Annotated in this window: 51 protein-coding genes and 1 riboswitch (1 of these 52 cut by a window edge); of the genes, 14 read left to right on the forward strand and 37 right to left on the reverse strand. The window is 71.0% G+C overall.

What is annotated here, in order from left to right; all coding sequences use genetic code 11:
- Positions 1-121: 121 nt before the first annotated feature.
- The 3 genes from ACFWY5_RS49550 to ACFWY5_RS49560 are packed head-to-tail and all read right to left on the reverse strand — an operon-like array spanning position 122 to position 3,611.
- Entirely contained in the window at positions 122-2,341 is a 2,220-nt protein-coding gene (locus ACFWY5_RS49550; protein WP_379639130.1) for a PKD domain-containing protein, read from the reverse strand.
- A gap of 4 nt (positions 2,342-2,345) precedes the next feature.
- Entirely contained in the window at positions 2,346-2,555 is a 210-nt protein-coding gene (locus ACFWY5_RS49555; protein ID WP_184961307.1) for a hypothetical protein, read from the reverse strand.
- Positions 2,556-2,570: 15 nt separating this feature from the next.
- Entirely contained in the window at positions 2,571-3,611 is a 1,041-nt protein-coding gene (locus ACFWY5_RS49560) for a GTPase family protein (RefSeq protein WP_379639131.1), read from the reverse strand.
- A gap of 102 nt (positions 3,612-3,713) precedes the next feature.
- Here ACFWY5_RS49560 and ACFWY5_RS49565 point away from each other — a divergent pair, with 102 nt between their 5' ends.
- Complete coding sequence (locus ACFWY5_RS49565; RefSeq protein ID WP_379639132.1) at positions 3,714-7,145, forward strand: AAA family ATPase; 3,432 nt, start codon at positions 3,714-3,716, stop codon at positions 7,143-7,145.
- Between the two features lie 36 nt (positions 7,146-7,181).
- Here the strand turns inward: ACFWY5_RS49565 and ACFWY5_RS49570 are convergent, their stop codons facing one another.
- Genes ACFWY5_RS49570 through ACFWY5_RS49580 form a run of 3 tightly spaced genes read right to left on the reverse strand, consistent with a single transcriptional unit; the run spans position 7,182 to position 9,996 of the window.
- Positions 7,182-7,955 (reverse strand): ABC transporter ATP-binding protein, encoded by a 774-nt coding sequence (locus ACFWY5_RS49570; protein ID WP_379639134.1) that lies wholly within the window; start codon positions 7,953-7,955, stop codon positions 7,182-7,184.
- The gene (locus tag ACFWY5_RS49575; protein ID WP_379617460.1) at positions 7,952-8,989 is read right to left on the reverse strand and encodes a FecCD family ABC transporter permease; all 1,038 of its coding nucleotides are present in this window, start codon (positions 8,987-8,989) and stop codon (positions 7,952-7,954) included. The genes ACFWY5_RS49570 and ACFWY5_RS49575 overlap by 4 nt, the downstream gene beginning before the upstream one ends.
- On the reverse strand, positions 8,986-9,996 hold the full coding sequence (locus ACFWY5_RS49580) for an ABC transporter substrate-binding protein (RefSeq protein WP_379617462.1): 1,011 nt from the start codon (positions 9,994-9,996) through the stop codon (positions 8,986-8,988). The genes ACFWY5_RS49575 and ACFWY5_RS49580 overlap by 4 nt, the downstream gene beginning before the upstream one ends.
- Positions 9,997-10,035: 39 nt before the next feature.
- Positions 10,036-10,158: riboswitch (cobalamin riboswitch) on the reverse strand.
- A 126-nt stretch (positions 10,159-10,284) separates the two neighbouring features.
- Between ACFWY5_RS49580 and ACFWY5_RS49585 the strand changes: the two genes are divergently transcribed.
- Positions 10,285-10,896, forward strand: coding sequence for a PepSY domain-containing protein (locus ACFWY5_RS49585; protein ID WP_379617464.1), 612 nt, complete (start codon positions 10,285-10,287; stop codon positions 10,894-10,896).
- Between the two features lie 34 nt (positions 10,897-10,930).
- On the opposite strand, the gene ACFWY5_RS49590 is transcribed toward ACFWY5_RS49585, so the two are convergent.
- From ACFWY5_RS49590 to ACFWY5_RS49620, 7 genes are all read right to left on the reverse strand, one after another.
- Positions 10,931-13,582, reverse strand: coding sequence for a fumarate reductase/succinate dehydrogenase flavoprotein subunit (locus ACFWY5_RS49590; protein ID WP_379639135.1), 2,652 nt, complete (start codon positions 13,580-13,582; stop codon positions 10,931-10,933).
- Complete coding sequence (locus tag ACFWY5_RS49595; RefSeq protein WP_379639136.1) at positions 13,583-14,323, reverse strand: ABC transporter ATP-binding protein; 741 nt, start codon at positions 14,321-14,323, stop codon at positions 13,583-13,585. It abuts the gene before it with no gap.
- Positions 14,320-15,090 (reverse strand): ABC transporter permease, encoded by a 771-nt coding sequence (locus ACFWY5_RS49600; RefSeq protein ID WP_379639137.1) that lies wholly within the window; start codon positions 15,088-15,090, stop codon positions 14,320-14,322. Before ACFWY5_RS49600 ends, ACFWY5_RS49595 begins: the two co-directional genes overlap by 4 nt.
- Positions 15,087-16,454 (reverse strand): ABC transporter substrate-binding protein, encoded by a 1,368-nt coding sequence (locus ACFWY5_RS49605; protein ID WP_379639139.1) that lies wholly within the window; start codon positions 16,452-16,454, stop codon positions 15,087-15,089. Before ACFWY5_RS49605 ends, ACFWY5_RS49600 begins: the two co-directional genes overlap by 4 nt.
- A 16-nt stretch (positions 16,455-16,470) precedes the next feature.
- Positions 16,471-16,698, reverse strand: coding sequence for a ferredoxin family protein (locus tag ACFWY5_RS49610; protein WP_184961290.1), 228 nt, complete (start codon positions 16,696-16,698; stop codon positions 16,471-16,473).
- Positions 16,699-16,700: 2 nt separating this feature from the next.
- Positions 16,701-17,423, reverse strand: coding sequence for a GntR family transcriptional regulator (locus tag ACFWY5_RS49615; protein ID WP_379639140.1), 723 nt, complete (start codon positions 17,421-17,423; stop codon positions 16,701-16,703).
- Positions 17,424-17,557: 134 nt separating this feature from the next.
- Complete coding sequence (locus ACFWY5_RS49620; RefSeq protein ID WP_379639141.1) at positions 17,558-17,695, reverse strand: hypothetical protein; 138 nt, start codon at positions 17,693-17,695, stop codon at positions 17,558-17,560.
- A 127-nt stretch (positions 17,696-17,822) separates the two neighbouring features.
- Here ACFWY5_RS49620 and ACFWY5_RS49625 point away from each other — a divergent pair, with 127 nt between their 5' ends.
- Together ACFWY5_RS49625 and ACFWY5_RS49630 are read left to right on the forward strand one after the other, a co-directional pair.
- Entirely contained in the window at positions 17,823-18,665 is an 843-nt protein-coding gene (locus ACFWY5_RS49625; RefSeq protein ID WP_379617480.1) for a sulfotransferase family protein, read from the forward strand.
- Positions 18,662-19,834, forward strand: coding sequence for a glycosyltransferase family 4 protein (locus ACFWY5_RS49630; RefSeq protein WP_379639142.1), 1,173 nt, complete (start codon positions 18,662-18,664; stop codon positions 19,832-19,834). The genes ACFWY5_RS49625 and ACFWY5_RS49630 overlap by 4 nt, the downstream gene beginning before the upstream one ends.
- Here the strand turns inward: ACFWY5_RS49630 and ACFWY5_RS49635 are convergent.
- On the reverse strand, positions 19,822-20,685 hold the full coding sequence (locus tag ACFWY5_RS49635) for a LysR substrate-binding domain-containing protein (protein WP_379639143.1): 864 nt from the start codon (positions 20,683-20,685) through the stop codon (positions 19,822-19,824). The two genes, ACFWY5_RS49630 and ACFWY5_RS49635, sit on opposite strands and share 13 nt — an antisense overlap.
- A gap of 113 nt (positions 20,686-20,798) precedes the next feature.
- Between ACFWY5_RS49635 and ACFWY5_RS49640 the strand changes: the two genes are divergently transcribed.
- The 6 genes from ACFWY5_RS49640 to ACFWY5_RS49665 all read left to right on the forward strand — a co-directional run bounded on the left by ACFWY5_RS49640 (position 20,799) and on the right by ACFWY5_RS49665 (position 27,205).
- Entirely contained in the window at positions 20,799-21,698 is a 900-nt protein-coding gene (locus tag ACFWY5_RS49640) for an MBL fold metallo-hydrolase (protein WP_379639145.1), read from the forward strand.
- Between the two features lie 75 nt (positions 21,699-21,773).
- Positions 21,774-23,447, forward strand: a complete 1,674-nt coding sequence (locus ACFWY5_RS49645) for an ABC transporter substrate-binding protein (protein WP_379639146.1) — start codon at positions 21,774-21,776, stop codon at positions 23,445-23,447.
- A 2-nt stretch (positions 23,448-23,449) separates the two neighbouring features.
- Positions 23,450-24,364, forward strand: a complete 915-nt coding sequence (locus tag ACFWY5_RS49650) for an ABC transporter permease (protein ID WP_379639147.1) — start codon at positions 23,450-23,452, stop codon at positions 24,362-24,364.
- A complete protein-coding gene (locus ACFWY5_RS49655; RefSeq protein WP_379639149.1) occupies positions 24,361-25,344 on the forward strand; it encodes an ABC transporter permease in 984 nt (327 codons plus the stop codon). Before ACFWY5_RS49650 ends, ACFWY5_RS49655 begins: the two co-directional genes overlap by 4 nt.
- Positions 25,341-26,285, forward strand: coding sequence for an ABC transporter ATP-binding protein (locus ACFWY5_RS49660; protein ID WP_379617494.1), 945 nt, complete (start codon positions 25,341-25,343; stop codon positions 26,283-26,285). Before ACFWY5_RS49655 ends, ACFWY5_RS49660 begins: the two co-directional genes overlap by 4 nt.
- Positions 26,282-27,205 (forward strand): ABC transporter ATP-binding protein, encoded by a 924-nt coding sequence (locus ACFWY5_RS49665; RefSeq protein WP_379639150.1) that lies wholly within the window; start codon positions 26,282-26,284, stop codon positions 27,203-27,205. The genes ACFWY5_RS49660 and ACFWY5_RS49665 overlap by 4 nt, the downstream gene beginning before the upstream one ends.
- Here ACFWY5_RS49665 and ACFWY5_RS49670 read toward each other — a convergent pair.
- The 3 genes from ACFWY5_RS49670 to ACFWY5_RS49680 form a co-directional block, all read right to left on the reverse strand.
- Positions 27,161-27,730, reverse strand: a complete 570-nt coding sequence (locus ACFWY5_RS49670) for a 2'-5' RNA ligase family protein (RefSeq protein WP_379639151.1) — start codon at positions 27,728-27,730, stop codon at positions 27,161-27,163. The two genes, ACFWY5_RS49665 and ACFWY5_RS49670, sit on opposite strands and share 45 nt — an antisense overlap.
- A complete protein-coding gene (locus ACFWY5_RS49675; protein ID WP_379639152.1) occupies positions 27,727-28,260 on the reverse strand; it encodes a TetR/AcrR family transcriptional regulator in 534 nt (177 codons plus the stop codon). Before ACFWY5_RS49675 ends, ACFWY5_RS49670 begins: the two co-directional genes overlap by 4 nt.
- Positions 28,261-28,330: 70 nt before the next feature.
- Complete coding sequence (locus ACFWY5_RS49680; RefSeq protein ID WP_379639153.1) at positions 28,331-28,939, reverse strand: DUF2867 domain-containing protein; 609 nt, start codon at positions 28,937-28,939, stop codon at positions 28,331-28,333.
- 89 nt (positions 28,940-29,028) lie between these two features.
- On the opposite strand from ACFWY5_RS49680, the gene ACFWY5_RS49685 reads away from it, so the two are divergent.
- Together ACFWY5_RS49685 and ACFWY5_RS49690 are read left to right on the forward strand one after the other, a co-directional pair.
- Positions 29,029-29,634 carry a TetR/AcrR family transcriptional regulator gene (locus tag ACFWY5_RS49685; protein ID WP_379639154.1) on the forward strand — a complete coding sequence of 202 codons (606 nt, stop codon included), beginning with the start codon at positions 29,029-29,031 and terminating at the stop codon, positions 29,632-29,634.
- A 14-nt stretch (positions 29,635-29,648) separates the two neighbouring features.
- Positions 29,649-30,134, forward strand: coding sequence for a GNAT family N-acetyltransferase (locus ACFWY5_RS49690; protein ID WP_379639156.1), 486 nt, complete (start codon positions 29,649-29,651; stop codon positions 30,132-30,134).
- Here the strand turns inward: ACFWY5_RS49690 and ACFWY5_RS49695 are convergent.
- The 13 genes from ACFWY5_RS49695 to ACFWY5_RS49755 form a co-directional block, all read right to left on the reverse strand.
- Entirely contained in the window at positions 30,112-30,576 is a 465-nt protein-coding gene (locus ACFWY5_RS49695) for a hypothetical protein (RefSeq protein ID WP_379639157.1), read from the reverse strand. The genes ACFWY5_RS49690 and ACFWY5_RS49695 overlap by 23 nt on opposite strands.
- A gap of 457 nt (positions 30,577-31,033) precedes the next feature.
- On the reverse strand, positions 31,034-31,462 hold the full coding sequence (locus tag ACFWY5_RS49700; RefSeq protein ID WP_379639158.1) for a hypothetical protein: 429 nt from the start codon (positions 31,460-31,462) through the stop codon (positions 31,034-31,036).
- Complete coding sequence (locus ACFWY5_RS49705) at positions 31,459-31,623, reverse strand: hypothetical protein (protein ID WP_379617512.1); 165 nt, start codon at positions 31,621-31,623, stop codon at positions 31,459-31,461. The genes ACFWY5_RS49700 and ACFWY5_RS49705 overlap by 4 nt, the downstream gene beginning before the upstream one ends.
- Before the next feature lie 149 nt (positions 31,624-31,772).
- On the reverse strand, positions 31,773-31,907 hold the full coding sequence (locus ACFWY5_RS49710) for a hypothetical protein (protein ID WP_379617514.1): 135 nt from the start codon (positions 31,905-31,907) through the stop codon (positions 31,773-31,775).
- A gap of 94 nt (positions 31,908-32,001) precedes the next feature.
- The gene (locus tag ACFWY5_RS49715) at positions 32,002-32,847 is read right to left on the reverse strand and encodes a metallophosphoesterase family protein (RefSeq protein ID WP_379639160.1); all 846 of its coding nucleotides are present in this window, start codon (positions 32,845-32,847) and stop codon (positions 32,002-32,004) included.
- Positions 32,848-32,947: 100 nt separating this feature from the next.
- Positions 32,948-34,690, reverse strand: a complete 1,743-nt coding sequence (locus ACFWY5_RS49720) for an ABC transporter ATP-binding protein (protein ID WP_379639161.1) — start codon at positions 34,688-34,690, stop codon at positions 32,948-32,950.
- Entirely contained in the window at positions 34,687-36,438 is a 1,752-nt protein-coding gene (locus ACFWY5_RS49725) for an ABC transporter transmembrane domain-containing protein (RefSeq protein ID WP_379639162.1), read from the reverse strand. Before ACFWY5_RS49725 ends, ACFWY5_RS49720 begins: the two co-directional genes overlap by 4 nt.
- Positions 36,435-37,631: an alpha/beta hydrolase gene (locus ACFWY5_RS49730; protein WP_379639163.1), complete on the reverse strand. Its 1,197-nt coding sequence runs from the start codon at positions 37,629-37,631 to the stop codon at positions 36,435-36,437. Before ACFWY5_RS49730 ends, ACFWY5_RS49725 begins: the two co-directional genes overlap by 4 nt.
- Entirely contained in the window at positions 37,624-38,478 is an 855-nt protein-coding gene (locus tag ACFWY5_RS49735; RefSeq protein WP_379639165.1) for an ABC transporter ATP-binding protein, read from the reverse strand. The genes ACFWY5_RS49730 and ACFWY5_RS49735 overlap by 8 nt, the downstream gene beginning before the upstream one ends.
- On the reverse strand, positions 38,475-39,533 hold the full coding sequence (locus ACFWY5_RS49740; RefSeq protein ID WP_379617526.1) for a FecCD family ABC transporter permease: 1,059 nt from the start codon (positions 39,531-39,533) through the stop codon (positions 38,475-38,477). The genes ACFWY5_RS49735 and ACFWY5_RS49740 overlap by 4 nt, the downstream gene beginning before the upstream one ends.
- A complete protein-coding gene (locus ACFWY5_RS49745) occupies positions 39,530-40,573 on the reverse strand; it encodes a FecCD family ABC transporter permease (RefSeq protein WP_379617528.1) in 1,044 nt (347 codons plus the stop codon). Before ACFWY5_RS49745 ends, ACFWY5_RS49740 begins: the two co-directional genes overlap by 4 nt.
- Complete coding sequence (locus ACFWY5_RS49750; protein WP_379617530.1) at positions 40,570-41,568, reverse strand: ABC transporter substrate-binding protein; 999 nt, start codon at positions 41,566-41,568, stop codon at positions 40,570-40,572. The genes ACFWY5_RS49745 and ACFWY5_RS49750 overlap by 4 nt, the downstream gene beginning before the upstream one ends.
- A 38-nt stretch (positions 41,569-41,606) precedes the next feature.
- On the reverse strand, positions 41,607-43,460 hold the full coding sequence (locus ACFWY5_RS49755) for an SIP domain-containing protein (RefSeq protein WP_379617533.1): 1,854 nt from the start codon (positions 43,458-43,460) through the stop codon (positions 41,607-41,609).
- Positions 43,461-43,576: 116 nt separating this feature from the next.
- Between ACFWY5_RS49755 and ACFWY5_RS49760 the strand changes: the two genes are divergently transcribed.
- The gene (locus tag ACFWY5_RS49760) at positions 43,577-45,172 is read left to right on the forward strand and encodes a helix-turn-helix domain-containing protein (RefSeq protein WP_379639166.1); all 1,596 of its coding nucleotides are present in this window, start codon (positions 43,577-43,579) and stop codon (positions 45,170-45,172) included.
- A 275-nt stretch (positions 45,173-45,447) separates the two neighbouring features.
- Complete coding sequence (locus tag ACFWY5_RS49765) at positions 45,448-48,153, forward strand: AAA family ATPase (protein ID WP_379639167.1); 2,706 nt, start codon at positions 45,448-45,450, stop codon at positions 48,151-48,153.
- On the opposite strand, the gene ACFWY5_RS49770 is transcribed toward ACFWY5_RS49765, so the two are convergent.
- The 7 genes in view from ACFWY5_RS49770 to ACFWY5_RS49800 are tightly spaced (at most 25 nt apart) and all read right to left on the reverse strand, a layout consistent with a single transcriptional unit that may run on beyond the window.
- On the reverse strand, positions 48,147-49,922 hold the full coding sequence (locus ACFWY5_RS49770; protein ID WP_379639169.1) for an ABC transporter ATP-binding protein: 1,776 nt from the start codon (positions 49,920-49,922) through the stop codon (positions 48,147-48,149). The two genes, ACFWY5_RS49765 and ACFWY5_RS49770, sit on opposite strands and share 7 nt — an antisense overlap.
- Entirely contained in the window at positions 49,915-51,672 is a 1,758-nt protein-coding gene (locus ACFWY5_RS49775) for an ABC transporter ATP-binding protein (RefSeq protein WP_379639170.1), read from the reverse strand. The genes ACFWY5_RS49770 and ACFWY5_RS49775 overlap by 8 nt, the downstream gene beginning before the upstream one ends.
- On the reverse strand, positions 51,665-52,213 hold the full coding sequence (locus tag ACFWY5_RS49780; RefSeq protein ID WP_379639171.1) for an NAD(P)H-dependent oxidoreductase: 549 nt from the start codon (positions 52,211-52,213) through the stop codon (positions 51,665-51,667). Before ACFWY5_RS49780 ends, ACFWY5_RS49775 begins: the two co-directional genes overlap by 8 nt.
- The gene (locus ACFWY5_RS49785) at positions 52,201-53,844 is read right to left on the reverse strand and encodes an alpha/beta hydrolase family protein (RefSeq protein WP_379639172.1); all 1,644 of its coding nucleotides are present in this window, start codon (positions 53,842-53,844) and stop codon (positions 52,201-52,203) included. Before ACFWY5_RS49785 ends, ACFWY5_RS49780 begins: the two co-directional genes overlap by 13 nt.
- Positions 53,837-55,582 (reverse strand): hypothetical protein, encoded by a 1,746-nt coding sequence (locus tag ACFWY5_RS49790; protein WP_379639174.1) that lies wholly within the window; start codon positions 55,580-55,582, stop codon positions 53,837-53,839. The genes ACFWY5_RS49785 and ACFWY5_RS49790 overlap by 8 nt, the downstream gene beginning before the upstream one ends.
- A gap of 25 nt (positions 55,583-55,607) precedes the next feature.
- On the reverse strand, positions 55,608-56,408 hold the full coding sequence (locus ACFWY5_RS49795) for a GNAT family N-acetyltransferase (protein WP_379639175.1): 801 nt from the start codon (positions 56,406-56,408) through the stop codon (positions 55,608-55,610).
- Positions 56,405-56,731, reverse strand: the 3' end of a protein-coding gene (locus ACFWY5_RS49800) for a lanthionine synthetase LanC family protein (protein WP_379639176.1). The gene runs 2,223 nt beyond the window's last position; the window shows 327 of its 2,550 coding nt (coding positions 2,224-2,550); the start codon falls outside the window, past its right edge — the gene reads right to left on this strand; its stop codon occupies positions 56,405-56,407. Before ACFWY5_RS49800 ends, ACFWY5_RS49795 begins: the two co-directional genes overlap by 4 nt.

Consider the following 56,731-nt stretch of genomic DNA (forward strand, 5'->3'; position numbering starts at 1 on the left):
GAGCCGGGCAGCCCCCGACGTGTCCGAGGTTGTCGGGGGCTGCCCGGCTCGGCCGGGGGTGTCGGGATTCCCCGGGGGTGGCGGCCTGGGCGAGGGTGGAGGCTGGGGTGGGGGTGCAGAGTTATGGGTGGCAGGGGTCGGGGGTGAGGAGGAGGCTGGAGTCGTTGGCGGTGACGTCGGCGGTGTAGGTGTTGCCGTTGCCGTACGGCAGGACGCGGACCCGGCTGCGGAACAGGATGTCGATGCCCGGCGGGCGCCAGAAGACCACGTACGAGCGGGCGGTCCAGTCCGTGACGGTCAGCGGGACGCTCCGCGCGGGGGAACCGCTTGTCCATGTGCAGGTCAGGCGGCCGGCCCCGGCGCCGTCGCCGGTGCCGAAGTGGCCGACGGAGACGATCCTGCCGAGGCCGCCCAGGGCGGTGACGGTGGCGGTGTGACCGTCGAACCATTGCGAGCCGGGGCCGGCGCCCCAACCGGCCCTGGTCTGGGCGACGTCCGGCCGTACGCGGTGCTTGGCTGCTGTGAGAGAGGCGTCCACGACGCCCTTGGCCGCGGTCAGGACGCCCGCGTCGTGCAGGGCGCAGCCGTGGTGGCCGTCGGCGAGGCTGGAGCAGGTGGTGATCCGGTTGCCGTCGGCGAGCGGGGAAAGGGCCCACCACGGCGGGGCGACCAGGTCGTTGAGGTTGGTGGCGCTGAAGAGCTGTAGCGGCACCGCCCTGGACAACTGCCCGGCCTCGCCGAACGAACGGCCGGCCCGCCAGTCGTAGGAGACGGGACTGCGGAAGCCGAACTGGTTCCATCGGGAGCAGACCTGGGAGAACGTCCAGTCGGGGCCGGGTGCGGCGACCTTGTTGCCGGCGACGGAGATGCCGCAGTAGTTGAGGATGTCCTCGGGCCAGACGCTGGCGCGGTCCTCTGGCCAGAAGCCGTAGAGCGGGGAGTCGATGGTCACGATGGGCGTGGAGGTGTTCGAGGTGTCGGCGGCCCAGCGGGTGGCGACAGTGCCGCCTTCGCTGAAGCCCACCAGCACCACGTTGGCGCCGGGGTGCTTGCGGCCGATCTCCCTGATCTGGCGGTCCAGGTGGGCGGAGGTGGCGCTCAGGGCGGGCCAGGTGTCGGCGCCGCCGTAGGTGAGGGGGGCGGCCTGGCCGTTCGGTCCGCGGTAGGAGTACGGGGACCAGTGCAGCCTGGCCCGGGTGGTGGTGTTGCAGCGCTTGGTGACGCTGTTGACCTCGGCCAGGTCGGTGCAGCCGAGCCGGTTGAGCAGGTCGCGGAAGGCGGCGGCCTCGGTGACCAGCTTGTAGGCACTCTCCTTGGGGGTGACGCCGAACGCCTCGATGCCGCGTAACAGAACCACGACGGTGTCGGCGGGCACAGCCACGGCCTTGGTGACGGTGTCCGGGGCGCCCTGGCTCGGGACGACGGTGAGCGTGGCCTGCCGTTCCGCGCTGTCGGGGTAGGTGTGGCGCACCACCGGGGTGGTGCTCTCCTCGTCGTACGCGCCGTCGTTGTCGAAGTCCCAGCGGTAACGGGCGGTGGCGCCGTCCGGCACGGTGCTGGCCGAGGCGTCGAACCTGATGTCGGTGCCCGACTCCTCCGGCGTGGTGGTGAAGTCGGCGTGCGCCTGGCCGCCGGGGTCGAGCCGGATGGGCCCGGCGGCGTAGCTGTCGCCGGCGCCGGTCGAGTTGTCCCGGTCCAGGACGACGACGAGGCTCTCGCTGCCCTGGCCGTCGCCCAGCACGACCGTGCTGCCGTCGGGGAAGAGCCGGCTCCACGGCAGCGCCAGCGTGAAGGAGGTCGAGCCGGAGCCGGAGGAGTTCGTGCTCAGCCCCACGCCGGGCACTCTGAGCGCGTTGTCGGGGTAGCAGCCCGGCGCCTCCTCCCATGCCTCGACGGTGAAGGTGCGCGAGGGGTAGAGGGTGTCGGTCACCTCGACGTCGACCTTGAGCGAGCCGCCGTCACGGGTGAGGGTGACGGTTCCGGCCTGCTCCTGGTGCGGGTGACCGTCACAGCCGATGCCACCGACCCGGTGGAGAGGCGCGGAGGCCAGGGCTGGGGCGGGGGCCGCCGAGGTGGTGGACGGCGAGGAACCCGAGGTCGGTGAGGAACCCGAGGTCGGTGAGGAGGTGATGGGTGGCGAGGCGGTTGCCGTCGGGGAAGAGGTCGTGGTCGGGGAGGTGCTGGGTGCCGGGGAGACGGTGGGTGCCGGGGAGACGGTGGGTGCCGGGGAGACGGTGGGCACGGGCGAGCCGGTCGGCGCCGGGGTGGTGATCAACCAGCTCAGTACCAGCACGACCGCCGGCAGGACGCGGGAGTCGCCGCTCTTGCGCCGCTTCCGCATCGGTTCACCACCTCCCCAGGATGCGCTCGATGATGTCGAAGGTGACGTCCACGAGGATGCCGAGGATCTTCTTGACGGCCTTGCGGACGAGGCGGGCGATGTCGTCCTCGTCCTTGCGCTTGATGGCCTTGTCGAGTTGCCGGCGGTATTCGGAGTCCTGTCTGCTGCGCTGGTTGACCGCGTACAGGATGTCGTCGTCGCTGATCGTCGCCATGGATCGGCGCTCCTCTCAGAGCTTCGGTGGCAGGGTCGGGTCGGACAGGTCGAGCAGCTTGCGGGCGCCGTCCCAGATGAGGAAGTTGCCGAGGCCGCGCATGGTGTCGACGGGCACTTCTGCCAGCCGTTCCGTCTCGCCGAGAAGACGGCGGAAGCGGGCGGTGGCGCCGGGGCCGAGCTTGTTGACCACGGCCACCATGAGCTGGGCCAGGTTGAAGCGGAACAGGGCCGAGCAGGCCAGTACGCGGTGGTTGTCGCGCAGCCGGGCGAACACCTCGGCCTCGGCCGGGAAGCGGCGCTGGTAGTTCTGGCACACCTCCGCGCTGACGTAGCCGCGGTAGCGGATGGTGTAGTCGTCGTAGCCGAGGCGGTCGTCGCTGTGGGCGAAGCCGCCGGGGTTGTAGGTGGTGGAGACCAGGGCGTGCGCCCACGGCCGGACGAACACTTCCTCGTAGTGCAGGGCCTTGGCGGCCAGCTTGTCGGCCAGCCGGGCGCCGGGGGCGAAGACGCCGCTGTCGCGGTGCAGGGCGAAGATCCAGGACGGCGGCGTGAGGATGTCCACCTTGGTCATCACGAACGTGAGCTTGTTGGCCAGGGCAGCGCCGTCTGTGCCGTCTGTGCCGCCTGTGCCGCCTGTGCCGCCTACGGCGGTCAGGAGGCGGCGCAGGCAGGACGCCTCGTAGGTGGTGGATCGGTTGTCGGAGTGGAGCGCCCAGATGACGACGTCACACCCGATGAGTTTCTCCCTATACATCGCCATATAATCGACGTCCGCGCCGACCGATTCCCCTATTCCCGGCATATCCCAAAAAGTAAGGGAATGGCCGGATTTCCCGGGAAGGTGAATGGCTTCCGGCTCCTTGGTTACCGGGCGGACGTCACCGGTCGGGAGGTCGGCACCGAACAGCACGTTGAGCAGCGAGGACTTACCCGCACCGGTCTGCCCCATGATGACCACAGAAAGCGGCTTAGCCGCCTCTTTTTCGTATTTATGCAGAACATCCGCTTTTATGCGCTCTAGTTGCTCGGCCGACAAATGCCTCGGCGGTGACATCAGCAAACACCCCCGCAATAGGTAGAAACTTCATCGATCGCCGTGTTTACTACTGTGCGGGCCGCTCATTGCAATGATCTTGCATTGATGGGTGGAGACGCTGTGACGTTTGAGATTCGGGTGCTCGGCCGTACTGAAGTGATCGTGGACGGGCGCCCGCAGCAAGTGCCGGGCAAGACCGCGAGACTCCTCACCCTGCTCATCGCGGCGGGAAGGTCCGTCTCGCGCGACATCCTCACCGACGCCCTGTGGGAGGAGGGCAAGGCGCCGCTCAGCGAGGGCATCGCGCCGCTGGTGTCCAGGTTCCGCCCGACCCTCGCGCGGGCCGGGCTCGTCATCAGCTCCAAGCGGGGCTCCAACGAGTACGTGCTCGACGGCGACGTGTCCGAGGTGGTCGACGCGCACCGCTTCGAGCGCGCGGTCAAGGAGGGCCTGCTCGGGCTCGGGGCCGGGGACGACGCGCGGGCGCTGGCCGTTCTGGCGAAGGCGGCCGGGGAGTGGCGCGGCCGGCCGTACGCGTCGTGGCGGGATGGTCTTCCCGAGGCCTGCGCGCGCCACGCGCGCAGGCTGGAACGGCTGCGCCTGGACCTCGTACGCAACCTCGCCCAGACCGCGCTGCGCCTGGCCCGCTACGACGAGGTCGCCGCGCTGCTGGCCGGGCCGGTGGGCGAGGGGCACGACGGCCTGGGCCCGATCTGGCTGCTGCGCTTCATGCGCACGCTGCGCGACGAGGGCGCGGCGGCGGCCGAAAGCCTCCTGGAGGAACGGCACCCGCGCGACGAGGCCGTCGACCGGGCGTTCTCCCTGTTGCTGCTGCACGAGCACGGCGTGGACGTGCACCGGCCGCCGGACGGCACGCGCGCGCGGACGCGGGCGCCCGAGGTGCCCGGCGAACTGGTCGGCAGGCAGGAACATCTCGCCGCCCTGCTCGCGCTGCGCACCGGCCTGCCGGGGCTGCTGGCGGTGCGGGGCGTGCCGGGCGCGGGCAAGAGCAGACTGCTGGCCGAGCTGACCGCGCGCACGGCGGCCAGCCGTCCGCGCACGGTGGTGGTGAGCTGCCAGGACAGCGGCGAGCTGCAGCCGTGGCGCTCGCTGGCCGGCATGGTGTACGCGCGCCTCCAGCGCGACCTGGGCACGGGCGACAACCCGCTGGCCCCCGCCGACCACCGCACGCTCGTCGACTTCATCTCGGCCATGCCCGGCTCCCCCGCGCCCGCGGTCCTGGAGGACTTCCGGCAGCGCCTGCTGTCGTTGCTGGCCGGCCTGCTGCGCTGGGCGGCCAGGGGCGGCGGGCTGATCGTCGCCTTCGACAACGCGGAGCTGCTCAGCCGCGCGGCCTGCGACCTGCTGGTCGAGGTACGCCGCGGGCTCGGCGAGGCGGCCGTGGGCTTCGTACTGGCCGGGCGGCCGGAGGGACCGTGGCGCGAGGCCCCGGCGTCGCCGGTGACCGTGGGTCCGCTGGGCCCGCTCGACGTGGCCGCGTGGCTGGCCGCCGTGTGGGGGCGCGAGCCGTCCGAGCGGGAGGTGGCCGAGGCGTTCCGGCTGACGGGCGGGCTGCCGCAGCGGTTGTGCGAGGTACGCGACTCCGAGGGCGAGCTGTCGGTCCTGCCCGGCTTCGGCCGGCGGCCGGGCCCGCTGCTGCCGTGGCTGGCGGCGGCGGCGATCACCTGCGGAGGAGGCGAGATCGACACCGCGCTGGTCGCCGCGGTGCTCGGGCTGGAACCGGCCGAAGCCGACAGGCAGCAGGCCGAGGCCGTCACGCAGCGCGCGGTGGAGGCGCACAGCGGCGTGCGCTTCCGTTACGAGCTGTGGCGCGAGGAGGTCCTGGCCACGCTGGAGGAGGACCCGGCCCTGGCCAGGCGGCTGCACAAGCGGGCGTTCGAGGTGCTCGGTGAGCACCTGCGCACGGCCGAGCGGGTGACCGCCGACCTTCCCGTGCGCATGGCCGTGCACGCCCGCGCCGCCCGCCCCGACGTGCCCGACGAGCAGGTCGCCACCGCCTGCCTGACCGCCGCGCGCGCCGAGCTCGCCGCCTTCGGCGTCGGCTCCGCGCGTTCCTGGGCCGAGTACGGCATGCGTCTGCCCAGCGGCCCGGTGACCAGGTTCGGCCTGCTCATGACGCTGGGCGACGTCCGCAACGCCCAGGGCGACATGCACACGGCCGGCGTGCACTACCGCGACGCCCACGACACGGCGGCGGAGCTGCCGAGGCTGCGCGCGAGCGCCGCGGTCCAGCTGGCCAGGCGCTGGACGGACCCCGGGCAGGTCGACGAGCAGCTGTTGCGCCTGCTGCAGGACGCGCTTGAGGCGCTGGCCGACGACGACGAAGAGGAGGCCGCCGACCTGCGTTCCCAGCTCAGCGCGCACCTGGCGCACAAGGCGACGATGGCGGTCGGCCCCGGTACGGTCGCCGGGGAGTGGCTGGACGGACCGGAGCTGGCCCGCCGTACGCTGGCCGGGTTGCGCCCCGGCTGCCCGCCCGAGGTGCGCTGCGAGGTGCTCAACGAGTGCCGCTGGGGCCTGTACGACTTCGCGCCGCCCGCCGAGTTGCTGGGCATCTCCAAGTCCCTGCACGACGCGGGCATCCGCGCGGGCTCGGCCTACTTCCACAGCGAGGCCCTGGTGGCGCTGGCCATCGACCAGATGCGGCTCGGCGCGCTGCAGCCCGCCGCCGCCCTGGTGGAACGGCACCGCAGCCAGATCGCCGACCATCCGCGCGTCCTGGGCGAGTGGCTGCAGACCGCCCTCGACACGCTGATGGACCTGTGGCGCGGCCGGTTCGACGAGGCAGCGGCCCGGTTGTTCGGCGAGGCGGAGCGCTCGGTCAAGGAGCTGGAGGAGGCCCGGGTACTGCCCGCCGGCACGCTGCGCCAGACCTGGGACGGCCAGGTCTACTGGCTGCTGCGCGAGCGCGGCGAGCTGGAGGTGCTGCTGCGCTCCGACCTGGCCGGCCGGGTGGAGCAGCACGGCTACTTCCCGATCTGGCGGGCCGCGCTGGTGCTGGCGCACGCCGAGACCGGCCGGTACGGCGAGGCGATGGACGGGTTCACCGAGCTGGCCGACGACACCCGGGGCTTCGCGGCGTTCCCGCCGCACGGCTGGCGGGTGCCGACGCTGAGCCTGCTGGCCGAGTCGTGCGGGAATCTGCACGAGGCCGGCGCGGGCGGGAGTGAGCTGACGGCGCTGGCCGCGCGGGTGTCGGAGCTGTTCACCCCGCACGAGCGGGAGGTCGCGCTGGCCGGGTGGCCGACGGTGCTGATGGGCCCGGCGGCCCGGTTCGGCGCGGTGGCGGCGATGGCCGCGGGCGATCGCGACCTGGCCCTGAGCCGGCTGCGGACGGCGCAGGAGTTCACCGGCGGCATGCGCCCGCAGCTGGCCAGGCTCCGCTACGACCAGGCCAGGGCGCTGGTGCTGGAGGGCCGCCCGGAGGAGGCGGCGCCCCTGGTGGAAAAGGTCCTGCAGACCGCGCTCCCCTGCGGCATGACCTCCCTGGCGACGCGGGCCCGAGCCCTGCTAGGCCCACCACCGGACTAGGGCCCTGCTCGGATAGTCGCCGAACCAAGGCGCTGGTCAGTCGCCGGGCACACTGACCTGGGGCACTCCGGTGCGCGGATGGGGGCGGATCTCGGCCGAGACCCGGTAGACCTCGGCCAGCAGGTCCTCGGTGAGGACGTCGGCGGGCGGGCCGTCGGCGACGAGCCGCCCGCCGTCCATCACGCAGATGCGCGCGCAGAAGGCGGCGGCCAGGTTGAGGTCGTGCAGCGCGACCACGGCGGTCACGCCCAGCCGCCGCACCAGCCGCAGGGCGTCGAGCTGGTGGCGCAGGTCGAGGTGGTTGGTCGGCTCGTCGAGGATCATCGTGCCCGGCTGCTGGGCGAGCGCGCGGGCGATGAGCACGCGCTGCTTCTCCCCGCCCGACAGCCGGTCGAAGGGCGCCTCGGCCAGGTCGGCGACGTCCAGCTCGGTCAGCGCGCCCCGCACGATGCTCCGGTCGGAGTCGTCGTCGCCCTCGAAGGGCCGCTTGTACGGCGTGCGCGCCATCGCCACCACGTCGTGCACGGTCAGCTCGAAGGAACCCGGCGACTCCTGCAGAACGGCGGCCAGCGTACGGGCCAGCCGCTTGGCCGGCATGCGCCAGATGTCGTGCCCGTCCAGGAGTACCCGCCCGGAGGTGGGCCGCATGGCGCGGTAGAAGGTCCGCAGGAGGGTGGACTTACCCGCCCCGTTCGGGCCCACGAGCGCGACGAGCTCCCCCGGCGCGGCGGCCAGGGTGACCTCGCTGACCAGGGCCCGCCCGTTCACCACGACGCTCACGCCTTCGGCGCGCAGCTCACCGGGGGTCATCGGGCCGCCTTTCTCCGCATGAGCCACAGGAAGAACGGCCCGCCCGTCACCGCGGTCAGGATGCCGATCGGGATCTCCTCGGGGGCGATGAGACTGCGGGCGGCGAGGTCGGCGGCGATCAGGAAGGCGGCGCCCATCAGCGCGGCGGCCGGCAGCGCCCGCCGGTGGTCGGCGCCGACCAGCAGCCTCACCACGTGCGGCATCATCAGCCCGACGAACCCGATCGCCCCGCTGACCGCGACGATCGCGCCGATCATCAGCGCCACGAGCACGAACATCGCGCCGCGGAAGCGGTGCACGTCCAGCCCGAGCGCGGCGGCGGCCTCCTCCCCCGCCAGCAGCAGGTTGAGCGGACGGCTGACGCCCAGCAGCACGGCGGTGCCGAGCAGCACCGCGGCCGCCGGGACCCAGAGCAGGTCCCAGGTGGTGCCGGCCAGGCCGCCCAGCATCCAGCGCAGCGCCGAGTCGGCCTTGTGCGGGTCGTTGGAGGTGACGATGAGGAAGCTGGCCACGGCCGACAGCACCTCGGCCGTGGCGACTCCGGCCAGCACCAGCCGGATCGTGGTCATCCGGCCGCCCGCCCTGGCCAGGCCGTACACGAGGAAGAGCGCGAGGAGGGCGCCGGCGAAGGCGGCCAGGGGCAGTGTCAGCGCGCCGAACACCGACAGGTTGAGCACCATCACGGAGACCGCGCCGACGGTGCCGCCGGAGGAGACGCCGAGCAGCATCGGGTCGGCCAGCGGGTTGCGCACCAGCGCCTGCAGGGCCATGCCGCAGACCGACAGCCCGGCGCCGACGACCGCGCAGAGCAGCACGCGCGGCAGCCGTACGTTCATGACGATCGTCTCGCGCACGGCCGGCCAGGTGGGCTCGCCCAGCGGCAGCCGGAGCCGGTGCAGCAGGATCGACCAGACCTCCCCGAACGGCAGCCCGACCGACCCGGCCGCGACGCCCGCCGTCGCGGCCAGCAGCAGTAGCGCGGCGAGCACCGCGAGGATCAGCGGGTACGGCGCACGCCGTACCGCCTGCGTCACTTGAACCGGTCCGGATGGATCTGCCGGGCGAGCGCCTCCACCCCGGCCGGCACCCGCACCCCGAGGACCGCCGACGACAGGGGCAGCACGGCGAATCGTTGCTTCTTGATCGCGGGCACGTCCTTGAGCGCCGGGCTGGCCAGCAGGAACTTCTTCTTGGCCTCGACCGTGGTCTGGCCGTAGTCGTAGATGACGATGATCTCGGGCGCGCGTTCGGCGACCTGCTCGAAGGAGACGTTTCCCCAGGCCTTGGGCAGGTCGGCGAAGAGGTTGGCGCCGCCGGCCAGCTTGATCATCTCGTTGCCGATCCCGGCGCCGCCCGCGGTGAAGGCGGTCTTGTCGCCGGAGTCGTAGACGAACACCTTGGCCGGCTCGACGTCGCCGAGCTTCTTCTTGACGCCGTCCAGGACGGTGCGCATGGCGGTGACCTGCCGCTCCGCGCGCTCGCCGACGCCGAAGACGCGGCCGATGGTACGGATCTCCTCCTCGGCCTGGGCCGCGGTGACCGGGCCGTTCGGGCACTCCTCGGAGTTGACGTGGGTGTCGATGCCGGACTTGGCCAGCACGTCCCGGCCGCGGCCCTCCTTGGCGTCGAAGGCGCTCTCGAAACCGCCGTAGACGAAGTCCGGCTCGGCCGAGAGCAGCGCCTCGAAGGAGGGGTACTCCTTGGCCAGTACCTTGATCCGGTCATATGCGGCCTTGTACTCGGGCAAGATCGCGTCATCGAGGTAAGCGGTGCCCGCCATCGACTTCTCCAGCCCGAGCGCGAGCATGATCTCGGTGGCGTGCTGGTTGAGCGCGACGGCCCGGCGGGGCGGCCGTTCGTAGGTGGTGCTGACGCCGCAGCTCACGACGGTGACGGGGAATCCGGCGGGGGCTCCGGCCGCCTGCTCGGCGGCGGGTGCGGGGGTGCTCGCACAGCCGGCCAGCAGGGCCGAGGCGACGAGCAGGGGTACGAGCGCGCGCGGGCTCGCGGGGAAGGACATGCCGTCCACCGTTCCTCTCATGGGGAGATCCGCCCCAAGGTCGTGAGGTGGCGACCGCGTGAGTCTCCTGGCTCTCGGGTCAACGCTCACCCCGGCCTTCCCGCCCGCGGGGGCAGTGGCTTCGTCGGGGCTCGCTCGCCGATCACAGTGGCGGGACCGCGCCGGGTTCACACCGGCTTCCTCGATCCGCCGTCGCCTATTTCGGGATCTATCGTGGCATATCCGGAGCGCTGCCCGCCCGGCCGTACGTCTTCATGATCTACTGACCTGCGGGAATGCCTAGGAGATATTCGGGGCAGCGTGCACGTCATGGGGGAAAATTCTAAGAAGTACGCTATTCGCGCGGCCGCGGCCGCCGCCGCGCTGTTCACGATCGCGGCCTGCGGTTCCGGGGGCGCCCAGAACACCGCCGGCCTCGCCGTCCAGAGTCCTGCCACACCGCCGGCCGATCCCAGCGACATGGGCTCGCCGGGCGCCGGTACCGGTGCCGACGACATCAAGAAGGCGGGCGAGGCCGCGCTGGCCTCCGTCGAAGGTACGGTCACCGGCCTGGACTCCGACAACGGCGTGTGGAAGGTCACCGTCATCGGCGCGGACGGCGCCGAGAGCAAGGTCCGGGTCGACGCGATGACCTGGAAGGTCGTCGGCACGCCGTCCGCGGAGGCCGACGACGACGCGGAGAAGGCCAAGCACAAGGCGCGTGCCGAGGCGGCCAAGACCAGCTACTCCGACGCCGCGGAGAAGGTCGCCGGCGAGTACCCGGACGGCAAGATCACCGAGCTGTCCCTGGACAGGGACAACGGCACGGTGGTCTGGGAGGCCGACGTGACCGCCGCCGACGGCACCAAGGCGAAGGTCAAGGTCAACGCGGACGACGGCAGCGTGGTCTCGCCGTCGGCCGAGCCGGAATCGACCGGCTGACCGGCCTGAGGGATGGAGAGGCGGCGTGGCGGCGCTACCCGGCCAGCGCCCGTCGCGCGTAAGCGCGCACGTCGGCGTCCGGATCGCCCAGCGCCGCCTCCAGCGCCGCGCCCGCTGCCGCCGTGCCGGCCCAGCGGGTCAGCGCCAGCACGGCCGCCTTGCGCACGTCGAGGTTCTCGTCCGACAGCGCCGCCACGAGCGGCGGCAGCGCGCTGGCGCGGTCGGCGGCGGCGAGCGCGCGGGCCGCGCCCACCCGCACCTGCCACCGCGGGTCGTCCATCGCCTGTACGGCCGCCGCCACCAGCGGCCCGCCCGCACCGGCCGACGACTCCAGGGCGGCGGCCCTGACCAGCGGGTCGGCGTCGGCGGCCAGCGTCTCCAGCACGGGCGCGGGCTTGCCGATGATGCCGAGCCCCTTGGCCACCCAGACCCGTACCTCCCGCGACGGGTCACCGGCGGCGGCTGCCACCATGTCGGGCTCGTCCAGCGAGACCAGGCCGCGGATGGCCTCGATGCGCACCCGGTGGTCGGCGTCGGCGGTCGCGGCGGCGAAGACGTCTCTGCCGCCCAGGCGCAGCGCGCGCAGCAGGTCCAGGGCGGTGGCGCGGACGAGCGCGTCGCCGCCGGCCAGCGCCGCGTCCAGGGCGAGAGGCGGGCGGAGCACCTCGGCGAGCTCGCGCAGGCCGGTGGCGGCGGCCCGGCGCACCGTGCCGTGCTCGTCGGCGAGGGCGGCGACCAGGGCGGGGCCGGCGCCGTCGGGGACGGTCTCGGTGAGGGTGGCGATCGCGGCCCTGCGCACCTTGGGGTCGGGGTCGGCCAGGTAGGGGGCGAGCTGCTCGGTGGTGGGATGTTGCTCGGCCAGGCGATGCAGTTCGAGTATGCGCGGGGAGCGGCGGCCCACGCCGGTGCGCCCGGTGGTGACGGGGGCGGCCCGCCGTACCGGGGCGGAGGTGTGGGCGGCCAGGACTGCGGGGGCGGCGGCGGTCGGCGCGAACTCCTCGACCGGGACGAGGTAGGGCTCGACCGGGCGCTTGAGGAACTCCATCGCGCCGTCGGCGCGCTTGCGCAGGTTCAGGTGGAACAACCACGCGGCGTCGTCGCGGGCGGGCAGGTCGGCGCGGTCGTGGTAGAGGCCCCAGCGGCTCTCGGTGCGGGTGAGGGAGGCGCGGGCGGCCATCTCGGCGCAGTCGCGGATGAAGTCCACCTCGGCGCAGCGCATCAGCTCGTGCGGGGTGCGGGCGCCCATCGCGGCGATCTCCTCGCGCATGCGCTCGAACGACTCCAGCGCGAGGTCCAGCTTGGCGGCGGTCTTGGGCGGGGCGACGTAGTCGTTGACGAAGCGGCGCAGCTTGTACTCGACCTGTTGCTGGGGCGGTCCGTCCGGGTTGCGCAGCGGGCGGTAGACCAGTTCGTGGGCGGCGCTCACCTGGTCGAGCGGCAAGGTCGCCGGTACGGGCGTGGCCGCGGCGGCGGCGTGGGCTCCGGCCAGGTCGCCGAAGACGAAGGCGCCGATCATGTAGTTGTGGGGGACGCAGGCCAGGTCGCCCGCCGCGTACAGGCCGGGCACGGTGGTCCGGCCGTGCTCGTCCACCCAGACGCCGGAGGCGGAGTGGCCGCCGCACAGGCCGATCTCGGAGATGTGCATCTCGACGTCGTGGGTGCGGTAGTCGTGCCCGCGCCCGGCGTGGAAGGTGCCCCTGGTCGGCCGCTCGGTCGAGTGCAGGATCGTCTCCACCGCGCTGATCGTCTCGTCCGGCAGGTGGGTCAGCTTCAGGTAGATGGGGCCGCGGGCCGAGGCGATCTCGGCCGCCACCTCCGCCATCATCTGGCCCGACCAGTAGTCGGAGTCGACGAAGCGCTCACCCCTGTTGTTGACCTGGTAACCGCCGAACGGGTTGGCCACGTACGCGCAGGCGGGCCCGTTGTAGTCCTTGATCAGCGGGTTGATCTGGAAGCACTCGATGCCGCTGAGCTCGGCCCCGGCGTGGTAGGCCATCGCGTAGCCGTCACCGGCGTTGGTGGGGTTCTCGTAGGTGCCGTACAGGTAGCCGCTGGCCGGCAGGCCGAGGCGGCCGCAGGCGCCGGTGGCCAGGATCACCGCGCCCGCCCTGACCGTGACGAAGGCGCCGGAGCGGGTGTCGAATCCGGCGATTCCCACCGCCCGGCCGGCTTCGACCAGGACCCTCACGGGCATGACGCGGTTCTCGATGCGAACCTTGTCCCGGATGTCGCGCCTGCGCAGCACCCGGTAGAGGACCTTCTTGACGTCCTTGCCCTCCGGCATCGGCAGGACGTAGCTGCCCGAGCGGTGCACGCGCCGCACGGCGTACTCGCCGTACTCGTCCTTCTCGAACTTCACGCCGTAGCCTTCCAGGCGGCGGACCATCTCGTGGCCGCGCGTGGCCGTCTGGTAGATCGTCTTCTGGTTGACGATGCCGTCGTTGGCTCGGGTGATCTCGGCGACGTAGTCCTCGGGGGTGGCCTTGCCGGGGATGACCGCGTTGTTGACGCCGTCCATGCCCATGGCCAGGGCGCCGCTGTGCCGTACGTGGGCCTTCTCCAGGAGCAGGACGCGGGCGCCGCGCTCGGCCGCGGTGATCGCGGCCATCGTGCCGGCGGTGCCGCCGCCGACGACGAGCACCTCGCACTCCAGCTCCAGGCGCTGGCTCAGCTCGGGGATCTCCATCTACAGCTCCTTCAGCACGCGGGCGCGCAGGTCGTCTTCTCGGGTGACCTCTTCTCGGGTGATCTCGATCACCGTGCGCAGCGCGCCGCCGCCGATCACCGCGACGCGGTCGCCGAGCAGCAGCGCCTCGTCCACGTCGTGGGTGACGAACACGACGGTGGCGCGGGTCTCACGCAGCACTCCGAGCAGGAGCCGCTGCATCTCGGCGCGGGTCTGCGCGTCCAGCGCGCCGAAGGGCTCGTCCATGAGTACGGCCCGCGGCGCCCCGGCCAGCGCGCGGGCGAGCTGCACCCGCTGCCGCATGCCGCCGGACAGCTCGCGGGGCAGCAGGTCCGCCGACCCGGTGAGGCCCACGCGATCCAGCCAGGACGCCGCCGCGGCCCGGCGCTCGGCCCGCGGCACCTTCCTGAGCGCGAGCGGCAGTTCCACGTTGCGCCGCACGGTCCGCCAGGGCAGCAGGCCGTCGTCCTGGAAGACCATGGCGCGATCGGCGGAGGTGGCGGACACCACGACGCCGTCGGCCAGGACCCGGCCCGCGGCGGGCGCAAGCAGCCCGGCCAGGGCGCGCAGCAGCGTGGACTTGCCCGACCCCGACGCGCCCGCCACGGCCAGCACCTCCCCCGGCCGGATCGCCAGGTCCAGCTCGCGCAGCACCGGCGCGCGGCCGTAGCCGAGGGTGAGCGCTTCGACGGCGAAGGCCAGCCCGCGCACGGCGGGGGGCCGCTCGGTCAGCGTGGTCACGCGACGCTCCCTTCTCCGCGCGGCAGCCAGCGGGTGAGCCGGCGCCCGGCCAGCTCGACGGCGGCGGAGGTGAGCCAGCCGAGCAGGCCGATGGTGGCCATGCCGACGATCACGGCGGGGTAGTCGACCAGCGTGTAGGAGTTCCAGGTGCGGTAGCCGACCCCGAACGCGCCGGAGATCATCTCCGCGGAGATCACGCAGATCCAGGCCACGCCCATGCCGACCGACAGCCCGCCGAACACGCCGGGCAGGATGCCGGGCAGCACGACGTGCCACAGCACGTGGCGGCGACCGGCGCCGAGCGTCCTGACCGCGTCCTCCCAGAGCGTCGGCAGCGCGCGTACGGCGTGCCGCGTGCTCACCATGATCGGGAAGAAGGCGGCGGCGAAGGTGATGAAGACGATGCCCTGCTCGTCGGCGGGGAACAGCAGGATCGCGATCGGCACCAGCGCGATGGCCGGGATCGGCCGCACCACCTCCAGCAGCGGCAGCAGCACCGGCCCCGCCCGGCGCGAACGGGTGACCAGCACGCCCGCCGCGACCCCGGCCACGGCGGCGATGGCGAAGCCGGTGAGGATGCGCAGCAGGCTCTGCAGCAGGTCGAGGTAGTACAGGGAGGTGGTCAGCTCGGCGGCGAAGCGCACCGCGACCTCGTCCAGCGACGGCAGCCGGTCGAAGCGCAGCCACAGGCGGGCGTCGGTGACGGTGAGCGCCTGCCAGAGCGCGGCGGCGGCCAGCAGCGAGCCGATCCTGGCGGCCTGTCTCATCGCGCCGCCTCTTTCTCCAGGGCTTCGGCGTAGGTGACGGGCTTGGCGCCCGGGTGCGCCGCGCGGTAGGCGTCGGCGCCGTCGCGGGTGGTGAAGGGCAGGTAGGAGTCCTTCTCCCGGAGCCAGACCGCCTTGTCGGCGAACCAGCGGGTGCCGGTGGCGGCGTCGGGCACGTACGCGGCGCGGACCTTTCCCGCTCCCGCGGCGGCGATCTGGCGCAGCAGGCAGGTGGGGGTGGCGGCGGGCTGGGTGCCGCCCGCCGCCAGCCAGAGTTCCGCGGCGGTACGCGGGTCGGCCACCGGGACGCCGCAGGCCGGGTCGGTGCCGGTGATCTTCGCCGGGTTGGCGGTCGAGGCGGTGTCGGCGTCGTAGGCGGGGCCGTACGCCTTGCGGAGGTAGGAGTCGTTGACGAAGCGGGAGAGGTCCACGCCCGCGAGGTCCTGGCTGATGCGCTTGAGGTAGGGGATGTCGTGCTGGTGGGCGGCCTTCAGCTGCGGCTTGAGCGTGACGTCGAACGTCGCGATGCCGCCGGGCCCGTTGTACAGGTAGACCACCTCGGGCGGCAGCCCGGTCGCCTTCGCCACCAGCTCCGCCGCGCGCAGCGGATTCTCGTGCAGGTAGCGGGTGGCGTCCAGCTGCGCCTTCAGGAAGGCGTCCACGACCTGCGGATTCTCCTTCGCGTACGGCTCGCGGACCACCACCCCGTGGAAGGTCGGCACCCCCAGGGCGGAGCCGTCGTAGATCAGCTTGGCCTTGTCCTGGAAGACCAGCAGCCCCGGCCAGGCCACGAACTGCGCGTACGCCCGCACGCCGCCGGCCTCCAGTTGCGAGGCGCCGACCGGTGGCTGGTGGTTGACCACCTCGACGTCGGCCGCCGGATCGAGCCCGGCCTTCTCCAGCGCCTGGACCAGCGTGCCGTGCCCGGCCGAGCCCACGCTGGCCGAGACCTTGGCGCCCTTGAGCCCGGCGAGGGTGGTGACCTTCGAGGCGGGCGGGACGACCACCATGTTGAGGCCGCCGCGCAGGTTGTAGCCGGTGATCGAGACCAGCTCGGTGTTCTTGGCGCGGGCGGCGTTGATCAGCAGCGGGTAGTCGCCCATCGAGCCGATGTCGATCTTCCCGGCGACCATCTTGGCGGTGATCGGGGCGCCGGTGTCGTGGTCCTGCCACTCGACGGCGTACCCGCCGCCCAGGCGCTTTTCCAGGTAGCCGAGCTCGCGCAGCAGGGTTCCCGCGGTCACGGTGTTGATGGTCTTGGACTGGTAGCCGACGACCAGCTTCTTCTTGCCGGGGGCGGCGGCCGTACCGGAGAGTGAACAGCCGGCGAGCGCCAGCAGGAGGGCGGCGGCGAGGACCACGCGCATGGCTCGTCCTTTCAGCTCAGCGCAGCAGGTAGGGGATGTCGATGGTGACGGCGTCGACGGGGCAGCGGGCCGCGCACGGGCCGCAGTACCAGCACTCGTCGACGTGCATGTACGCCTTGCCCGTCTCGTCGCTGATCGCGAGCGAGTCGAGCGGGCAGGCCTCCACGCAGAGCGTGCAGCCGTCGATGCAGAGGGACTCGTCGATGGTGACGGGCACCTCGACCCGCTGGGTGATCAGAGCCATGGCTACTCCCGGTTCAGGTGGCCGCGCATGGTCAGCCGGTCGCCCCTGAAGCGGATGAACTCCAGGTCGACCGGGCGGCCGTCGGACAGGTGGGTGAGCCGCTCCACCATGAGCAGCGCGGCGCCGCGCGGCGCTTCGAGCGCGGCGGCGGTGTGGGCGTCGGCGTTGACCGCCTCCAGGCTGAGCTCGGCCGTGCCGAGCGGCTGCCCGGCGATGGCTTCGAGCAGGACGAAGATGTCGTTGTGGGCCAGGTCGGCGTCGAAGAGCGGCTCCCCGACCTCGCGCACCAGGTACGTGAGGTCGGGGGAGAGCGGCACGCCGTTGAGCCGCCGGAGCCGTTCGAGGTAGACGACCTCCTCGCCCGGCGGTACCCGCAGCCGCCGGCTGACCGCGGCCGGGGGCTCGATGAAGGTCATGGTCCGGACGAGGTTGACCACCTCGCCGTGTTCGTGGAGGGTCTCGGCGAGGCCGAGCAGCCGGTGCAGCCCGTGGGGATACTTCTCCGCCGCCACCGTGGTGCCCACGCCCGGGCACCGCTCGACCAGCCCTTCCTCCCGCAGGAGATCGAGCGCGGCCCTGACGGTGTTGCGCGAGATCCGGAAGTCGCGCGCCAGCGCCGCCTCCCGGGGCAGCCGGCCACGCCCGAACTGCCCGTCCACGATCTGCCCGCGCAGCAGATCGGCCACGGCGAGATTGCGCCACCAGCCCACCCACCCCACCAGCACAACCAGTCAAGATCCGCCACCTACCCGCGGAGCCAGACCCCTTTGCCGCGGAGTGCGCGATCCACGGTGACGACGGCACGGACAGCCGCACCCCGCGCGGAACAACGGGCCCCTACGCGCGACCCGCGCAACATCTAGGAGGTGCGGGCGGGGAGGCGTGAGGGGTCGGGCGGGGCGGGGAGCTTCTGGCGGCGTGGGCACGTCAGCCGCACGGTCGCCCATACTCCGACGACCGTCAGCGTTGCGTAGAACAACACAATCCAGGCGATCATTGTCCTGACTCCCTTGACCGGGTTTCTCGAAGGATTCTTAACAATAGGAACGCGGCAAACAACCTAAAAAGGGCAAAGGATCTGGCTGCCAGCTGGGCTTCAGATTCGCGGAGTACCGTCCGGCGGCATGACATGGCAGCGCAGGTTCAACAAGGCGCTGGCCAGGTACACGGGATACCAACTCAAGCGCCCGGAAAAGGGGGGAACCCGTCCCGCTGAGCTCGGGACCGTCCGGCCGCCCGCCCATCCCGGCACCGATCGGCTGCTCGTCGCGCCGGTCTTCGTGATCTGCCCGGTGCGCTCCGGCTCGACGCTGCTGCGGGCGATGCTCAACGCGCACTCCCAGTTGCACGCCCCGCACGAGCTGCACATCCGCCGCCTGACCGTCGGATTCGGGACGAAGCTCGCGCAGCACGCCATGACCGAGCTCGGGCACAACCGCGCCGATCTGGAACACCTGCTGTGGGACCGGGTGCTCCATCGCGAGCTGGTGCGCAGCGGCAAGCCGTACCTGGTGGACAAGACGCCCGCCAACGCCTTCGCCTACCGGCGGCTCGCCACCTGCTGGCCGGACGCGCGGTTCGTGTTCCTGGTGCGGCATCCGGCCGCGATCGCCGCCTCCTGGTACGAGGCCGCGCCCGAGCGGCGTACCCGCGAGGAGGCGGCGGCCGACGCGCTGCGCTACATGAACGCGGTCCAGCGCGCGAGGCAGGCCCTGCCGGGACCGACCGTCCGCTACGAGGATCTCACCGCCGCCCCCGAGCGTGCCACCCGCGCCGTCTGCGACTTCCTCGGCCTCGCGTGGGAGCCCGGCATGATCGAGTACGGCCGGCCAGACGTGATCCGCAAGGGCCTCGGCGACTGGACGGACAAGATCGCCTCCGGTGTCGTGCAGCCCGCGCGCGAGGCCCCGGCCGGCACCCCGGAGATCCTCCGGCCCATCTGCGAGGCATGGGGATACACACCATGAGAGTCCGATACCTGCTCCTGCACGCCTACGGCATGGGCGGCACCGTGCGCACCGTCCTCGGCCAGGCCGGGGCGCTGGCCCGCCTCGGGCACGAGGTGGAGGTCGTCAGCGTGGTACGCCGCCGCGACGAGCCGCACTTCCCCTTCGAGCCGCGCCTGCGCGTGTCCACGCTGGTCGACCAGCGTGCCGGGATCGCCGCCGACTCCACGGCGCGCAAGGCGTGGCGGCGCGTGCGCGGCAAGATCGTGCCGCTCGGCGAGTTCGCCGCCGACTATTTCACCGAACGTGTGGAACGCTCCGTCATCGACTACGTGGCCGGTGTGCGCGGCGGCGTCCTGGTCACCACCCGGCCCGCGCTGAGCCTGATCGCCGCGCGCCGGGGTTCGCGCCGGGTGGTCCGCGTGGCGCAGGAGCACATGCCGCTGTCGGCCTACCGTGAGCCCGTGCGCGCGCAGATCCTGCGCCACTACGGCAAGCTCGACGCCGTGGCCGTCCTGACCGCAGCCAGCCGGGACGAGTACCGCACCGCCCTGCCCGCCACCCCCGTCGTCCGCATCCCCAACGCCGTGCACACCGCCGACACCGCCGCCGCCACGCAGAACAACCCCGTGGTGATCGCGGCCGGCCGCCTGGTCCACCAGAAGGGCTTCGACCTGCTCATCCCCGCCTTCGCCCAGGTGTCGGCCAGGCATCCCGAGTGGAGACTCCGCATCTACGGCACCGGCCCCAAACACCCCCAGCTGACCGCCCTCATCCGCGACCACGGCCTCCAGGCCAAGGCCCGCCTGATGGGCCGCACCCAGAACCTGGACGCCAAGCTCGCCGGCGCCTCCGTCTTCGCCCTGAGCTCCCGCTTCGAGGGCCTGCCCATGGTCATGATCGAGGCCATGACCCACGCGCTGCCGATCGTCGCCTTCGACTGCCCGACTGGCCCGGCCGACGTGCTGACCGACGGCCGCGACGGCCTCATCATCGCCCCCGGGGACGTCGGCGCCTTCGCCGCCGCCCTCGACCGCCTCATGTCCGACCGCGCCGAACGCCTCCGGATGGGGGCGGCGGCGGCGAATACCGCGGGCGGATACGCGATCGAGGTGGTGATGCCGATGTGGGAGGACTTCTTCGGCGAACTGCTGAGCGGCGAGCGGATCACCGACAGCTACTGGCCCTGACGCTCGCGGTAGCTCGCCACCGCAGTCCGGACGAACGAGCGGATGAGCGGGTTGGTGTCACCCTCGTTCCACGCCACCACCACCGGGCTGGGCGCCATGTCGATCAGCGGCACCACGGCCAGTTCCGCGGGCGGGTGGTGGCCGAGCGGGGTCAGCCCGACCGTCCCGTTCCAGAGCACGGCCTGCACACACTCCTGTACGGCCCGCACCACCGGCCCCTCCCTGGCCAGCCCCCCGTTCCAGTACGCCTGCCAGATCGGGTCGGTCCCGTCGGGGAACTGGAACCAGCGCCGGTCGGCCAGGTCGGCCAGGGTCAGGTGGTCGCGGCCGGCCAGCGGGTCGTCGGCGCGCAGCACCGCGCCCACCGGGTCGGCGCGTAGCTGGTGCACGGTCAGGCCGCTCTCGTCGAACGGCCCGCGGGTCAGCGCCACGTCGACCAGTCCGGCGCGCAGCCCGCAGGTCGGATCGGTCAGGTCGGTGTCGCGGATGCGGACCTCGACACCGGGGTGCGACCGGCGGTACTCGGTGGCCAGCCGCGTCGCGCCCCGGTCGGCGCTGTCGCTCAGGAAGCCGACGGTGATCGACGATGCCCCCGCGGCCACGGCGACGCGGGCGCGTACCCGGTCGGCCTGGTCGAGGAGGGTGCGCGCGTCGTCCAGCAGCGCCGCGCCGGCGGCGGTGAGAGTGACGCCCGCGGCGGAACGGCGCAGCAGGGTGGCGCCCAGGTCCGACTCCAGCCGCCTGATGGCCCGGCTCAGCGGCGGCTGGCTCATGTGCAACCGGGCGGCGGCCCGGCCGAAGTGGAGTTCTTCGGCGACCGCCACGAAGTAGCGCAGCGTGCGTAGCTCCATGACCCGCGACGATACCCGCACGGTATCGGCGCCACCCAGACGGACTTGGACGGCGCGGCCGGCGCGGTGCTGCACTGGACGTGATCAGTCCCCTATGTCAAGGAGAGCGCCGCATGTCCGAATACTCCTTTCCCGATCCCGTCGTGGACGTCACGGACGTTCAGGAAGTGGGCCGCGACCTCGTGGTGATCCCCAACCGGGACGTGGAACTGGTGCCGAACATCGGCGTGATCGGCGGCACGCAGGCGGTCCTGGTCGTCGAGACCGGCCTGGGCCCGCGCAACGCCGGGAAGGTGCTCGCGTTCGCCGCCGAGTACGCGAAGGGCCGCCGCCTGTACCTGACCACCACCCATTTCCATCCCGAGCACGCGTTCGGCGCGAGCGTGTTCGGCGAGGAGGCGACCTATCTCGTGAACGCGGCGCAGGCCGGCGACCTGGCCGCCAAGGGCGCCGGATATCTCGCCATGTTCGGTGGCTTGGGAGAGCCGGTCGCCCGCGAACTGGAGGGCGCCCGGGTCCCCGCGCCGGACGTCACCTACGACGGCTCCTACGAACTCGACCTCGGCGGCCGGGTCGTGCACCTGCGGCCCACCGGGCGCGCGCACACCAAGGGCGACCAGGTGATCACCGTCCCCGACGCCGGCGTGATGTTCACCGGCGATCTGGCGGAGGCCGGGCAGTTCGCCATCTTCCCGTGGTTTCCCCCGCACGACACGGACGTCTCGGGCGTGCGCTGGATCGAGGTCATGGAGCGGCTGTCCGGGGAGCGGCCCCGGGTGGTGGTGCCGGGCCACGGCGACGTCGGCGACGCGCGCCTGCTGGCCGAGGTCCGGGACTACCTCAAGGAACTGCGCGAGGAGACCTGGAGGCGCAGAGACTCGGCCATGCCCGAGGAGACGATCGCACGCGAGGTCACCGCCCTCCTGGTGGAACGGCATCCCGAGTGGCGGATGCGGGAGTGGATCGAACGCGGGGTCGGCTGCCTGTGCGCCGAGCACCCGAGCCCGATCTAGGGTCTTGAAGTGCTATGTGCAATGTGCAATGTTATACAGCAGTCTTCGGGGACAGGCACAGGCAACGGAGTGATCATGAAATCGATGCCGAAGAAGCTCGGCCTGCTGGCCGTCGCGGCCCTCTTATGCGCCGCCTGCGGAGGCGTCAAGCAGGTGAGCGGCGGCCCGCCCGCCGAAGAGGGCGGCACGAAGGGCGGAACGCTCACCGTCCTCGCGATCAGCGACTTCGGGCACCTGGATCCCGCGCGGAACTGGACCATGCCGGACATGATGTTCGGCACCCGCCTGATCTATCGCACGCTGACCACGTACAAGGCGGGCAGCTCGGAGATCGTTCCCGACCTCGCCACCGACCTGGGCACCTCCGCCGACGGCGGCACGACCTGGAAGTTCACGCTCAAGGACGGCCTCAAGTACGAGGACGGCACGCCGATCAAGGCCGCCGACATCAAGTACAACGTCGAGCGCTCGATGTCCCCCGACATCAGCAGCGGGCCGGACTACGCGCAGAAGCTGCTCGTCGGCGGCACGGACTACAAGGGCCCCTACGACGGCAAGAGCCTCGACTCCGTCGAGACGCCCGACGACAAGACGATCATCTTCAAGCTCAGGCGCCCGGCGGGCGAGTTCCCGTACACGGTCACGCTGACCACCTTCTCTCCGGTGCCGCCGGCCAAGGACACCAAGGTCGAGTACGACAACCGCCCGTTCTCCTCCGGCCCGTACAAGATCGAGAAGTATGACCGCGGCAAGGAGCTCGTCCTGGTGCGCAACGAGCACTGGGACCCCAGGACCGACACGGTACGGCTCGCGTTACCCGACCGGATCCACGTCAAGCAGGGCCAGGACAAGGACACCATCACCGACCGCCTGATCGCCGCGTCGGGCGAGGACGCCACCGCCGTGGCCTGGGGCTCGGCGGGACCGCAGAGCCTGTCGAAGATCCTGCCCGACCCGCGGGCGAAGGAGCGCCTGTTCACCGGCGTCACCGGCTGCACGAGCACGCTGGTGTTCAACATGACCAAGAAGCCCTTCGACGATCCGAAGGTGCGCCAGGCGATCCACTACGCGCTCGACAAGGAGTCGGTGCAGACCGCGATGGGCGGGCCGAACATGGCCGACATCGCCACCGCCTACCTGCCGCCCGCCATGACCGGCGGCGCCAGGCAGGACGTGTACGCGATCCCGCCCGCCGGCGACGTAGCCAAGGCCAAGGCCCTGCTGGCCGAGTCCGGGATCGCCACCCCGCTCAAGGCGAAGCTGACCGCCACCACCGGCTCGTCGAACAACGTCGAGGTGGCGATCCAGGAGAGCCTGAAGAAGATCGGCATCGACGTCGAGATCAACGCGGTCGACGGCTCCGTCTACTACGACCTGCTCGGCGACCAGGCCAAGGCCGACGAGATGGGCGTCTACGGCTGGTGCCCCGACTACCCCAACGGCTCCAGCTTCCTCCCGCCGCTCTTCGACAGCCGCGGCATCAAGAAGACGGGCAACAGCGGCAACGTGGCCTACTTCAAGGACGCCGCGATCGACAAGAAGATCGACGACATCTACGCCATCCTCCAGAAGGACGCCTCCAACAAGGCCTGGCAGGAGCTCGACTCCCAGATCATGCGACAGCTGCCGCAGGCGCCGCTCTACCTGGAGAAGCGCGGCTACCTGGTGGGCAAGAACGTCGTGGGCGCGGTCAACCACCCGGTCTGGGCCGCCCAGCTCGACTACGCGGTCATCGGCGTCAAGAAGTGACCGTGGCGACCGCGGCCCGGCCACGCTCTCCGGGCAGCATCGCGCTGGCACGGCTGCGCGCCGACCGCCCGGCGATGGCCGGTCTCGTCCTGGCGAGCACGCTGGTCATGCTCGCCGTCCTCGCTCCGGTGATCACCGCGTGGACGGGCTGGGCGCCGGAGACCCTCGACAAGTCCGCCGTGGACCCCAACCTCGGCGGACTCCCCCGCGGCCCGTGGGGCGGCGTCAGCGCCGACCATCTGCTCGGCGTCGAGCCGGTGACGGGCCGCGACGTGCTCAGCAGAATCCTGTACGGCGGGCAGATCTCACTGCTCATCGCCCTGCTCGCCACGGTGATCACCGTGATCACGGGCATCGTCCTCGGCCTGCTGGCCGGGTTCCTCGGCGGCTGGGTCGACACGGTGATCAGCAGGCTCGTCGACCTGCTGATGTCCTTCCCCAGCCTGATCTTCATGATCGCGATCCTGTCCGTGGTCCGCGACATCAACCGGATCGTGCTGCTCGTCACCGTCATGGCGATCTTCGGCTGGACGGTGGTGGCTCGCATCGTCCGCGGCCAGGTGCTCACGCTCCGGCACAGCGAGTACGTCGAGGCCGCCCGGGTCGGCGGCGCGATGACCGGCCACATCCTGCGTAAGGAGGTGCTGCCCGGCCTGAGCGCGCCGCTCCTCGTCTACGCCACCCAGGCCATCCCCGCCTACATCGGAGCCGAGGCGGCGCTGAGCTTCCTCGGCGTCGGCGTCAGGCAGCCCACCCCGTCCTGGGGCCAGATGATCAACAATGCCCGGGGCTGGTTCATGACCGATCCGATGTACCTGGCCGTGCCCTGCCTCTTCCTGGGACTCACCGTGCTCGCCTTCACCCTGCTCGGCGACGGCCTGCGCGATGCCTTCGACCCGAAGGAGGCGAGCGCGTGATCGGATACGCGCTACGGCGCCTGGGCGCGATGGCCCTCATCCTGCTGGCCATCTGCGCCATCACCTTCGCCGTCTTCTACCTGCTGCCCGACGACCCCGCGCTGGACGCCTGCGGCAAGAGCTGCACGACCGAACGGCTCCGGGACGTCCGGCACGCGATGGGCCTGGACCAGTCGGTGATCGTCCAGTTCGCGACCTATCTGGCCGGCATCTTCACCGGCCGCACGCTGGGCACCACCGGACTGGAGTGCGCGGCGCCCTGCTTCGGCTACTCCTGGCAGTTCGCCACCCCGGTCTGGGACCTGCTGCTCGACCGCCTGGCGGTCAGCGCCTCGCTGGCCGCGGGCGCCGCCGTCCTGTGGCTGGTGACGGGCGTGGCGCTCGGCGTCGTGGCGGCGCTGCGCAAGGGGTCGCTGCTGGACCGCGGGATCGTGCTGTCGGCGCTGACGACCACCTCCGTGCCGGTCTACCTGGTCGCCGCCCTTCTGCTGTACGTCGTGGTCCTGCGGGGCGAACTGCTGCCCTTCCCCGACTACCAGCCGCTTCTCGAGGACCCGGCCGCCTGGCTGACCAGCCTGATCCTGCCGTGGATCGCGCTGGCCGCCCTGTACGCGGCCATGTACATCCGGCTCACGCGGGCCTCGATGATCGAGACCATGGCGGAGCCGTACATCAGGACCGCGCGGGCGAAGGGCCTGCACGAGCGGACGGTGGTGGTCAAGCACGGGCTGCGCGCCACGATGACGCCGATCCTCACCATCTTCGGCATCGACCTGGGCGGCCTGCTGGCGGGAGCCATGATCACCGAGACGATGTTCGGGCTGCCGGGGCTGGGCAAGCTGACCTTCGACGCGATCGCCAGGTCCGACCAGCCCGTGGTCCTCGGTGTCACTCTGCTGGCGGCGTTCTTCGTCACCTTCGCCAACCTGGCCGTGGACCTGCTCTACGGCGTGATCGACCCGAGGGTGAGGTACTCGTGATCCTCGACGTCACCGGCCTGTCCGTCAGCTTCGGCGCCACCACGGTGGTCGACGGCCTCTCGCTGTCGGTGGACCGCGGCCGGACGCTGGGCATCGTCGGCGAGTCCGGTTCCGGCAAGTCCGTCTCGTCGCTGGCCGTCATGGGGCTGCACCGCGCGGCCACCGTGACCGGCTCGATCGTCTTCGACGGGGACGAACTCGTCGGCGCGCCCGCCGAGCGGTTGCGGCGGTTGCGCGGCTCCCGGATGGCGATGATCTTCCAGGATCCGCTGACCTCGCTGCACCCCTTCTACACGGTGGGGGAACAGATCGCCGAGGCCTACCGGCTGCACCGCCGTACCGGCAGAAAGGCCGCGCGCGAGCGGGCGGTGGAGATGCTCGCCGAGGTCGGCATCCCCGACCCGCGCCGGCGCGCCGGGGAGCATCCGCACCGCTTCTCCGGCGGCATGCGCCAGCGGGTCATGATCGCGATGGCGCTGGCCTGCGAGCCCGACCTGCTCATCGCCGACGAGCCGACGACCGCCCTCGACGTGACCGTCCAGGCGCAGATCCTCGAACTGATCAAACAGATCCAGGAAGACCGCAGGCTGGCCGTCATCATGATCACGCATGATCTCGGTGTGGTCGCCCGCGTCGCGGACGAGGTCCTGGTCATGTACGGCGGGCGCGCGGTGGAACGAGCCGAGGCCAGGCCGCTCTTCAAGGATCCGCGCCACCCGTACACCCAGGGGCTGCTCGAGTCGATTCCCGGGATGGGCCCGGACCGGGCGGGCCGGCTCCGGGCGATCCCCGGCGCCCCGCCCTCGCCGCCGGCGTTCCCGGCCGGGTGCCGGTTCCACCCGCGCTGCCCCTCGGCCATGGCGGTCTGCTCGGCAGAGGCCCCGGCGCTGACCGGCACCCGTCGCATGATCGCCTGTCATCTCGAAGGAGCGCAGCCATGACCTTGCTGTCCGTCCGCGACCTGCGGGTGGGGTTCAAGACCGGCCGCCGCGCCGAGGTCAGGGCGGTGAGCGGGGTCAGCTTCGACCTGGCCGCCGGTGAGACGCTGGGGCTGGTGGGAGAGTCAGGTTGCGGCAAGTCCACCACCGGGCGGGCCATCGTCCGCCTCCTGGAGCCGACCGCCGGCAGCGTACACCTGGACGGGCGCGACATCACCCACACCGGCCGGCGCGATCTCCTGTCGTCGCGCAAGGACATGCAGATGATCTTCCAGGACCCGTTCGCCTCGCTGAACCCCCGGCAGACGGTCCACCAGATCATCTCCGGCCCGCGGCGCCTGCTCGACCACGCGGGCACGGCCGAACTCCTGACCAGGGTGGGGCTCTCGCCCGAGCACGCCGGCCGCTTCCCCCACCAGTTCTCCGGCGGCCAGGCCCAGCGCATCGGCATCGCCCGCGCGCTGGCGTCGCGGCCGAAGCTGATCGTCTGCGACGAGCCCGTCTCCGCGCTCGACGTCTCGATCCAGGCCCAGATCGTCAACCTGCTCGCCGACCTGCAGGCCGAGCTCGGCCTGGCCTACCTGTTCATCGCGCACGACCTGGCCGTGGTACGCCATGTGAGCACCCGCGTGGCGGTCATGTACCTGGGCCGGATCGTGGAGATCGGCCCCCGCGAGCGGCTCTACGCCGATCCCGCCCACCCCTACACCCGGGCGTTGCTGTCCGCGATCCCCGTGCCCGACCCCGACGAGGAGGCGAGCCGTCAGCGGATCGTGCTCAGAGGCGACCCGCCCAGCCCGGCCGCCCCGCCGCCCGGCTGCTCCTTCCATCCGCGCTGCCACCTGGCACAGGACCGCTGCCGCGTGACCGCGCCCGAGTTACGCGAGGTGAACGGCCGGCAGGTCGCCTGCCACCTGGCCTGAACCCCGCCCCCCGAACCCGGGACCAGAAGCGGTGCGCGCCTGGCCGAGACGGAACCGGCGCAATACGGAGAAGGATCCGGCGCCGGCCTCGGTGAACTGAATCTCCGTCACCCTGAACTCCCCCGCCAGTTCACGCCCCGCGAGCGCGGCGGCGCACCGCGCACCCAGCGTGGACGTGCGCGGGTGGGCGATCGTGGCGTGGGCCGGGAAGTCCATGGCGGCCATGGGCGGCGGCAGCAGCGTGCGGCGCAGGCCCGCCCAGGCGCCGTCCACGTCGAGAACGCGAACGAACACGCCGCCGTCCATCGCGAAGACGTCGCCCAAGCGCAGGCGGAAGGGCGGCCGCTCGGCGGCCTGCGACGCGGCGCGCTTCAGCAGCAGAGTCTCGTCGAGGGTCTCCTCGGGATACACGAGGGTCACGTGCGCCGGCACCACGTGGGCCATGCGCGGGTCCCAGGTCCGCCGCAACCGTTCCAGCCGCTCGGCCGCCGGCCCCCGCAGGGCGATGGACAGGTGCCGTCTCACCCGAAGTCCGCGCCGAGCACCACGGCGTACAGGGCGCGCAGTTCCCGGCCGGTGATCGGCGGCAGCATGTGGTTGGCGCCGACCAGGATCAGGTAGAGCAGCTTGCCCATCACCTCGGACGCTGCCGGATCGCCGGTACGTTCCCGCCACACCGTACGCAGGAACTCGATCCGGGTGTGGTCCACCCTGCGCAGCATGGCGGCGACGTCCTGGTCCTGCATCGCCCAGGCGCGGACCGCGACCTCCGGGTCCGACGTGGGCTCCTTGGCCACCAGTTCCAGCAGGCGTTTGATCTTCTCCTCCGGGGCCGGGTCGCCCGCCAGGGCCGTCTCGATGTAGCGGGTGGTCATCGTCGCCTCGTAGTGCTCCAGCAGGGCGGTCCTGAAGCCGGGCATGCCCTTGAAATGGTGGTAGAAAGAGCCCTTGGTCAGTTCCAGCCGGGCCATCAGCCGTTCGATGGTCAGTCCCGGTGCGCCGTGCTCGGCGAGGATCACCAGCCCGGCGTCCAGCCAATCCTGTCGGTTCGCCACGAAGCTCCTTCTGCGGTACGTGCGTCGACCGTACCTTAGGGTATGCCGCGCCGTACCCCGAAGAACTCGATCAACCGGCTTGTTCCCGGGCGAGCAGGCGCGCGCGGTCCCGCCAGGCGCGTTCCCACTGCCGAGTCAGCGCGGGGTAGACGATCAGGTGGCGGAACGGGGCGATGCCCGCCATGTACAGGCGCCCGAAGAGGCCGTTGGGCTTGACCAGGGCCGTGCACCTCAGGTGGTACGTGCCGTCGCCGGTCGGCAGCCAGCTCAGGTGCATGATCGTGTGGACGGTCTTGTTCGCCAGTTCGCGGGCGGCCTCCCGGTCCAGGAAGTACACCTCCGTGAACGGGTCGGTGCACGGGGGTACGCCGTCCGCGGTCTCGGCCAGCTCACGCGGCAGCCGCTCGCGCAGCGAGGCGACCCGGTGCCCCAGTCCGGTCCTGGGCGTGTCCCAGCCGAACAGGGCGCCGATCTTCCAGCGCAGCGCGAGCAGGAATCGGACCACGGCGGGCTGCCCACCGGCGTCGTAGGCGGCCCGGAGCGCGGCGAGCATCACGGGGAAGTCGCCGGGGCCGGCGCCGGGGGTGCGGAAGGTCCACACGTCCTCGACCCGGAAGTCGGGGGTGAACTCGTGGATCCGCCATGGCTGGGCGAGATGGGCGGTTGCCGGGATGCGCATCTGTCATTCCTTTCTGGGTGCCAGGTGCTTCGAGACTCCAAGTTCCGTAACTGCGAGTTCCGTAACTTCTAGTCCCGTATCATGCATCCATGACCGATCGAAAGCAAGCCCGCGGCCGCGGGGGCCGGCCCCGGGACAGCCGCGTCGACGACGCCATCGCCGCCGCCGTACGGGAACTGCTGTCCGAGACGGGGTACGCGCGGCTCACGATGGCCGAGGTTGCCGCGCGTTCCGGAGCGGGGAAGGCGGCGATCTACCGGCGATACGCCAGCAAACAAGAAATGATCTTCGATGTGCTCGTGGAGGGCGCGTTCCTGCCGGTGCCGTCCGACCGCGGGTCGCTGCGCGCCGACCTGGCGGCCGTGCTGGCCGAGAGCGCGGACAGTTTCGCCTCGGCCCCACCCGGTACGGTCCCCGGCCTGCTGGCCGACATCCAGGCCGACCCCGAACTCCACCAGCGGTTCGTCACCAGGTACGTCGGCGCCCAGCGGCAGACCTTCGAGGAGATCCTCGACCGCGCGGCGCTGCGCGGCGAGCTCGCCAGGCGGCCCGACCCGGCCGTCCTCAACGCCCTGGTGGTCGGACCCATCTTCGCCTGGCTGTTCCTGCTGGACGGCACCCCGGACCGGCTCCCGGCGCTCACCACCGCACTGCTCGACGCGACCCTCGCACTCACCGCCGGACAAAACAGTTGAAAGGTACCTTCCCCATGGATATTCGCCCCGTTGAGCCCGCCGACCTTCCGGCCCTGGTAGATCTCGCCTGCACGGTGTTCGGGCCGTTCTACCTGGACTCCTTCCGGCCCGTGGTCGGCGAAACCGTCTTCGTCAACCGGCACGGCGACTGGAAGGGGGACTACCGGCGCCACCTGGCCGGTGTCCATGACCCGGCCAACGGGAAGTTCGCCGCCGCCGCCCTGGTCGACGGCCAGGTGGCCGGTTTCGCCGGCTGGGCCGTACAGGAATCCGAACGTCACGGCGAGATCGACATCCTGGCCGTCCACCCGGCGCACCGGCGGCTGGGGCTCGGCCGGGCGCTGCTCGAACACGCCCTGGACCAGATCAAGGCCACCGGGGTTGTGGAGATGATCTCGATCGGCACCGGCGGCGACGACTTCCACGCACCGGCGCGCGCCCTGTACGAGTCGTTCGGATTCACGCCCTTCCCGCAGGTCACCTATACGAGGCCGATCTGAGCGGGGCCGGACGGAACGGCGCCGCGAAGACGAGCCCGAAGCACACCGTGGAGATCGCGGTGAGCACGATGAGCGGCTCGGGAAAGTACGCGACGCACAGCCACACCGAGAATCCCGAGACCGCGGTGCACGCCAGCGTGAAAGGCGACCAACGCCGCAGGAGCCCCGGCGCCGCACGGACGGCGACGACCACCACGACCGAGAACATCATCGCCAGCATCCCCATCTCGGCGCTGGTCCCGTCGTTGAAGTCCCGCACGGTGACCTGGCGCCCGTTCTCGAACATCGGGCTCGCGGTGACCGCCGCCAGATCCGCGACGGCCCGCTCCCCCGCCGGAAGCGGCCCGGTGAGCGGCGAATGGAACATCAGCAGGTGCGCCACGCCGATCAACCCGATCAGCACGGCCCCGGCGTAGAACAGGCGACGCGACCACGGCTCCATGACAACCTCCCAGAAACATACCGTACCGTATGGTATGGACGAGAGGCAGCGTACTCCCCCGTTCCCCCCGAACGCCGGCGGCCCCCCGGACTACCCAAGCCGGGGGGCCTTGGAAGTTGCCGCCATGTGCGGCGCCAGCTGCTTTTAGAGGATGGATCAGTCCTTACGACGTGTGCTCTGCCATTGAGCCACCGCGGCACGAAGAGCCGCGGGCCGGATTCGAACCGGCACCTCAACCATCACAGTCCGCCTCGGTCGATCTGGCGCTCGACGGCGATGCTGAATCTGGAGCGAGAATCTGAACTTGATCGGCTGCCTCTACCGCTTGGGCTACCGGGACGCGTGGTGCCCCGGGAAGGTGTCGAACCTTCACTGTGGCCGTTTGGTCAGCTTCAGCCTCAGCCTCAGCTTGCGCTCCTGGCGCACCCTCGCACGCAGGCGAGGGGGTTCATGGCTCCTACCCGAGCAGGTAGGAGAACACCTTCTCGCCGATCTTCCGGTCGACGATGTCGGCGCCGTTGGCCTCCTCGCGGGCGAACTTGACGGCGTCCTGCAGCTTCTGCACGCGCGCCAGCAGTTCGTTGACGCGGCGCTGCGGCAGCGCGCCGGAGAAGGCGACCTTCGTCCAGTAGCCGACCACGATGTCCTCGGTGAACACCTGCACCTGGGCCGGGTGCTTGTCCGTGGCCTCGGCCAGCACGTGGTTGCGCGGCACCTTCTTGGTCCGGGTCGTCTTGACCGGCTCGGTCCGCCACGCCTCGGTGTGCACGTCCTGGCACCAGGTCTCGGCCGGGTCGTCGGCCTGCACCTGCACCCGCGTGGACTCCGGCGGCAGTTGCTCGCCTTCGTCGTCGATCGGCTGGTAGAGGTACGCGTGCCGCGTCACACCTCATTTACCTCCTCGACGCAGGCGCAGGCGATGGTGATCAGCGTCCCCTGCTGCGCGTCCACGTGGGTGAGGCTCCCCGACCCGAAACAGAGCCGGCAGGGGAAGGCGGCGGACACGAAGGGGTCCTGCCACACCCGATGCTGCCAGGCCGGCGGCAAAGGAGGAGCCTGACGCTCGGCCCCCCGCTCGGCCGGCTCATTGTCCCCCCCGACCCAGCCCAGCCCACCACAGAACCGACAGCCCAGGAACAGGCCGCCGACGCGCTGACCCTTCCGGCCCCCGCACTCGGGACACTCGATGGCGTCGGTCACGCTCTGCCGGTGCCTTGGCAGGCCGTACACGCGACCCAGGTGCGTTCCCGGTCACGCGTACCGTTGAGCTCCATCCACTCCCCGCCCGCGCCGAGGCAGGTATCGCACACCGGTTTCTCGTCCTTGGCCATGCTCACGACGGTACGTCGCACACGGTGGTGTGTCTGTTACCTGGAGGGACTGATGTGAGTGACCCGGAGCGGACGTCTCGCGACGGCGCCTCGATCATGGCGTGAGCTCGTGGGCCACGAGGACCTGCCGGGCCGGGCGGGGGACCGTACCGCGTCTGCGCCATTCCCGTGGATAGCCCAGGGAGACCTCTTCGAAACGGACGCCGTCGTAGTACGTCGTGCGCGGGATGTGCAGGTGGCCGTAGACGACCACGGCCGTGCGGTACCTGAGGTGCCAGCCGGCGGTCAGCTCGGTCCCGCACCACTGGGCGAACCTCGGATAGCGCAGGACGCGAGTGGGCTGGCGTACCAGCGGATAGTGGTTGACGAGCACGAGCGGGACATCGGGATCGCACGCGTCCAGGCGGCGCTCCGTCCATTCCACGCGGGCCCAGCACCATTCCTCCCGGCTCGGATAGGGAGCCGGATCCAGCAGCAGCTCGTCCGTGCACACGACACCGCTCTCGTAGGCCAGCTCCAGCGACTCCTCCTTCGTGTTCACGCCGGGAACGCGGAAGGAGTAGTCGTACAGCACGAACAGCGGCGCGATGGTGACCGGGCCGCCGGGTCCGTCCCAGACCGGGTACGGATCCTCGGGGGTACGGATGCCCAGGCGGCGGCACATCCGCACGAGATAGCGATATCTGTCGTCGCCGCGAAGCTGGACCGGGTCGCCCTTCGGCGTCCACAGCTCGTGGTTGCCGGGCGCCCAGATGACCTGGGCGAACCGGCGTGCCAGCAGGCTGAGCGCCCACTCGATGTCCGCGGCGCGCTCGCCGACGTCACCGGCGATGATCAGCCAGTCGTCCTCGTGCTCCGGCACGAACCCTTCGACGAAGCGCCGGTTCTCGGCATAGGCGACGTGCAGGTCGCTCACCGCGACCAGATTTCCCGCCTTCATGGGGGCATTCGTCCAGACATGCTCACCATTCTCATCCACGGCATCGCCCGCACGCTCGCTCCTTCCAACAGCGATGGGACGACGACGCATCGGGGTGTTGTCACTGAGCGGTCTCCCAGGCCCGCCACAACCCGGCGTAGACGCCACCGGCATCGACCAGTTCTCCGTGGGTGCCGGTCTCGATGATGCGGCCGTGCTCCATCACCATGATCCGGTCGCAGGTCGCCGCTTGGGAGAGCCGGTGCGCGATGACGACCGCGGTCCGGCCGGCGAGGACGGCGTCAGCGGCACGGTCGAGCTGTCCGGCGTAGGTGGAGCCGGCCTCGGCGGTCGCTTCGTCGAGGATCACCAGGTCAGCGTCGGTGAGCAGCAGGCGGGCGAGGGCGAGCTGCTGCGCCTGTGCGTCGGTGAGCGGGTGTCCGCCGACACCCAGCAGGGTGTTCAACCGGTCGGGCAGAACATCGAGGATCGATGCGGCGCCGGTGGCTACCAGCGCTGCGTGGAGGTCGCGGTCGGTGGCCCCGGGTGCGGCGAGGGTGAGGTTGTCGCGCAGGGTGCCCGCGAAGACGTGGACCTCCTGGGTGATCATCGCGGTACGGCTGGGGCGAGCCACCCTCCCGCCCGCGGGTAGGTGGGTGCCGGCGACCACGCCGGCGAGCGTGCTCTTGCCCGCCCCGGACACGCCGACGACGGCCACGCACTGACCGGACGGGATGTCGAGGGTGATGTCGTCGAGCACCCGTGGCCCCTCGCCGTAACGGAACGAGACCTCGTCGAGCTGTACGGCGGTGCTCGCGGCCCGCACGGGGACATCCGGCGAGCTGCCCGCAATCGTGACGACCCCGATCATGCGGCTCAGCGATGCGAGGGCGGACTGGAGGGTGTCGATGACCAGCAGCAGCTGGTTGACCGGTCCGAGCAGGCGTAGCACGAGCAGCATGGCGGTGGTGGCGCCGCCGACGGTCGACGCGTCGTGGTCGATGAGGACGAAGCCGACGACGAGTACGGCGGCCAGGCTCAGGCACTCCCCGAGGTTGAGCCGGGCGTTGAGCATGCTCAGCACGGTGCGTGCGCGTAGCGTCTGCCGTACGACGCGCCAGGAGTCCGTCATCACGGCCCGGTGTCGTCGCTCGGCGAGCCCGAAGCCGAGCACGGTGGCGTAGCCGCGCTGGGACTCGAGGATCTGCTGGGCACGCGCGCTCATCGCCGTGCGCTCGGCGCGGTAGACCCCTGGTCCGGCGCGCACGTACCACCGCACGGCCAGCAAGTAGACCGGCAGCACGACGGCGAAGGCGGCCGCGTAGGGCCATTCCAGTGCCGCGAGCCCGCCCAGCGACACGATGATGGTGAAGGCGGTGACGGTGAGCGCCGGGATCACGGCGGGGGCCGCGTCGGCGACCGCGGTGACGTCGTCGCTGGATCGCGAGATCAGGTCTCCGGTGCCGGCGCGCTCGACGAGGTGCTGGGGGAGCGTCATCGCGTGGCCCACGAGCCGCTCGCGCAGCGCGGCGAGGATGGAGTGGTAGACGCGGGTGGCGACCACGATCGTCAGCGCGGTGCCCGCGGCACCGAGGACCGCCGAGAGCGCCATGACGACCGTGACCGTCAGCACGGTGGCGAGGTCCGCGGTGCCGGCCCGCACGCGGTCGACGAGGAATCCGATCGCCACGGGAACGATCAGGTCGACGCCGGTACTGACGATCCCCAGGACCCCGGTGGCGGCGAGCCGGAGCCGGTAACCGTGGCTGAGCCGCCACAGCTCTCCGATCGTCTCGCGCCCGCTCGCGACCGGCAGCCCGGGATGTGAAGCCTGGGTCCCGGGGACGGCGGAGGTGCCGCTCACCGCGCCGTCCTCGCGGGCGCGGGTACGTCGTCAGGCAGCTCGACGACGCGGTCGCAGGCGGCGAGCAGCGCCGGGGTCGAGGCGATCAGCAGCGTCGAACGGCCTGCCCGGACACCGCGCAGCCGGCCCGCGATCGTGTGTTCGGTGACCGAGTCGACCGCGGTGGCCGGGTCGTGCAGCACGAGCACCGGCGCGTCGCTCGCCAGGGCGCGGGCGAGCGCGACCCGCTGGCGCTGCCCGCCCGAGAGCCGGTTGCCGCCCTCGCCGACCGGGAGGTCGAGGTCGGCCGCGAAGTCGTCGCAGGCGGCGGCTCGCACCGCGGCGTCCACCCGCTCGGGCGCGCCCGCGATCACGGCGACGTTGTCGCGGAGGGTGCCGCTGAACAGGGTGGCACGGTGCGGCGCGACGGTGACCAGGGAGCGGTACTCGACCGGGGACAGCTCCCGCGCCGCGATCCCGTCGAGCCGCGCCTCGGCCCCTCCTTCGGCCCGCGGGTCCAGCAGTGCCTCGACGACACGGGCGGCGTTCCGGTCGCCGGCGCGCACGCCCACCAGCTCGCCGGGCTCCACCCGGATCGTCACGCCGGGCCCGGAGACGCCCGGCACGACCACGTCCAGCTCCGGCACCGCGGTGACCTCCCCGCGGGTCACCTCATCGGGCCCAGCCGTCGTGGCGTTGTCCCGCAGCACGTCGAGGATGCGCGCGGACGAGGCGCGTGCGCCGGCCAGGTTGGGGATGGAGATGTTCGCGATCGCCTGGATCTGCGGCAGCAGTGCCTGGGTGAGGCCGACGGCGGTGATCAGCCCGCCGGTGCTGAGCTGTCCGTCCACGGCGAACCAGCCCGCCAGCCCCATCACCGCGGCGACGAACGTGCCGCTGACCACGCCCGAGCCCACGAGGAACCTTCCCAGCAGGCCCGCGTTGCGCCTGGCGCCGGCGAGGGTCTGCTGGCTCGCCTGCCGGTAACGGCTGGTCGCCTCGGCCTCGGCACGCACCCCTTTGATCACCCGGTAGCCGGCGACGAGGTCCGTGGCCTGCCCGACCGTGGAGGCCAGCAGCGCCTGGTACGCGCGGGTATCCCGGGACAGCCGCTCGCTGAGCACGCCCATCGACCAGACCGCGACCGGCGCCCCGACCAGCACCACGAGTCCGAGCAGCCAGTGCGTCGCCAGCAGCGATGCCGCGATGAATCCGATGGCCGTGATCCTCGAGACCGGGATGATCGTCAGGATCACCGCGTTGGACAGGCGCGCGACGTCGTTCGTCATCACTGAGACCACGCCGCCGTCCGGCGCACGGGCGGTGCCGCCGACCGGGTGCAGGACGCCCGTGGAGAGGGTGCCGCGGAGCCGGTGCTGCAGTATCTGCACCGCGTAGGCGGTCAGCCGCAGCGAGAACCTCGCCGCCGACGTCAGCGCGACGTAGAGGGCCACCAGCACGCCGAGCCACAGGACCAGCTGTCCCCCGTCCCCGGTCGCCAGGGCCCGGTCGATCGCGAGTCCCATCACCACCGGGACCGCGGACTCGCCCACCTGCCACACGATCGCCAGCAGCATCGCGGGAACGCTGACCCGCCTCACCGAGAAGATCACGCGCAGCAGGAACCGGCCCGGGGTGATCCCCGGCCCGGACTCGAACGGCCGGGCGCCGGCCGGCTCGGCGGGATCGAACAGGAGCACGGGCAGCCGGCGGGTCAGGGGCCCTCGCCCCAGTCCCGCGGTGTCGGAGAAACGCGAGGAGCTCCTCACACCTGACCCCGGTCCCGGCTCCCAAGCGGGAAGCACCAGAGCAGAGCGTCGGCGAAGATCCCTCGCCACCACGCGTAGTCGTGTCCGCCGGCGAACTCTCTGTAGAGAATGTCGTAGCCCTTCCCGGTGAGCACGTGGTCCAGCCAGCGACTGTGGGTGTTCGAGCCCTCCAGCTCCCCGACGTCGTGAAAAATGCGGATCGGTGCCGTCTCCGCGGCCAGGTAGTCGGCGATCAGCGTCGGTACGGGGGTACGGCGCAGCAGCTCACCTGCCCCGGTGCCCCACGTGAGGTCAGGGTGGTACCCGCACGACGGGGACTGGAGGATGGCGTTGCCGAACGTCGCCGGGTGGTGGAGCGCCGTCCAGCCGGCGCACAGACCGCCGAAGCTCTCGCCGGCCAGCGCGACGTCACCGGGGTTCCGCGAGAGCGGATACCGGTGGTGGAGCCACGGCAGCAGTTCCTGGACCAGCATCCGGGAGAACGCCGGGTCGCAGAGCAGTTCCTTGTCGCGCCGGAGTGCGGGCTGATCGACGAGGACCACCACGCAGGGCCGGATCAGTCCCGCCCGGACCAGGGCGTCACGAACGCTCGGCGCGCTGTGGTCCGGCGTTCCGTCCAGGTGGATCACGAAGGGCAGTGTGCTCTCGTCCGAGAACTCTCCGGGGGGCATCGAGACCCAGATGCGGCGTTCGTCTCCCAGGATCTCGCTCGCCAGCACGGCGGTTTCCGCTGCCGGGGCCGGCCGCGCTTCGGCCTGATCGAGCCAGGGCAACGGCGCCGCGTCGGGCAGCACCGCCACCGAGGCCCCGGAGAACCGCTCCACCGAGCACTCCGAGAACCTCGGTGGCGGGTTGAACGGGTCCGGTACCCGTGCGCCCTCACCCGCCGGCCCACGTCGGGCGAGCACGTACGAGAAGCGCAGGTCGGAGCGCATCCGCAGGGTGAGAACGTGGAACGGCGTCCCCGCCACCGAGGCGAACTCCGTGTCGATCGGGTTGAAGCCGATTCTGGGGCCGATCACCACCGAGAGGGTGACCGTCATGTCGTCTCCGGGCTCGTCGACGAACGTCACCTCCACCTCGTCCGCGGAGACCCGCTCGACAAGCGGCGCACCCGTCTCCCCGAGATGTCGTCTGAACCTTTCCGGGCTCCACTCACCGGTCGACAGCTTCTCGACGATCGGATCAGCCATGTCTCGCGCTCTTCACGTCGGTGTGGTCAGCGGTCCTCCGCCGGGTTCGTTCACGCCCGAGCGGCACCACCTGGGGGCTGCCAGCCACCGGATCGGGCACCACCAGGCAGCGCAGACCGAACACCTCCTCGACCAGCTCGGCCGTGACCACCTCGTCCGGGGTGCCCTCGGCGACCACGGCGCCGTCCTTCATGGCGATCAGGTGGGTGCCGTAGCGGGCGGCATGGTTCAGGTCGTGCAGTACGGCGACCAGGGTGTGGCCGACGTGGTGCAGGTCGGTGAACAGTTCCATCATCTCGATCTGGTGGGTGATGTCGAGGAAGGTGGTCGGTTCGTCGAGCAGCATGATGTCGGTGTGCTGCGCGAGCGCCATCGCCACCCACACGCGCTGGCGCTGCCCGCCCGACAGCTCGTCCACCAGGCGCCTGGACAGGTCGGTGACCGAGGTCTGGTGCATCGCCCTGAGCACGGCCCGCTCGTCGTCCTCGGTCCACTGCCGGATGAACCCCTGGTGGGGGTACCGTCCCCTGGCGACCAGGTCGGCGACGGTGATCCCGTCCGGGGCGATCGAGGTCTGCGGCAGCAGTCCGACCCGCCGCGCCACCTCTTTGGTCTTGTAGATGTTGATGTCGGCGCCGTCGAGGACGACCTGCCCGGCTGACGGCTTGAGCAGCCGGGACAGGCCGCGCAGCAGGGTGGACTTGCCGCACGCGTTCGGGCCGACGATGACCGTGAACGACTTGTCGGGGATCGCCACCGAGAGGTGCTCGGAGATGGTCCGCTTGTCGTAGCCGATCGTCGCCGACTCGACACGGAGGCGCGCGGCGCCGGGCGGGGTGGCGCTCATAGGCGTCTCCTGGCTTCGGTGAACAGCAGGTATCCGAGGTAGCCGCCGCCGAGTACGACGGTGATGACGCCGACCGGCAGCGGGGTGGGGGCGACGTGCTGGGCGAGGTAGTCCGACGCCAGGCACAGCAGCGCGCCGACGAAGGCCGCGGGGGCGAGGGTGATCCCGGCGGTACGGGCGAGCCGGCGTGCGATCTGCGGGGCGACCAGGGAGATGAACGCGATCGGCCCGGACGCGGCCGTGACCGTCGCCGTCAGCGCCACTCCCACCAGGATCAGGCCGAGGCGGGCGGGCGAGACCCGTACCCCTTGCGAGGCGGCCGCGTCGTCACCCAGCTCCATCTGCCGCATCGGCCGGCTCAGCATCCCGGCCGGCAGCAGGAGAACGGCGACGCAGGCGCCGCCGATGACGACCTGGTCCCAGGACACGCCGTTGAGTGACCCGGCACCCCACGCGGCCGCGGACATCGCCTGGTCCAGGTCGGCCTTGATGATCAGCCAGGTGTTGAGCGACGCGAGCATGGCCGAGACGCCGATGCCGACGACGATCAGCCGGAACCCCTGCACTCCTCGTCGGTAGGCGAGCACGTACACGGCCACGGCGGTGGCCATCCCGCCCAGCAACGCCCCGCCGACCAGTTGCACGTAGGTGCCGTTGACGACCAGGATCACGATCAGCGCGCCGGTGTAGGAGCCTTGGGAGAACCCGATGATGCCGGGTTCGGCGAGAGGGTTGCGCAACAGCGACTGGAAGACCGCCCCGCTCACCCCCAGAGCCGCGCCGAACACCAGCGCCGCGACCACCCGGGGCAGCCGCCACTCGACCACGATGTCGAGGACGATGCCCGTCTCCCGGCCGGTCAGCGCGGAGAGCACCTGCCCGGGACTCAACTGGTACGAGCCGGTCATCAGCGCGAGCACCGCCGTACCGGCGACCGCGATCGCGAGCACCGCGCAGACGACGGCCGAGCGCCACTGGAGCCGTACCGCGATCCGCCCGCGCCGCAGCACCAGCACCCGCCGCCCGAAGTCCACCCGCGGAAGGTGCGCGCTCATGGCCCGCTCGCCTTCTTCCGCCGCGCCAGTGCGACGAGAACGGGAGCGCCGACGAAGGCGGTGACGACTCCCACGGGGATCTCGCCGGGTCTCATCACGACGCGGCCGAGGATGTCGGAGATCAGCAGCAGGCTGGGGGCGAGGAGGACGCTGTAGGCGAAGATCCAGCGTTGGTGCGGGCCGACGATCCAGCGGGCCACGTGCGGCACCATGAGCCCGACGAATGCGATGGGTCCGGCGATCGCCGTGGCGCCTCCGGCGAGGAGGGTGAGTGCGATCACCGCGAGCACGCGGGTGCGTACCAACCGGACCCCTTGGGCGACCGCCGTCTCGTCACCCAGAGCCAGGGCGTTGAGCGGGCCCGACAGCGCGAAGGCCAGGATGAGCGCCACCGCGAAGAACGGCAGGATCGGCCACACGACCTCGAGCGGGCGACCCACGATCGACCCGGCGTTCCAGTACCGCATCGTGTCGAAGGCATCCGGGTTGGTCAGCTGGAGCGCCTCCCTGGCGCCACCGAGCACAGCGCTGACACAGACCCCGGCGAGCACCATGACCACCGGCGAGGAGCCCTGCCGGGTCGACCCGAGGGCGAGCACCAGGAGCGTGACGATCAGTGCCCCCGCGAACGCGAACCACATGTAGCCCTGGGCGGCGCGGACGCCGAGCAAGCCCACGGCGACCGTCACCGCGAAGGACGCACCGGCATGGACGCCGAGGATGCCCGGATCGGCCAAGGGATTGCGGGTGAGGGCCTGGAGCAGCGCGCCCGACAGACCGAGTGCGACGCCGACGACCAGACCCACGATCGTGCGCGGCAGCCGGAAGTCGCGGATCGCGAACTGGTCGATGCCGGCCGAGGAGTGGAACAGCGCGTCCCATACCACCGACGGCGCGATCGCCGTCGAGCCGATCATGACACTCAGCACCAGCAGGGCCGCCAGCACCACCAGCGCGACGACCAGGCCGAGCAGACGACGACGCGGTCCGGGCACCGTCCCGGCGCCCGGACCGTCCTGCCGCAGGGCGAGGGCTGTCACTTCTCGGCTGGGAGGGTCGCCAGTGCGCGGTCGAGCGAGTCCAGGTACCGGATGACGGGCCCGTAGGAGTTGTTGCCGGGGCAGAAGACTCCCAGCGCACGACCGGAGCTCACGGCGGGCAGCGCCTTCCAGGTGTTGGTCTCGACGACCGGCACGAAGGACTTGGCCGGCTTGCCCTCGGCGTCGACCGGGTAGGTGATCACGTCGTACTTGGACAGCTCACCGATCTGCTCGAAGGGCAAGGAGTCGTAGGCCAGGGGGTCCTTGCCCTCGGCCGCCTCGGGCAGGTCGAGGCCGATGTCGTCCCGGGCGATCTCGGAGCAGCCGATGTCCGCGATGTAGAACGTCCCGGGATCGTTCCAGTCTCCGCGGGAGACGTCGACGAACGCGGTGCCGTCGATGACCTTGCCGTAGGTCTGCTGGATCTTGGTGACCTTCTCCTTGAACGCCGCCTTCTGCCGGCCGAGCGCGTCCGCCACGTTGCCGGCCTCCGCGATGGCGTCGGCGAAGGCCTTCCACTCGGTGTCGAGCCCCCAGAGCACGGTCGGGGCGATCGCCTCGAGCCGCTTGCCGACCTTGTCCCAGTCATTCGAGTGGAACTGGACCAGGATGAGGTCCGGCTTGAGGCCGGCGAGCTTCTCGAGGTCCACCTCACCGCCGTCGCTGCCGACGATCTCGGCCGCCTCGTACGCGGTCCTCTGTTCCGCCGGCAACACGGCGAGGTCGGAGTCGGACACCGCGGTGACGCCCACCGGCTTGCCGCCCAGATCGATGAAAGGGAGGTTCGTGTTGCCGATCGTGACGATCCGCTGGGGGGCGACGGGAACCTCGATGGTGCCGTTCTCGGCCTTGACGCTGCGGGTCTCGGCGGCCTTGACGCTGGGGGTCTGGGCGGCCTTGTCGCCGGCAGAGCCGCAGGCGGTGAGGACGAGCGATGCGCTCATCAGCGCGGCGGCGAGGGCCGCGCCGCGCCTCATCAGGGGGATGTTGCTCATGGGTGTTCTCTTCTTTTCTTCCCGGGGGAGGGGTTCAGTCAGCGGAGGAGCTCGTGGACGGTGGCGCCCAGGCCGATGGTGTGCGCCGACCTGCGCGTGAGGCCGGCGCGGGCGATGACGGCGTCCAGCTCCGCCGCGGTGCGAAGGCCGGAGCCGTGGCAGACCAGGCCGATCAGGTCGGCCTCGCCGTCGTGCTCGTCGAGGTCGCCGGTGTCGAAGACCTCCTCGATCAGCAGCACCCGTCCGCCGGGGACGAGGTTCTCGGCCGCCCGGCGGAGTGCGTGAGCGGCATCGGCGTCGGGCAGGGTCTTGAAGGCGCGGCTGACGAGCACGGCATCGGCCGCCGGGCTGGGCTCGAAGACGGACTGCTCCAGCACGCTGACCCGCGTGCGTTGCCGCTCGTCGGGAATCGTGGCGGGCAGGTCGCGGCGCAGCCAGTCGGCCTGGGCGGGCAGGGCGCAGATCGTCACGCGCAGGCTCTCGTGGGCTGCGACGTACGCACGGGCGTGGGCGCCGGCGCCACCGGAGTGGATCACCAGGTGCCGGACTCCGGCCAGCAGATCGGACGTGGCGATCGGTTCGGCCAGCGCGGGCTGGAACTTCGCCAGGCGCTCCAGGTGACGGTCCTCGTAGTCCTGCTCGGCTCGTACGTCGGCGAAGGTCTGGCCGGTGACCGAGGCGTAGGCGGGCCGTCCGGTGCGGACCGACTCCGTGAGGCCGTGGATCCCGAGCATCTCGCGACCGACCACCCCGGCGGAGTGGAGCCGGTCGGCGATGAACTCGAGAGTGAGGACGTCACCGACCGGCGTCAGGGCGTAGTGACCTGGTTCTGTCTCGGTCACCACGTCCAGGGTGTGCAGGTAACGCAGCAGCTTGCCCAGAGCGCGCTCGTCGGCGCCGGCCTTGGCGGCCAGCTCGGTCACGCTGGTCACGCCGCGGGAGACCAGATCGGGAACGCCCAGCTCGACGGCGGTGCGGATCGCGATCGGCGCGACGAGCTCGGTCAGGTCGTGGAGCTTCTGGAACGGGGTGACCGTCCTGTCCGGGTCGGGTACCGCCCCGTCGGTCCCCAGGGCGACGACCGCGGAGCGGCGCCAGTAGCCGGCGAAGTCGACGTCCTCCTTGGGCACGCCACGGTCCTCGATCAGATGCCGGCGGATGTCCCGGACGGCCGTGTGCTCGCCGGCCAGCCACGCGAACATCTGGCCCGGCCACCACTCCGCGCCGCGGACGGCCTCGATGAGCGGCGACACGGTCCCGGCCGTCACACCGGGGCGGACCAGCCACGTCACGTCCACTCCTGGCAGCTCGCGCAGTTCCTGGCGGTGGGCGTCCTCGGCGATCTCGATGAACACCTGCGCGCGGGCGTCGGGCGGGAGCTCGTCGAGCAGGCGGCCGATCGCGGGAAGTGCGGTGTCGTCGCCCGCCACGAGCCACCAGTCGGCGCCGGCCGGGAACGCCTTGGACGTGCTCGGGCCGCTGAGGTGGATCCGGTCACCCGGCTGGGCGCGATAGGCCCACGTCGTTCCCGCCCCCACCCCGTGCTTGACGAAGTCCACGTCCAGCTCGCCGGCCTCGGGGTCCCACCGGCGAACCGTGTAGGCCCTCGACAGCGGCCGGGGATTCCTGGGCACGATCAGCCTGGCCTCGCCCTGGACCGGGAGCACCGGATCGCGCTGACCTGGGTACAGGAAGTAGAACCCGAGGTCGTCGTCGAAGCCCGAGGACTCGAAGGCCGGCCGCGCGAAGCCGTCGGCGGTGGTGAACGCGCGCAACTGTTCGCCGCTCAGCGTGACCCGCCGCATCCCCGGGGTGATGTCGGCGGTCCGGACCACCTCGACCTCACGCAGGGTCGGCGGGTGCACGGTGAGCCGGCGCGAGGTCTTGGGCATACGGGGAACCGAACTTTCCGCTCGTTTTCGAGGGCCATCATCGAGAAGGCATGCGCTGGTAAGGTTAGGCATACCTCACCTACAATAGTGTGCGCAGGCTGCCTTATGGTTAGGACGTGGTGGTGTCCTCGTCGTTCGTCGCGGGCGCCGGCGACCCGCCGCCGATTCCGGCCGCGCGGATGGGTTCGGCGGATGCGTCCGTTCGACCGCTGCTGCTCTGGGTTCGCACTGGCGTGGCGCACGTACGCCTCGACGGCGGGCCGGTACTCCACCTCGGGGCCGGCGAAGGCGCCTGGATTCCCGCGGATGGCTGGGCGGAGCGGGAAATCACCACCGAGCCAGGCACTGTCGCCTTCCCGCTGTGGCCTCATGCCGGCGTCGGGGCTCGGGGGTTGTCGGAACTGACGTGGTTCGCCGTTCCCAGGGGCTGGCAGGACTGGTTGATTCAGCTCTTCAACCTGCAGGTCACTCCGTTCAGCGGCCGCGGGTACTCCCCCGAGGCGATCGAGGAGCTCCTCCGGCGTCCTGGCTCGCGTTCGCCGGCGCCCATCAGGGCGAGCTCAGAGGGGTTCACCTCGCCGGCGATGCCGCGGGCCCACGGCGCCAGGGCAGTCGCCGAGGAACTGATTCGCGACCCCGCGCTTGACCTCACGGTCGAGCAATGGGCGTCGCGGGTGCTCTCCAGCGCGCGCACCCTTCGCCGTGACTTTCTCGCCGGCACCGGCCTCACGTTCGAGCAGTGGCGGCTGCTCTGCCGGCTCGGCGCCGCCGTGGAGTTCCTCGCCGCCGGTTACGACGTGGACCAGGTGGCCGCTCGAGTGGGCTTCGCCAGCCGCAACGGCCTCACGCGGGCCTTCAAGGGACGGTTCGGGCTGACCCCCCACGAGTTCGGACGGGAGCTCTCCGCCCGGCCCGGCGCCGGCGGGCTGACGCAACGGGCGGCGGCGGCACGGCAGACCGACGACCTGATCCGGATGACGCGCGAGATGGACACCCCCGCCGCGCCTGAGATGCTGCCCGCGGCCAGCACGCCGTCCCACACCAATGACATCCACGTCCTCAGCTGGATGTACCGAGGCAGCGGGTACCTGGACATCGGCGACCAGCGCTACGAGAGGGAGCGAGGGGTGGCGACCTGGATCCCCGCGGAAACGGAGCATGTCACCGGCCTCCGCGAGAACTCCGTCTCCCTGCCGCTGGGCAACGCGAGTACCGGCGACCTCCAACTGGCAGCGCCTCTGCAGGTGCGGTTCTCGCCCGCGTGGGACGACTACTTGATGTTCTGCTCGATCAGCGCCAGGTCCGGACTGCGTCCCGACGACCACAACCCCCGCCACATCCTCGACCTGTTCGCGGAACAGGTCGCCGCGCAGCGGGCGCTGTCGGTGCCGATGCCCGCCGATCCGCGCGCGCGTGCCGTCGCGATGGAGTGCTTGCGCCGCATAGGCGAGCCTGCCGGGACGCCTGATCTTGACGTCCGCGTTGAGATCCAACGTGCCTTCCGCGACGAGACAGGTATGACACTGGGTCGCTGGCGCTATGCCGCCCGCATGCGCATCGCTCGCGACCTGCTCGCCGCAGGCGCCCCGCCCAGCGCCGTCGCGCGCCGGATCGGATACGCCCACCTGCCCACGTTCAGCGCCGCCTTCTCCCGCTTCCATGGACTGTCTCCGCGTGACTACCAGCAGCGTGAGTCCGAGCGAAACCAGTAGCACCGTCGCCGCCCTATCCGCCGTGACCAGAAGGCCCTCCTGCCTACCTGCCGGCTTCTCGGAACCGGTCCTGCTCATGGTGCCCCTCGGACGCACTTGGGCACATGATCGCGCCCTTCGCGGGCTCGAAGCCGAGACGACCGAGACTGGGGCGATGCCGTGAAGTTCGCCGCCTGTACGGCCGCGCGCATCGGCGAGGTCTCAGGGGTTCAGATGGCCGATACCAGCATCTGGACCTGGACGGGCGGGCCAGAAGGGTGCCCATCATCGCCAAGATGTTCGAACTCGCCCCCGTTGCCGTAACCGCAAAGGCGGAAGGTGTCACACATCCAAACGAGGCCCCGGATTCGAAGAATCGGAGGGCGATGAGAGGGGCGTCGATGCGGGTGTGGCCGTTGGTAGGGCGCGAGGCTGAACTGCAGGAGATCACGTCGGCTTTCGCCGACGGGCGGGCCGCTGGGGTCGTGATCGCCGGTGAGGCGGGGGTGGGCAGGACCCGTCTGGTGCGTGAGGCGCTGTCTGTCCTGTCCTCGGATGGCCATCGGACGGTTTGGGCGGCCGCTACCAATGCCACGAGTTCCATTCCCTTCGGGGCGGCGGCCGTGCTGCTGCCGCCGGACTGGCATTCTCACGGTGATCGGCTGGCGGCGCTGACGATGATCACCTCGCAGGTGCGGGAGTGGGCAGGACAGGCCAGGGTGGTGATCGGAATCGATGACGCCCATCTACTCGACGACGGCTCGGCGGCGGCGCTGTTGCATCTCGCTCACCAGCGGCTGGCCTTCCTGGTGATCAGCGTCCGTAGACGGGAGCGGGTGCGCGACGCGGTCAGTGCCTTATGGGAGGAAGGCCTGGTGCACAGGATCGAGCTGGCCCCATTGCCGGACGACGTGGTCGATGTGCTGCTCGATCGCGTGCTGGCCGGTCCACTGGAGGGGTTCAGCCGCCGCCGGATCCGGCGGGTCGCATCCGGAAACCCGATGCTCTTGCGCGAGCTCCTCCGGGAGGCGAGCGGCCGTGGGACACTCGCGCGAGAACACGGAGTCTGGCGGTTCGCCGGCCGTTTCCGGCCGGACGGCCGTATCCGCGACATCGTGCTCGGCCGGTTGGCGACGGCCGACCCCGACACCCGCCTAGTGCTGGACCTGCTCGCGTGCGGCGAGCCGCTGAGCCTGACCACCGTCGTACGGCTGGCGGGACAGCACGCGATCGAGACGGCCGAGTCGTCCGGGATGGCGGTCATCGAGCACAGCGGCGCCCGAGTTCTGCTGCGCCTGGCGCATCCCCTGTACGGAGAGGTGCTCCAGGACGCGATGCCGGTCAGTCGGTCGATGCGGCTCAGCCGCTGGCTCGCCGAGATCAAGCTGACCCTGCCGATGCGCCGCCACGACGACGCCCTGCGTGTGGCCCTGTTGCAGGCCAGGGCCCAAGAGGTGATCCGGCCCGAGATCGTACGGCTCGGCGCACAGCAGGCCATGGATCGCGGCGATCTGGAGACGGCCGAGCGGCTGGCCCGCATGGTGTGCACCGCGCAGCCCGGCGCCGAGGCCGATGGGTTGCTCGCCGACATCCTGGTTTTTCGCGGCAATTTCCAGGGTGCCCAGCATCTGTCTGCCTCGCGGGGAAGCGACCCGGTTCGCTGGGCGATCACCCGCGCCATGTGCGCGTACTGGGGCGAGGGCGACGCGGTCCAGGCCGACGAGATCCTCGACTCGGCCGCCACTGAGCCGAACGGTGACCTGGCTGTCGGCACACGCGCGTGGCTGCTGCTCTTCGACGCTCGCTGTGCCTCCGCTCTGGCGCTGGCCTGTGGCGTCCTTGCCTCGGACACGGCCAGCCAGCAGGCGGCTGTCTGGGCCGCCGGTGCCGGCGCCGCAGCCGCCGGCTTCCTCGGCCTGGCCGATGAGGCGGAACGACTCGGTCAACGCGGCGTTGCTCTGGCCGACGCCGCCCAGCCTGACCTGCCCTGGGCTCCGGTCCAGGTGGATCTGGGCCGCTGGCTGTCCTTACTGGCCCTCGGCGAAGCCGCACGCGCCTGCCGGCTCGCCGATCACAACTACCAGACCGCGCTCGATGCCCACAAACCCGTGGTGGCGGCCTTCTGGGCAGGCTGCCGCGGCGTGGCCCAGCTCATCCAAGGCCACCCAGGCGAAGCAGGCGAATCTCTGCGCGAAGCGATCACCGCCCTCGACGGCAACGACATCTTCCGCCTCACCCGCTGCTTCCACACCGCGCTGGCCGCCGCCACCGCGCTCGGCGGCGACAGCGCACAGGCCCGCGCCTGGCTGGACCGCGCCGGTAACCTGCCCGGCCCCGCCCACCGCCTGTTCGCCCCCTGGTTTCACCTCTGGGAGGCCTGGACCACGGCCTCGGCAGGAGACACCACCGCCGCTGCGGCCATATGCCGTAAGGCCGCCCACATCGCGAAGGAAACAGATCTTCCCGCCGTCGAAGCCGCCGCACGCTATGACACGACCCGGCTCGGCGGGCGGGGCGAACACTCGCGCCTGTTTCAGCTCGCCGACCAGCTCGCGACGCCGTTGACCATCGCGCTGGCCAGTGCCGCCACGGGCATCCATACCGGGCACGGCGACCCACTCACCGAAGCCGCCGAAGCGTTCGCCGCCCTCGGCCACGACTTGTTGGCCGCCGAAGCGCTGACCGCCGCAGACCGCGCCTACCGTCACAACGGGCAACGCGCCCGCGCTCCCGTAATCTCAGAGCGGGCCGTTCGTCTGCGCGCTCGATGTCCCGACGTCACCACCCCGCTCCTGACCCACGAACCGCTCGCCACAGTGCTCACCCGGAGAGAACGCGAGGTGGCCGTCCTGGCCGCCCAGCACAGCAGCCGTCACATCGCCCAACGACTCGGGCTGTCTGTCACCACCGTCAATAACTATCTGGCCAAGGCATACGCCAAGCTCGGCATCTCCCGGCGTGCCCAACTCGCCGACCTGCTCGACCGGGAACAGCCTCATTGATACGAGCGGGCCTGCATGGTGTAGAGCTCCGCGTAGCGCCCGCCGGTGCGCATCAGCTCGTCGTGCGTCCCGTATTCCGCGACTCGTTGCCCGTCGAGGACCACGATCAGGTCAGCGGAACCGACAGTGGAGAAACGGTGCGAGACCAGGATCGTGACCAGTCCGCGTGCGGCACCTGCGCGGGCGGCCGTCGCGTACCGATCGAACAGCGCGTGTTCTGTGGATGCGTCGAGAGAGGCCGTGGGCTCGTCGAAGAACACCACAAGCGGTTCCGTGCGCATCATGGTCCTACCGAGAGCGAGCTTCTGCCACTGCCCGGTCGACAGGTCGGCTCCGTCCCAGCGCACGCCAAGTTGCGTCGCGGTTCCGGCTGACAGGTGCGACAGCACATCCCGGCCCCCGGCGCGATCCAGCGCCTCCAGGACAGCCGCCTGGTCGTCGAGCCTGCTCAGGCGGCCGGCTCCGACGCTGTGCTGGACGGTGAACTCCAGCCTGGCGAAGTCCTGAAAAGCCGCGGACAGCCGTTCCCGCCAGGCCACCACGTCGAGTTCTGCCAGATCGGCTCCGTCGATGAGGACACGGCCTGAAGTCGGCTCGTACATCCTGGTCAGCAGCTTGACGAGCGTGGTCTTGCCGGTGCCGTTATCCCCGACTATGGCGATGACGGTCCCAGCCGGAATGGTCAGCGAAACGTCCCGCAACACCCAGTTGTCGCTACCGGGGTAACGAAACGACACCCGGTCAAACACGATGCCGGTGTGCAGCCGAGCCGGTGCCGGCAGACCACCAGGCCGCGGTACGGCCAAGGCCGCGTGGTCGCGCAGCCAGAGAAAACGGCCGGCCGTACGCAGGGTCCTTCCCAGCCCGTGCATCGACTGGATGGGCCAGCTCACGGCGGTCTGCACCTGCTGGCTGAGGTAGATGACGAGGACGACGTCGCCGGGCGGCGACTCTCCGCGCAGCGCACGGACCAGCACGAACCCCACGGCGCCGACGACGCCGAGCACGTACAGCACCTGCTGACCCAGCCCGGTCAACGCGATTCGGCGCTCGGTCAGTTCCAGGACGCGGCGGTGCTCGGTCCAGGCGCGGGAGGCGCGACGCTGGATCTCGCCGGCCAGTCCGAAGACGCGGATCTCCATGCCGGCGTCGCGATCGTGGGCCTTGGCGCGCAGGTGCCGCGCGAGCCGGCCGGCGGTCGCCGACCTGTCCTCGGCGACCGCCCGCCAGCGCTGCTGCAGGCGCGCGATCCAGACCGCCGGCAGCGCCAGCGCGACCAGACCCAGCGTCAGCGGGTGGACGACGACCAGCAGCAGGAAGACCGTCAGTCCGCCACACACCGCCTTGAACGCCACCGCGAGCGTGGTCATCGAGCTGCCGAGCTGCCCCTGCCCTCGTCGCAGCAGCTCCAGCTTGTCCTGGTAGTCGCCGCGCTCGTGATGCTCCAAGCCGGGCAGGGACGCCGTGATCCGCGCGATCTCGACGTCGAACGCATGCCCCACCTTCTCGCTCAGCGTCATGCGCCACTGGCTGCTCGACAGGTCAAGCTGCCAGCTCAAGCCCGCGCCGAGGACCAGCCCGGCGACTCCGACGATGATCTGTGTCGTATCGCGCGTGAGAACGCCGGTGGTCACCAGCGCCAGCCACAACCCGGCGAGGAGTCCGACGGCGTTGCCCACCGGCTCGGCGGCCACCGCCAGCGTCAGTCGCCTGTCGACCCGCCACGCCGTTCCCACCAGCAGCCTGATCGCCGGCAATGACTCAGTCATGGCCCGCTCCCTCCAGGTTGAACCGACTGGCCTGCAAGGCGAACATCGCCGCGTACCGGCCGTTTGCCGCCATCAACTCCTCATGCGTGCCGTCCTCCACCACGCGGCCGCCGGCCACCACCACGATCCGATCCGCGTGCCGTACCGACGCCAACCGGTGCGACACCAGGATGGTGGTCACATCCTCGGTGAACTCCATGAACCGCTCGAACAGCTCGGTCTCGGCCCGTACGTCCAGGCTGGAGGTGGGCTCATCCAAGATCAACAGCCCTGCGCCGCCGTGGACGGCGGCGAGCGCCCTGGCCAGCGCGACCTTCTGCCACTGGCCGCCGGAAAGGTCCTGGCCACCCGGATAGCGGGCGGAGAGCACGGTCTCCTCCCGGCTCGGCAGAGCTTGCGCCAGTTCGTCCGCGCCCGCGTCCGACAATGCACGGGCCACCACCTCGGCGCCGCCGCCGAGGCTTCCGAACTCCACGTTGGCGCGCAAGGGGAGCTCATATCGAGTGAAGTTCTGGAAGATCACCCCGATGCGGTGTCGTGCGGAGACCGGCTCCTCATCGCCGACGCGAACTCGGCCGATGTCCGGCTCGTACAGTCCGCACAGCAGTTTGATCAGCGTGCTCTTGCCCGCGCCGTTCTCGCCGACGATCGCGAGCGACTGACCGGCGGGTATCCGCAGGTCCAGGCCATCCAGGGTCGGCTTGTCACCTGCCGGGTAGGTGAAGCGGACGCCGGTCAGGCGGACCTCCAGCGGCCCGGGCGGGAGTTGACCCCTCGGACGCGGTGCCGCCGCGGTCCTGCGCGCCAGCCGGAGGGTCTGCCAGGCGACCTGGCGGGCCCTGGCCAGCGGGACCTCCACGCCGAACAGGTAGCCCTGCGCGCTGCTGCCCAGCACCGCCTGCACGAAGACGACTACCTGGGCGACCGAGACGATGCCTGCCGCCGCCTGCCAGCCGAGCATCCCCAGTACGAGCGCATGCGACGCGGTCACCACGCCCGTCGCCGCGAGGATGGTACGCATGCCGAGCTTCCGCCCACGCCAGATCGCTCGCAGGGCGTTCATGTAGGTCTCGGCGTAGGCCTCCACCAGCCAGCCGCCCAGCCCGAACACGCGTATCTCTTTGGCCGCGTGCGGCTCGACCGCCAGCCCGCGCAGGTACCTGGCGCGGCCCATCTGCTCGGCACCGATGGTCGAGCCAAGCGCCATCCCGTGTTCGAACCAGCGGCCGATGCCGTGGCTCAGGGCACGCCAGCCGACGAGCATCACCAGCGGCGCCCACCAGGCGAACGTGAACAGAACGACAAGCGCACCGGCGCCGGTGATTCTCTGGGTGACGAGCGCGCGGAGGTTGCCCACCGTGCCGAGGTGGCCATCAACGCGTTCGAACTCCTCCAGAGCGGCCAGCTCGCCCGCGACGCCGGGATCCTCGAGCACCGCGATCCCCGGCGTATCCAGCGTGGCCTGCGCGACAGTCCGGTGAAGGGTCTCGGCGTACCTGCCGTCGAGCACCTGCGTGTAACAGTCGAGCATCGCGCTCAATCCAGCGCTCGCGAGGGAGGCGGCGCCGAGCAGGACGAGACCGGTGAGCGCTCGGCCCGGTGCCGCCGGTATCGAGTCGATCAGCAGGCCGGACGCGAGGATCGCTGCCACCGGCAACGTCCCCTGGGCAACGGCCAGCACGCCGACGATCGGCAGGTGCCATCGGAGCGCCCGCCACAGCAGAGTCCAGAGTGCCCAACGCTTACGCACCGCCTACCACCGCCGTCGGTCGTGCGCCGGCACACGGTGCCGCCATCTGGTCGACGAGTTCGTGCGCCGCCCGTGCGATCCGCTCGCCGATACCGGTCGAATCGACCTCCTCGCTCGTGGCGTAGACCGCCGTCGGAAGCACAACGCAGCGCAGGCAGACGAACAGCGGCCGCACGACATGTTCCAGGGCGAGGCAGTGCCGCTGCGTGCCGCCGCAGGCGGCGATCAGCACCGGCTTGCCCGCCAGCGTCGCCGTGCCCATCAGATCGACGAACGACTTGAAGGGCCCGCTGTAGGCGCCGTGCACGATCGGCGTGACGGCGATCAAACCGTCAGCGGCGGCGGTCGTCCGCCGTGCCTCGTGCAACGGCGGATCCCACGCTTCACCCACGAGTGCCCGCCCCATCGACGGCACCAGGTCCATCACGGAGATGACGCGTCCTGACGAGATCACCTGGTCGGTCTCGCGCACGGCGTCGAGCAACTTCTTCGCCAGGTCACGGCTGCCCCAGCCGGCATGGATCACCGCTATCCGGCGCACGACATCACGCCCTCGAAATGGGCCACCACAGCCTCTGTCCACCACTGCCAATCCGACGGTGAGTGCCCGGCGGCGGGATCTTCCAGGTAACGAACCTCGGGCAGCCGCCGTACGAGGAGCCTGGACTGCGCGACCGGGCAGCGATCGTCCAGCCTGCCGTGGCCGATGAGCAGCGGCAGGCGGGCGAGCACCGCCACGCGGTCGACAGGACTCCGCCGTCGCATCAGCGACGGGTCGAACCGCATGGCGGCGAGCTGGCGTTCCAGCCAACGTCGCTGGACCCCGTCAGCCGATGCCAGCAACAGGGGCAGATCCGTCACGGGCGCCCACACCGCGATCCGGTCGGCGAGCCGCCCGTCCACCAGCAGCGCGAGATAGGCGCCGTAGCTCTGGCCGTACAAGCAGACCGGTCCTGCGGACTCCTCGCGCAGAGAACGCAGCCGGTACTCGATCGCCGCGGCGTCGGCGCCGCCCCAGTCGCCCCTGGACACCGCTTCGAATTCCGCGCCGTACCCTGAGCTGCCCGGATAGTTCATGCCGACGACGCGCCAACCCGCGCCGAGCAGCGCGGCGATCACTGGATCGTAGCCCTGCCTGAGTTGACCACCCGGCCCACCGTGCAGGAACAGCACCGTGCCGCCGTGAGTGCGAGCGTCCGGCTGGAACACCCACTCGGGGATCCGCTGTTTGGTCCAGAAATGCTCCCACGTCGGGCATAGCGGACGCGCCGCAACTTCCTGCCAGTTCCAGGTCACGAACTCGGGCGGCTGCACGGGAGACTCGTGCCGGCCGATCAGATGCAGGCCGTCCCGCGAGAACGTCAGGCCGGTCGTGAGGCCGGGCGGACGGGTTGGCTCGGCGGCCAGGTGGCCGCAGGTGTCCAGGACGCGATAGGCGTGCTGCTCATCCGCCCACCCGACCGCGAGCACGCGCTCACCTGAGGGGGAGATCTCGGCGCAGGAGTAGCCGGCGTGGTCGCGGAACCAGGTCACGGTGCCCACCGTCAGATCGAGCAGCCCGGGAATCGGCCGGCCCGCCTGGTCGCGGCCGGTCAAGCCGATCAGTCCCGCACGACGCTCCGTCGCGTCCAGCGGGCGTGCGCTCCCTGGAAAGTCGATGCCCAGGTCGACGAAGGCCGCCTCCTCATAGCGATACAGCCGAAGGCCGGTCACGAGACTGACGGCGAGAAACCCCTGGGAGGCGTCCCAGGCGGCGATCCGGTTGAAGCCCTCCGCGCCGTCCACCATCAGGTAGGAATCTGCCTTCGGGCGGTGGAGGCCGAGCATCGTCTGCTCGCCATCGGAGATCGCGACGAGGACTTCGAGCTCGCCTGTGCTCCCGATACCGCAGTGGATCGGACGGCCCAGAACCTTGTGGCGCAGCGGCTCGACGGCGCTGTCGCCGACGTTCACGATCTTGAGCTCGCTTCCCTGATCCTGCCGTCGCCAGAGTGCGAGCAGGCTGGGACCGGCCCAGCCGAGCAGCTCCCAGCCGACCGATCGCCCATTCGCGAGCGGCGCGGTAACCTGACCCGATTCACTCAGCGACCAGCAGGCGATCCGCCGGTCAGGTTCCTGGACCGCGATCGCCGTCCTGTCCTGGTTGGCACTCCAGGCGTGAATCTCAGTCATCAGCCTCACGCTCCTCCAGCAACCCCCGCAGCGATTCGAGATCGGCCGCCGTTGCCCTGTGCTCGGCCAATGCCGTCTCCAAGACCTCCATGACCGGTCCCGCTTCTGCGTGGCGGCCGAGGTTTTGGATGATGCTCTCGATGACCTTCGGCCTGCCCGGAGTCATTCGGTGTACGGCTTCCGCATACCATTCGGCGGCCGACCGCACGTCGCCGGCGGACAGGCTGCGGTCGGCGAGCACCCAGCATGATCCGACGACCGCACGCTCGATGTGCCTGCCGGGTCCTTCGGCGCTGTCGTAACTGCGAAGCAGGTCGGCTGTGACGCGCTCCGCCTCGCCGAACTCGCCCGCCTCGACCAGCAGCCGCACCAGACCGGCGCCGGCGTGGGCCAGTCCACCGAGAGAGTCGTCCTCGGCGGCGATTCGCCAGCTCAGCCGGTAACAGTCCAGGGCCTGCTGGGTCTGGCCGGTCTGGCCGTACACCCGGCCCAGATTCGCCAGGACGAGGACCTGCTGTTCGTAAAGGCCCGTCTCCAGCACCCCCGGCTCCGCCAGAGCGTCGAGAGCCGCGAGCTCCGCCTCGATCGAGCCGGCGTGATCACCCAGCCGGAGGTGCGCGAGCGCGGCCCCGTTGTAGGCGGCCGCGTGCCGGGTGGCGTCCAGACCGACGTAGTCGTGTGGGTGGGCCCGATGGCAGGCGTGGACGTAGTCGAAGCACCTGATGCTCGCCGTCCAGTCATCCTCGTGATCGTCCTTGGCCAACCGCTGGCCGAGTGTGTAGGCGAACAGTGATCGGACGTCGGCGTCGACACCCAGGTGCTCGGTCAGGTTGAGGATCGCCGTGGCGGTGGCCGGTGTGATCCGCTTCCGGTTGACCAGGACGGCGGCCAGGAAGCACGTCGCGGCTGTGGCCTTCTCGATCCGCTTCCATCGGTCATGCCGGCCACGGTGAAACAGCTGCCTGCCGTACCTGGCGATGCCACGTGGATGAGCGGCGGCCTCGGCGCAGGCCAGCGGGCTGAGCGCGGCGAGCGCGAGGCAGACGTCGGAGACCAGCGCCGCCGACGCGAGCAGCGGGTCCGCCTGGGTGGCGACGACCATTCTGGCCAGTTCCTCTACGGTGGCCGGCGCGGATGCCTCGAACACGTGCCAGGCTTGGGCCTTCTCGCGCAGCCCTGCGTAGGTGCACAGCCGTCCGCTCGTAGTGTCACGGGTGGAGGTGCACGCCTCGATCACCGACGCGTCCCAGCGCCGGAGCGCCGCCCACCGGTCGAACTCGCGCGCCCATGCGTACCCTCCCGACAGCAGCAGCCCCAGGAGGATCTCCTTGGCCTGCGGTTGCGCCTGCCCGCCCTGGGCCGGCCCGGGATCGTGCCGCAGTACCAGCATCGTGGCGCGGGTGCTCCGCAGGCGCAGCCGGCAGGCCTGCCAGAACGCCAGATCGTCCTGGCTCGGCGCGCCGATGGTCTCCAGCACGAGGCGCTTCTGCGCACTGCCCGGTGCGGCGATCCAGGATTCGATCGCCTGGACCTCCTGGTCGGCGAATGCGGCCCGTTCCCCGGCACAGTCCAGGATGCTCGCGACGGCAGACCGATCTGGCCCGTCACCCTTCGGCGTGGTGAAAGCCCAGGACGGTCGCCAGAACTCGCCGGTGCCCGCCGTCAGGTAGTACCTGATGTCCGCTCGCCGGTTGAGCCCGCTGACCAGCGATCTCAGTTCCGACGACGGGCCGGTCACGATTTCCAGCTCGGGTGACCGATGACTAGGCCGCATCGGCCGGCCGTTCTCTGATGACGCTCACCCGGAGCGTCTGCCTGTCCTGGATGAAGCCGACCGAGCGGTACAGCCTTCGCGCGATCCGGTTGTCCTCCTCGACGTTCAGCCGGCAGTCGGTGTACCCCGCTGACAGAAGCCCTCGCAGGCCCTCGACCAGGAGCGCCCGGCCAAGGCCTGCGCCGCGCCGAGTCGACTCCGTCACGATGTGCCCGACCAGCGGTCTGCCGTGGTATTCCGTGATGGCGATCGCCGCACAGGGGCCTGAGTCATGGACGACCTTGAAGCTCGCTTCCGGGATGAGCGTGCCGCAGAAGCCCGACAAAGCCTCGTGCCAGACCTGACGATCAGCGGCGCGGTGGGACTCGGGGCTCAGGTTCGCAAGAGTATCCGGGGTGTCGGCGGCCGGGTCCAGCGGCTGGAATCGGTATCCACCGGGCAGCGCCTTGCTGTGGAGGAGCAACAGATCCTCGTCGAGCGCCAGCCACATCGGCACGATCCGCCGCAACAGCTCGGCACCGGCGGCCGTGAGTTCTGCCTCCAGGAACGCCGGATGGACCGCGATGGTCGCCATCGCGCCGTGTACGGCGGTCAGCCGGTCGCAGACGGCCAGCAGCCACCCGCTCAGCTCATGATCACGACGTTGCGGCAGGCACTCGGTGACGAACCACGGGGCCGACTCCTGCGGTGTGACCGTACAGGCGAAAACCGTCTTGTCGCTGCGGCGTACCACCGCCCGGTACGCGTCTTCCCAGTAGGGGACCAACTCAACCGATTCTGTGATGCTCATGGGATTTTCCTCTCAATCGAACGAGGCAGCATCAGCGGGCTCTGATCGAGCAGGCCGGCCAGCCGCAGCATGAAGGAGTGGATGCCGGTGTATCCGCGCAGGAAACCGGGCCGCGGCAGGCCATCGCCTTCGTGCGGCCAAACGGCGGCCGTGCCCTGCATGATCTTCAGGGCGTCCAGCTTTCTTCCGATGCGCACCGCACCGGCGCGGAACTCCTCGCCGCCGGTGTATGCGGCGAGATCCAGCAGGTAGTCGCCATCGCCGGCCAGGCCGTGGCAGCGGCAGCAGGTGCCGAACGACCTGCCGTGGGTGATGGTACGGCC

It is taken from the genome of Nonomuraea sp. NPDC059007 (genome assembly GCF_042740555.1).
Taxonomy (GTDB): Bacteria; Actinomycetota; Actinomycetes; order Streptosporangiales; family Streptosporangiaceae; genus Nonomuraea.

Coding starts and splice junctions, on each gene's coding strand:
- ACFWY5_RS49550 (WP_379639130.1), bottom strand. CDS start 2,341: ATGCGGAAGCGGCGCAAGAGCGGCGACTCCCGCGTCCTGCCGGCGGTC.
- ACFWY5_RS49555 (WP_184961307.1), bottom strand. CDS start 2,555: ATGGCGACGATCAGCGACGACGACATCCTGTACGCGGTCAACCAGCGC.
- ACFWY5_RS49560 (WP_379639131.1), bottom strand. CDS start 3,611: ATGTCACCGCCGAGGCATTTGTCGGCCGAGCAACTAGAGCGCATAAAA.
- ACFWY5_RS49570 (WP_379639134.1), bottom strand. CDS start 7,955: ATGACCCCCGGTGAGCTGCGCGCCGAAGGCGTGAGCGTCGTGGTGAAC.
- ACFWY5_RS49580 (WP_379617462.1), bottom strand. CDS start 9,996: ATGAGAGGAACGGTGGACGGCATGTCCTTCCCCGCGAGCCCGCGCGCG.
- ACFWY5_RS49585 (WP_379617464.1), top strand. CDS start 10,285: ATGGGGGAAAATTCTAAGAAGTACGCTATTCGCGCGGCCGCGGCCGCC.
- ACFWY5_RS49590 (WP_379639135.1), bottom strand. CDS start 13,582: ATGGAGATCCCCGAGCTGAGCCAGCGCCTGGAGCTGGAGTGCGAGGTG.
- ACFWY5_RS49600 (WP_379639137.1), bottom strand. CDS start 15,090: ATGAGACAGGCCGCCAGGATCGGCTCGCTGCTGGCCGCCGCCGCGCTC.
- ACFWY5_RS49605 (WP_379639139.1), bottom strand. CDS start 16,454: ATGCGCGTGGTCCTCGCCGCCGCCCTCCTGCTGGCGCTCGCCGGCTGT.
- ACFWY5_RS49610 (WP_184961290.1), bottom strand. CDS start 16,698: ATGGCTCTGATCACCCAGCGGGTCGAGGTGCCCGTCACCATCGACGAG.
- ACFWY5_RS49620 (WP_379639141.1), bottom strand. CDS start 17,695: ATGATCGCCTGGATTGTGTTGTTCTACGCAACGCTGACGGTCGTCGGA.
- ACFWY5_RS49625 (WP_379617480.1), top strand. CDS start 17,823: ATGACATGGCAGCGCAGGTTCAACAAGGCGCTGGCCAGGTACACGGGA.
- ACFWY5_RS49630 (WP_379639142.1), top strand. CDS start 18,662: ATGAGAGTCCGATACCTGCTCCTGCACGCCTACGGCATGGGCGGCACC.
- ACFWY5_RS49635 (WP_379639143.1), bottom strand. CDS start 20,685: ATGGAGCTACGCACGCTGCGCTACTTCGTGGCGGTCGCCGAAGAACTC.
- ACFWY5_RS49640 (WP_379639145.1), top strand. CDS start 20,799: ATGTCCGAATACTCCTTTCCCGATCCCGTCGTGGACGTCACGGACGTT.
- ACFWY5_RS49645 (WP_379639146.1), top strand. CDS start 21,774: ATGAAATCGATGCCGAAGAAGCTCGGCCTGCTGGCCGTCGCGGCCCTC.
- ACFWY5_RS49665 (WP_379639150.1), top strand. CDS start 26,282: ATGACCTTGCTGTCCGTCCGCGACCTGCGGGTGGGGTTCAAGACCGGC.
- ACFWY5_RS49680 (WP_379639153.1), bottom strand. CDS start 28,939: ATGCGCATCCCGGCAACCGCCCATCTCGCCCAGCCATGGCGGATCCAC.
- ACFWY5_RS49685 (WP_379639154.1), top strand. CDS start 29,029: ATGACCGATCGAAAGCAAGCCCGCGGCCGCGGGGGCCGGCCCCGGGAC.
- ACFWY5_RS49690 (WP_379639156.1), top strand. CDS start 29,649: ATGGATATTCGCCCCGTTGAGCCCGCCGACCTTCCGGCCCTGGTAGAT.
- ACFWY5_RS49695 (WP_379639157.1), bottom strand. CDS start 30,576: ATGGAGCCGTGGTCGCGTCGCCTGTTCTACGCCGGGGCCGTGCTGATC.
- ACFWY5_RS49710 (WP_379617514.1), bottom strand. CDS start 31,907: ATGGCCAAGGACGAGAAACCGGTGTGCGATACCTGCCTCGGCGCGGGC.
- ACFWY5_RS49715 (WP_379639160.1), bottom strand. CDS start 32,847: ATGAAGGCGGGAAATCTGGTCGCGGTGAGCGACCTGCACGTCGCCTAT.
- ACFWY5_RS49730 (WP_379639163.1), bottom strand. CDS start 37,631: ATGGCTGATCCGATCGTCGAGAAGCTGTCGACCGGTGAGTGGAGCCCG.
- ACFWY5_RS49735 (WP_379639165.1), bottom strand. CDS start 38,478: ATGAGCGCCACCCCGCCCGGCGCCGCGCGCCTCCGTGTCGAGTCGGCG.
- ACFWY5_RS49740 (WP_379617526.1), bottom strand. CDS start 39,533: ATGAGCGCGCACCTTCCGCGGGTGGACTTCGGGCGGCGGGTGCTGGTG.
- ACFWY5_RS49750 (WP_379617530.1), bottom strand. CDS start 41,568: ATGAGCAACATCCCCCTGATGAGGCGCGGCGCGGCCCTCGCCGCCGCG.
- ACFWY5_RS49755 (WP_379617533.1), bottom strand. CDS start 43,460: ATGCCCAAGACCTCGCGCCGGCTCACCGTGCACCCGCCGACCCTGCGT.
- ACFWY5_RS49765 (WP_379639167.1), top strand. CDS start 45,448: ATGTTCGAACTCGCCCCCGTTGCCGTAACCGCAAAGGCGGAAGGTGTC.
- ACFWY5_RS49770 (WP_379639169.1), bottom strand. CDS start 49,922: ATGACTGAGTCATTGCCGGCGATCAGGCTGCTGGTGGGAACGGCGTGG.
- ACFWY5_RS49785 (WP_379639172.1), bottom strand. CDS start 53,844: ATGACTGAGATTCACGCCTGGAGTGCCAACCAGGACAGGACGGCGATC.
- ACFWY5_RS49795 (WP_379639175.1), bottom strand. CDS start 56,408: ATGAGCATCACAGAATCGGTTGAGTTGGTCCCCTACTGGGAAGACGCG.